This window comes from Prescottella defluvii (assembly GCF_000738775.1).
Classification (GTDB): Bacteria; Actinomycetota; Actinomycetes; order Mycobacteriales; family Mycobacteriaceae; genus Prescottella; species Prescottella defluvii.
On sequence record NZ_JPOC01000046.1, the window covers coordinates 1 to 56,276 of the forward strand.

Genomic DNA, 56,276 nt, shown 5'->3' on the forward strand with positions numbered 1-56,276 from the left:
GGCACCCTCGTGTGGCTCGGCAACCCGCTGACGTCCCCCATCCGCGCGCGGGTCGGGGACGGGACGTGGCACCTGAGCGGCGGCAACCGACGCTGGTCCGTCGAGATCGAGGGACGCGCTCCGCCCGACGCCTCGCACATCCTGCCGGTGCCGCTGCCGGCGCGGCGTCGCAACATTCCCGGCGCATTGGAGCACCTCGCGGGGAATCTGTCCGTAACGTTGCGTCACAACAAGCGTTGTGTGTGGTCGGGTGAATCCCGTCTGGCGGGCCTCGAGCACGGTGGGATCGCCCGGGCACAGGCGGAATCACGGCGTCGGGGGTCGCCGCAGCAGTAGCGGGCACAACGGGAACGAACGACATATTGGGGGGGATCTCGAGCAATGCTTCGAACATCTTTACTCGCGACGGTGGCCGCCGTCGCCCTGGTCGCCGGTGCGCCGCCGGCCACGGCCGCGCCGACCCCGGTCGGCCTCGACGAGATATTCAGCCCGTTCGTCATCAGCACGTTCACCGACGGCAGGATCGCCCCGCCCGATCAGTGGCGGCCACGTCATCCCGTGTCCGACCCCTGGTACCAGGCCCCACCGGTCGGCGACGCACCCGCGGGCACACTCCTCAAGGCCCGCCCGGCGACGGTGCAGGTGTACGGCGTGCAACCGGCCCACGTCCGCGGCTACCAGTTGATGTACGTCACCACCGACTTCGATGGCAGCCGCATCGTGAACACCGGCATGCTGATGATCCCGGACGACGGCACCCCGCCGCAGGACCGCAAGCTCATCGGCTACTCCGAGGCCAACGACAGCCTCGGCCCGGGCTGCATGCCCAGCACCCAGTGGACCGGCGGCGACCAGGACGATCCGGCGTTGTTCTCCGCGCTCGGGCCCGTCGCGCAGATGTTCGGCAACGGCTGGGCCGTGATGATGAGCGACACCGCCAACGACGGCGACCCGGCGCCCAACGGATTCTCGATCGGTCAGTTCTCCGGTGCCGCCACGCTCGACGGCCTACGGGCCGCGCTCGCGCTGCCCGACGCCGACTTCGCCCCCGACACCCCGATCGGCATCTACGGCATCGCCGGCGGTGGCGTGGCGGCAGCCTTCGCGGCCGAGAAGCAGGCGTCGTACGCGCCCGAACTCGACGTCGTCGGCACCGTGCTGCAGGCGATGGTGGTCGACAGCGCGACATTCGAGCGCAAGGCCGACGGCGGCATCGGCGCGGGCTTCGTGTTCGCGAACTCGCTGGGCTACGCGGCCCGCTACCCCGAGATCGATCTCGACGCGGAGCTGACTCCCCTCGGCCGGCAGATCGCCGACGTCTTCAACCGCACGTGCCAGCAGACGTACCTGCTCACGCCGTTCCTGCCGCTGTCCGCGCTCTACACCCGCGGACTCCCGGCCGACAACCCGGCCTTCGCCCGCGCGTACGCCGAGAACCGGTTGGGGCAGCAGGCCCCGCAGGCGCCGGTGCTGATGACGTCGTGCCGCGACGACTTCCTGGTCCCCTACTCGGACGTCGAGCAACTCGTCGCGGCGTACCGCGCCGGCGGCACCGAGGTGACGGTCGACCCGAGCGTGTGCGGTGTCTCGGATGTCCTGGCGAACCCGTGGCGGGTCGGCACCGAGATGCTGGGCATGCAGAACGTCGACTGGTTCGTCGGCCGGTTCGCGGAGGCGGGGCGATGAGGAAGCTGATCACCGGCGTCGTGGTCGCCGCGCTGATGTTCGCGCCGACGGCGACCGCGACTGCGGACACCGGACCGGACCCGCAGCTCGACCTCTACCTCGACGCCCCGCTGTCCAACGAGAACGCCGAGTCCAACGGCGGCGTCGAGCCGTCGTTCTCCACGAATCCGGACGAGCTGGGCGCACTGCTCGACCACGCACGGGCACGCGGCGTCGCGCCGACGCGGTACAGGGCGCTGCTGCAACAGTTCTGGCTGGCGACGGCCACCCGGAAGGCGGGGCTGGACCTGAACGACTGGGATCCGGCCCGGGGTCTCGCGGCGAACGAGCACAACCTCGCCGACACGTTCCGCTACTACGAGCGCCTGCAGCTCGAGAATCCGAACTTCCTGTGGACCGGGCAGGGCGGCATGGCCGGACCGTCGTTCGCGGCCGGGATCATGGACGTCGACCTCGGCCGGGTCGTGCTCGACGTCCGCGGCGCGCGGGACGCCGTCGCCGCGATCGTGGGCACACTCGACGACGCCGCCGCACCCGCGACGGCGAACCTGCCGGCCGACCTGCGGGCGGTGCTCGAGGTGGGCGCGGTCGTCACCGCCGACGACATCGCACACTTCCAGACGCAGGTCATCGCGATGAGCAAGCACATCTTCATGGACCTTATCCCCCAGCACGAGGCGTTCCTGGCCGGTGGCATGACCGCGATCGACGAGTACCACGCCGCCGGACTGATCGACGAGAACGCCTACCGCGCATGGCAGAACCTGGCTACCGGCGAGCCGGACAAGGTGGCGGCAGGCAATCGGGACCTGCTCTACCGCGAGCAGTACCAGTCCATCGGCGAGCAGTGGGACACCGCCCGCAACTACAAGGGTGCGGTGGGCCGCGCCCTCACCTATCTGAGTACCGTCGCCGCCGACCCGGCGATCCCGGGCGTGATCCCGCCGCGGGAGGCGTCCCCGCTGGTACTCACCGCGGGTGACGTCTCCGGCGCCGCCACCGCCGGACCGCAGTGGCGGCTGCAGACGCCACTGCCGGCCTTCAACTGGTCCGACCGCGACGCCCGCTGGGTGTACATCACCGAGCAGATGCTGCCGAAGTACCAGTCCCTCAAGGACACCCGGCCCGACCTGTGGCGGGCCACCCTCACCACCCCCATGGAACAGCAGATCCAGGACCAGCGGGCGCTGTCCCGACTACCGCAGATGCTGACGTCGATGGCACGGACCACGCAGGCACAGTTCTACTGACCGGTCGACGGCCGTGCAGATCGGATCAGATCTGCACGGTCGCCTTCCGCATGGCCACCAAGGGATTCGCGTACAGCGAGCTGAGCGAGACGACACCGGCCGCGTGTTCCTGGACCCGATTGCCGAATCCGGTGATCCGCACGTCCGACCCGCCGGCCCGGGTGGCGCGCGCCAGCGCCCGGGAGACCTGCGGCACGGCCTCGGGGTAGTCGGTGAACGCCTGCCCGCCGAGGATCACCCGGTCCGGATTGAACAGGTCGCGCAGCATCGCGACCGCCCCGCCGAGAGTCCGCGCCCTCTCGTCCAGGATCTCCTGCGCCCGAACCGAACCCGCACGTGCGGAGCGATACAGTGCGGCGATCGGGGGCAGCGTGTCGCCGTCGGGCAGGACACCGGCACGGCGGGCCGCGAGCAGCACCCCACGATCACCGACGGCGGCCTCGAGGCAGCCGGTGGCCCCGCATCCGCACTGCACCTCCGAGGCGGTCGGCAGGTGGGCGATCGATCCGGAACCCGCACTCGGCGTGTGCACCTTGCCGTCGAGAGTCATTGCCAAACCGACAGTTTCACGTGCGTAGAAGTACAGCCCGCTGCTCTTCCCCCCGGCCGTGCTGTCGGCGCGCTGCGGCGTCAACAGCAGTTCGGACGCGGCCATCGCCTCGACGTGGGCCGCGACCGAGACCGGCAGCCCGAACCCGGCCCCCACCACGTCACCGACCCGCGCGTCGGTCCAGCCGAGACGCGGGTGGTCGACGATGCCGGTCTCCGGGTCCACTCGACCGCCGAGCGCCACCCCCACCCAGAGCGGCCGACGCCGGTGCCAACGGGCCGCGAAACTACGTGCGCTGCCGGTGATGGTGGCGAGCGCTGCGCCCGACGGCCCTCGCGGCGTGGGGATCTCGACGGCACCGAGGATCCGGCCCCGCAGGTCGGAGGCGATCACGCTGGTGGCGACGGCGCCGATGTGGATGCCGACGGTGAGGTAGGACTCGTGGTCCACCTCGAAGGGGATGCGCGGGCGGCCGACGGCACCGGCCGCGGCGAGATCGGGTCGCTCGCGCAGGAGGCCCACCGACAGCATCGCCGAGACGTGCCGATTCACTGTCGCGATGCTCGAACCCGTTGCGCGCGTGGCCTCGTCACGGGACAGTGGTCCACCGGCGGCGGCGACGCGGAACACCGCAGCGGCAGGGCCGTCGGCGATTCCGAGGGTGGGTGCCACGATTCGCGGGCGGGCGATGGGGCCGGACGCCCCGGGACGTGAGGCGATGGTGGTGCGGGCGGTCACAGGTCTCGTTCGGGTGGCGTGAGGCGCTGCGGTGAGCATCGGTCTGTCCTTGCCCCGTCCCGGAGGGGACGGCTGTCGACGCGGTCGGGTGACGCGCTGCGACGGGGATCGGGTCCCACCGGAGGGGCGGGCGATCAGCACGAACGTAGGGTGCCGGCAGCGCGGAATCAGCTGAGGGAAGCGCGGCAGGGACAACAGAGTTCCCGAGCCAGCGGCAGCCGGGACCCCAGCGCGGCGGTCACGTAGGTGACCCGCGGTGCGGAGGAGATACCGGACGACATGCGATCAAGCTAGCATCCGCGCCCGCACACCCCCAGCCCATCCCCGGCTCCGGGCCCGTGTCGGCACTACGATCGAGCCATGAGCCTGTCACCGGACACCCGCGTCGCCGTCGTCACCGGAGCGAGCTCCGGCATCGGGGAAGCCACCGCCCGCACCCTCGCCGAACAGGGATTTCACGTCGTCCTCGGCGCCCGCCGCCTGGACCGCCTCGAGACCATCGCCACCGAGATCGGCGGCACCGCGCTCGAGTTAGACGTCACCGACGAGGATTCCGTCGACGCGTTCTGCGCGGTGCTCCCGCGAGTCGACCTACTCGTCAACAACGCGGGCGGCGCGAAGGGCCTCGCCCCGGTTCTCGAGGCGGATCTCGACGACTGGCGCTGGATGTGGGAGACCAACGTCCTCGGGACGCTGCGGATCACGAAGGCACTGCTGCCCAAGCTGATCGAGTCCGGCGACGGCCTGATCGTCACGATCACGTCGGTGGCCGCGTTCACCGCGTACGACAACGGGTCGGGCTACACGTCGGCCAAGCACGCGCAGGCGGTTCTGCACCGCACCCTGCGCGGCGAATTGCTGGGCAAGCCGGTACGACTGACCGAGATCGCCCCGGGCGCGGTGGAGACCGAATTCTCCCTCGTCCGGTTCGACGGCGACACCGAGCGCGCCGCGAAGGTGTACGAGGGCATCACCCCACTGGTGGCGGAGGACGTCGCCGAGATCGTCGGGTTCGTCGCGTCGCGCCCGCCGCACGTGAATCTGGACCAGATCATCGTCAAGCCACGCGACCAGGCCGATACGGGACGATTCCACCGCACCACCAGCTAATCTCGCGGCATGCAGCACCGATTGCAGCCGGGCCCGCTCCTCGACGCGCGCGGGCGCCTCGCCGAGGCCGGATGGTCCGATGCCGAGATCCGCCGCTACGACCGTTCGGCGGTCGCGGCCCCGTCGTGGCGGATCAAGGAGTGGGACTACTACTGCGTCCTCACCCCCGACCACGGGCTGGCACTGACGGTCGCCGACAACGGCTACATGGGTCTGCTGGGCGTGTCCTGGCTCGATTTCTGCAATCGACGCGAGCACACCGAGAACGTCATGCTGCCGTTTCCGATGGGGCGGATGGGCCTGCCGGCGAGCGCCGACGCCGGCGATGTCGTGGTGGACCGCAGGAAGATGCGGATCGCGTTCCGTCACGTCGACGGTGGCCGGGTCCTGAGCATCGACCACCCGGGTTTCGACGGCGGCCGCGGCCTGCACGGCGAACTACACCTGGCACAGACGCCGGCGGCGAACTCGGGTCACTCCGCAGGCTCCGCTCCTGCCCGGATGGTGATCGCGACGCCGTTCCCGAAGGCGTACAAGGCCTTCTACTACAACCAGAAGATCAACTGCCTGGCCGCCACCGGTGAGATCGCGGTCGGGGCGGAGACTTTCGGCTTCGACCCGGATACCGCCTTCGGCGTCTTCGACTGGGGTCGGGGCGTGTGGACCTACGACAACACGTGGTACTGGGGCTCGGCGTCGGGTGTGGTGGACGGCCGGTCGTTCGGCTTCAACATCGGGTACGGGTTCGGTGACACGTCCGGGGCGAGCGAGAACATGGCGTTCGTGGACGGTGTCGCGCACAAGCTGGACCGGGTGACCTTCCACCTGCCCGAGGGCACCTACGACGGCGCCCCCTGGAAGTTCAGCAGCAACGACGGAGGGTTCGAGATGACGTTCGAGCCGATCATCGACCGGGCCGCGTCGACGGACCTGAAGGTGCTGCGCTCGATCCAGCATCAGGTGTTCGGCCGGTTCACCGGGCACGTGGCGCTCGACGACGGCAGCCGGGTCGAGGTCACGGACCTCCTCGGGTTCGCCGAGGAGGTCCGCAACCGCTGGTGAACCGGCGGCGCCGCGCTAGTTCATGTTCAACGAGCTTGCGCGGACAGGTGGTTCGGCCGGTGGCTGCTGACCGAGCGAGGCCTTGGCGTCCTCCCCGATGTGGGCACCGATCATGCCGGCCGCCATCTCCTGGGTCTCCGAGACCAGCTTGCGCTCGGCCGCGTTCGCGATCCCGTCGACGAGCGCATCGTTGACCTGCGAGCCTCCGAGCGGACTGGACACCATCGTCGAGACGACGGTCCCGAACACGTCCTTGCCGAGCGCGGCCGTGTCGAACCCGTCGCGGTTGCCCTCCGAGATCTGCCACAGCTGGATCATGCTCGAGATTCCACCGTCCCGGAGCACCGCGACCGCGACGTCACGGCCGAGCTTCTCGAGGAGTTCCCGCAGGATCAGCCGCACGGTGACCTGCGTGGCCAACTGGGCCGCCGGGATGGCCGTCGTGCTCGCCCCGAGTGTCCCGGCCGCAGCCGCGAGGAGCGCCGCGATCTCCGCCGCGAGCAGTATCAGCGCGGAGATGATCGACAGTTTCGCGTGTTCGACGTCCGCCGCGGTGCTCTCGCACGAGTCGGCGAGCTGCCGGCACGCGGACGCGATGTCCTCGACCGAGGCCCCGACCTCCTGCCATCGTCCGGCGACGGCGTCGTTCACGTCGCCGACCAGGGCGTCCAATGCGGGCTGGATGGACCGCGCGCCGTCGGCACCGACGCGGTCGAGGCTGACGGCGGCAAGTTCCCACGCGTCCGACAGCCGACGCAGGGACGTCTCGTCGGCCTCCGGCCAGTCCTGCCCGACCGCGACCGACGCGAGGGTGCGTAGCGAACCGGGGATCTCGATGCCCATCAGCTGCCCCCGCCCAACGCGCCCGCGAATCCGCTGTCGGTGTTCTCGAACACCTGCGCGGTGTCCCGCAGTCCACCGGCGATGCCCGCGAACACCTCGACGAGGTGCTGCAGCGCGGATCGGGCACCGTCGGCGCCCGGCACGTACGTGGACGCGAATGCGGTTCCGGGGGCGTCCGTCCCCCAGCTCGTGCCCTCCCCGTCGAGGACCCCGCCGAGGTCGCTCAGCGCATCGGAGAGCCGGTCGGCGAGGAGGTCGAAGTGGGGTGCGGCGCCGCGCAACTGGTCGGCATCGACCCGCATCCGGTCAGCCACGGTGCGCCTCCCGCAGGATCGGCGCGCGCCAGTCGTGCAGGTCGTCGTCCGGGACGGGCACGGCCGGATCCGCAGCGGCAGTGGCGGCGGTGGCTGCGGTGGTAGCGGCGGCGAACTCGGTCGCCACCGTCGGCAACAGGTTCCGGAGGCTCGGCGCCCCGGCCACCAGGTCGGACAGGTCCGGAAGACCCGCTGCCGCACCGGTGACCGGCGCCATCAGTTCGGCGATCCGTGCGCGCACCTCCGCGGTGGCGGCGCGGGCCGTGGCGGCGACGACCTCGGCGAGCCGTGCGGGCGTCGTCCGCGTGAACGTCGACGGATCGAGGTCCACCGCCACCACCGACCCGGACGAGTCGACGGTCACCCGGACCAGTCCGTCGGGCGACTGCACCTGCGCGGTGGTCTGCGCGAGAGCCCCCTGCGCTGCCGCGAGTGCCTCCGTCTGCCGGTCCAACCCCTCGAGCAGGGCATCGACCTGCCCCTGCAACACGGCGTTGCTGCTTCTCGTGCGTTCCCGTGCGGTGTCTCGGTTGTCTACCCGAATACCGTTGTCGGTCATTGCTTCCCTCCCGGTGTTCCCCTTCGCTGTGTGTAGACGCGGACGCGGGGGAATCGGTTCCATCGGACCGGAAAGTCGTCAGCGCACGGGCACGCCGGTGCGGATCGCGTCCACCAGACGCTGGATCTCCCCCGCCAGGTCCGTGGTGGCGGCCGGCGCGACGACGACGTCGTCGGATTCGCGCATCGTGTAGCGGCCGTCGCCGTCGAAATCGAGCCAGTGCAGCCCGATGCCGTCGGTGGTGGGTCGACTGTCGTACGCGACGCCCCCGAACGCGGTGACCTCCCCGATCCCGGTGCGCGGGCGCCGCAGCAGCGCCAGCGCCTCGTCCCGAACGCGTCCGGCGCCCGCGGAGACGAGGAGCGGCCCGGCGGAGACGTCGAGGTCGCGGCGCCGGAAACGCAGCGCACCGCGGGATCCGGCCGGGGCCGCGGGCAACGCGGCCGCGACGGCCTGCGGGATCTGCGCGGGCGACACCCCGCGGATCAGGACGTCGCCGCCGGTGTCGGCGTCGACTCCGGGGAGTTGGATCGCCAGTGTCGCTCCGCTGCTGTGCAGTCCGGCGTGCATGCGGATCCGGGTGGCGAGCCCGACGCCGGCGAACCCGACCACCTCGAGCCGGATGTCGGGTTCGGCGAGCACCGTCAGGTGGTGATGGAGACGCTCGGTGACCCGCGGCGCCCAGTGCTGTGCGGCGGCGCGGCGCTGCCGATCGAGGTCGTCCTGGTCGTCCGCGGCGGGCCGGAAGCACAGCGGATACGGCAGCCGGTCCCGCCCCAACTCTCGCCACAGCACCTGGAACTCCAGACCGGTGCACCGCCACCTCGCATCGCGCCCCGCCGGACCACCGGCAGATTCGCCGAACCCCACCCCGTCACCCCTCCCCGAGTGCACGGCGCCGCCACCGACGGCGGCGCCCACAGACAATAGACGCGCCGGCGCCCGGGACGGTTCCATCCGGCCCCAGCACCCATTCCTGCTCGCTGCGGGCGGGTATCCGCGAAAGTCGCCGAGGAATGGGCGCTCAGGCTCACAGCGCCGACATCGACAGCCAGGTGGGCCAGTCGATCGCCCAGTCGTAGACGTCGCCGTCCGCGGCCGAGAGGTCGATGCGGGTACCGGTGACCTCCACCGGATCGCCGTACATCGCGATGCCGAAGTACTCCTCGGCGTCCGACAGCGACAGGTTGATGCACCCGTTAGTCACGTTCGAGGCGCCCTGCACCCCGACGGTCGCGGGGTTGGCGTGGATGAACTCACCGTTGTTGGAGATCCGCACCGCCCAGCGTTCGCGGACGTTCTCGTAGTACGGCGGGTTCGACATCAGGAAGTCCTCGTGCTTCTCGGTGACGACGTGGACGCCGCTGCGGGTGACGTTGCGGTCCTCGTTGCCCTCGCCGTAGCTGACGGGAATGTCCATGACCGTGACGCCGTCGCGGACCACCTGCATGCGGTGGCTCGGGGCGTTCGCCTTGACGATCTGGCTGCGGCCGATCGTGAAGTTCAGTGAGACGTCGCTCGCCCCGTACGCGCCGCCGCCGAAGTCGACGCCGTACAGATCGGCGACGACGTTCACGGTGGTGCCGGGCGCCCAGTAGTTCTCCGGACGCCAGTGCGCCCGCGCGCCACGATCGTCGGGCAGCCACGCCCACGCGCCGGGTGTCGGCGGGTTCGTGGTCACCTTCAGGGACTTCTCGACCGCGGCCTTGTCGGCGATGGGTCCGTCGAACTGGAGGATGATCGGGGCCCCGATGCCGACGACCTGACCGTCCCCGATGTTGGTGCGCACCGACGTCGTCGTGTCCGGGTCCACCGTCGTGAACGATCCGGCGACCGGCACGGACTTGCCGTCCGGCCCGGTCGCGGTGCCCGCCCACGTGTAGGTGCCGCCGTAGCCGAGCGGTTCGGTGACCGTGTACGACCGTCCGTCGGGGCTCGGCGTGCCCTGCACCACCGTGCCGGTGGCGCTGGTGAGCGTGACGCCCTGCAGCGTGCCGCCGTCGGCCCGGATCGAGATCGGCTCGACGGGGTTGACGTTCGTCGCACCGGCCGCCGGCGTCTGGATCACCTCCACCACCGGGTCGGCCGCAGCCGTACCGTCCGCGGCGCCACCCGTGGCGATGGTGCAACCCGCGAGCAGCATCATCCCCAGCAGGGCGGCGATCACCGCCGACAGACGCGTCCGAACTGACCGAATCCCCTGTTCATGCACGAAAACAACGGTACTCGCCGTGCGACAGTGGCTTTCGTCACTCGGACATCGATCAGATGACGACTCCCACTGTCACGGGCTCCGGTTCGAGACGCACCCCGAACGCGGCCTCGACACCGTCCCGGACAGTTCGGGCCAGGTCGACGAGGTCGCCCGTGGCGGCCTCCCCACGGTTCGTCAACGCCAGGGTGTGCTTGGTGGACAGGCGGACCCGCGCATCCTCGCCGGGGTAGCCCTTCCCGAACCCGGCCCGCTCGATGAGCCACCCCGCGGACAGCTTGGTTCCGGCCTCCCCGGGGAACTGCGGGATCCGCACGTCCGCACCGACCTTCGCCCGAATGGCGTCGATCACCGTGAGCAGGCTCGCATCCGGGACCACCGGATTGGTGAAGAACGACCCGGCGCTCCACGTGTCGTGGTCGTCGGCGTCGAGCACCATGCCCTTGCCGCGACGCAGGCCGAGGACCACGTCGCGCACCTCGGCGGTGGGTCGCCGCTCGCCCTCCTCGGCTCCGAGGGCGGACGCCAGTTCCCGGTAGGCCAGCGGCGCGCTCGAGCCGTCGGGCCGGACGGTCATCTCGACGGCCAGGACCAGCGCGTCGTCGCGGTGCTTGAGGATGCTGGTGCGGTAGCCGAGACCGAGCTCCGACGGCTCCACCCAGCGCACGTCGCCGGTGGTGCGGTCGAGCAGTTGCACCCGGCGCAGCAGGGAACCCACCTCGACGCCGTACGCACCGACGTTCTGCACGGGTGTCGCGCCGGTCGAGCCGGGGATCCCGGACAGGCACTCGAGCCCGCCCAGTCCGGCGGCGACGGTCTTGGCGACGACGTCGTCCCACACCGCACCGGCCTGCGCGAGCACCGTGTCCTCACCGAGCTCGACACCGGCGTCGGCGACGCGGACCACGACGCCGTCGAACCCGTCGTCGGAGATCACCAGATTGGACCCACCGCCGAGGACGAGGGTCGGCACCCGGGCGTCGTCGAGTACACGGACGACGTCGACGAGGGTCCGGGTCGACGGGCATTCGGCGAGTACCGCGGCGGGGCCGCCGAGCCGCAGGGTGGTCAGGGTCGACAGCGGCACCTGCTCGGACAGCTGGGCGCCGGCGGCGACGAGGCGCCCCCGGATGAGTGGATCCAACACGTGCAAACGGTAGCGTGCCGTCCATGGCCCGACACATCGAGCATTCCGCGCAATACCCCCAGCCCGTCGCGACGGTGCACGCCGCACTCACCGACGAGGGCTACTGGCAGGCCCGCCTGCGGGAGGTCGGTGGACCCGGCGCGACGCTCGACGAGATCACCGTCGGCGACGGCACCATCGACGTGGCGATGACGCAGTCGGTGCCCGCCGAGCACCTGCCGGCCGTCGTCACCAAGATCCGGCCCGGTGACCTGATCATCACCCGCACCGAATCGTGGGGTGCGCTACAGGGCGATCGTGCGGTGGGCACGTTCTCCGCGCAGGTCGAGGGTGCGCCGGGCGAGCTGCGCGGCACCATGACGCTGACCTCCGACGGCACCGGATCGCTGCTGGTCATGGACGGTGAGGTCGAGGTCAAGATGCCGCTGATCGGCGGCAAGATCGAGTCGGTCATCGCCGGTCAGGTCCTGGAACTGCTCGACGCCGAGGAGGACTTCACCGGGCAGTGGACGTCCGCGGCCCGGTAGTCGCTTTCCCCTACGGACCGGGCATCAGCCGGTAATCTGCCGGTCATGGCCCGTCGCATCGACTACTCCGCCAGGTTCGACCATCCGGCCGAACGGGTGTACGCCGCACTGAGCAGCCCGGACTACTGGGAGGCGCGGATGGTGGAGATGCGCAAGTACAGCGAGAATCACGTCGAGAGCCTCGAGGTGCACGACGGGGGCATCGACCTGGTGCTGCACCACGTGCTGCCGCGCAAGGACCTGCCGGATATCGCGCAGACCGTGCTGAAGAAGGATCTGATCATCACCCGCAAGGAGCGGTACACCCCGTTCGGGGAGCCGGTGACCGGCACGTACGAGGCGTCGATTCCGGCAGGTCCGGGCAGCCTCACCGGAACCATCGAACTGTTCGGCACCGACACCGGCTGCACGCTGCGCACGTCGTCGGAGGCGAAGGTGTTCCTCCCGTTCGTCGGCGGCAAACTCGAACAGCTCATGCTGATCAACCTGGTCGACCTGTTCCGCACGGAGGCCGAGGTCACGGCGTCCTGGCTCGCCCAGCAGTAACCGGCGTGCGCGAAGGAAAACCCGTCGGCGTCATCACCCGCGGCACCACAGGCATCAATCGGCTGCGCCGCAGCGACCGCTGGCTCGTTCACAGCCCGGTCGTCACACGGATGCTGCGCGACGCCCCCGACCCGCTGGTCGTCGACCTCGGCTACGGCGCCATGCCGGTCACCACATTGGAGATGGCGGCCCGGCTGCGGACCGTCCGCCCCGACGTCCGCGTCGTCGGACTCGAGATCGACCCGGACCGGGTGGTCGAGGGCCGGGACGGCGTGACCTTCGCGCGCGGCGGCTTCGAACTCGCCGGCCTGCGGCCCACCCTGATCCGCGCGTTCAACGTGCTGCGGCAGTACCCCGAGGACGCCGTCGACGAGGCGTGGGGCCGGTTGCGCAGCGGCCTCGCGCCGGGTGGCCTCATCGTCGACGGCACCTGCGACGAACTCGGCCGGCGCTGCGCGTGGGTGCTACTCGACCGCGACGGCCCCCGCTCACTGACGCTCGCCTGGGATCCGTTCGGCGTGGACCGGCCCAGCGACATCGCCGAGCGTCTGCCCAAGGCCTTGATCCACCGCAACGTCGCCGGCGAACGCATCCACGAAATGCTCGTCACGGCCGACCGGGCCTGGGCGACGGCCGCCGGGCTGGCGCCGTTCGGGCCCCGTATCCGGTGGCGGGAAACCCTGCACCTGCTCTCCGACCTCGGCGTGCCGGTCACGCCGCAGCGGCGGCGGATCCGGGACTGCGTTCTCACCGTGCCGTGGAGTTACGTCGCGCCGTCCGGGTGACGAGGGCTCTACCGGCACGACCCCAGTGCGTGTTCGATCCGCTCGGCGACCTGTATGGGCTGGCCGTCGCATTCGGCCCGGAGGCGTTCGGGGTCGATACGGCCGATCGCGACGCCGTCGCTGACGACCTCGTCGTACAGGTCCTGGGCGATGCCGCCGGCCGCGAGGTCCAGTGCCGTGCACAGGGGCGTGGTGATGCCGAAGGTCCCGGTCTGTTCGCAGTCCTCGGGTCGCAGTTTCCGGCGGTGCAGCGCGAGGCGGCGGGTGGGTGCGGGCGCCGAGCCGATGGTCGACAGGTGCACGAAGCTGGGATGCAGGTGACCGAGGCCGTGGAGTTCGGCGGCGCTCTGGTGCGAGACCACCGCCGCGCCCTCGAACCATGCGCACCACTTGGCGTATTCCTCGAGGTCGGTGCGCGGAAATGAGGCGAGCCGGAACAGATCCCGTTCGATCCGCAACCAGGACCCCTCGGCCAGGCGGCCGCCGATATCCTCGGCAGTGCAACCAAGACGCAGCGCCTGCCCGGTCGTGAAATACCCCGCTTGCCGGAGCGCAAGGCGACGCAGATCCTCACCCGCCTCGGAGGTGGGTTCGCGCCGCGGATCTGTCCAGCCCGCCATGTGGCAACAGTACTGCGCCGGTGTGCAGCAGATCACAGTTTTGGCGATAGCCGGTGTCCATACCGAGCCCCCATTCACAGAAACCGTTCAGAGTCTTCGGGGAGAATCCCTGTCATGTCGGCACCAGTGAACGCACCCCAGATGCCCACGGCCCCGAAGCGCCCGCGGCGCAAGGCGGTCCTGATCTCGCTGTTCGTGGTTGCGGCGCTCGTCGTCGCCCTCGTCGGCGGTGAGCTGTTCCTCCGTCAGCGCGCGACCAGTTGCATGGAGTCTCAGTTCCAGAGCCAGCTCGGTTCCGAGGTGGACGTGAGCCTCAGCTGGAAGCCGGTGCTGTGGCAGATGGTGGGCAAGAACGTTCCGTACGTGAAGATCGACAGCTCCGGCTCGTCGTTCGGCCCCGCCCAGGGCATGCAGGTGCATGCGCGCGCCAACGACATCAAGATCACCGACTCGCCCGACAGCAGCGGCACGATCGGCAGTTCGTCCGCGGATGTCACGTGGTCCACCGACGGGATTCTCGCGACCGTGCAGTCGCAGTCGCTGGGCAATCTGGTCAGCTCGGTGACCCCGGATTCGACTGCGGGGACGCTGAAGTTCGCCGTCGGGCCGGCGGGACTGGCGGACCTGACGGTGCGCCCGACGGTGCAGAACGGTGAGGTGGTCGTCGAGACGGTGGGCGCGGAGATCCTCGGCCTGGGCCTGCCCACCGCGCTCGTGGACGGGATCGTGCAGACCCTGACCGACAGCCTGCAGCAGTATCCGCTGGGCATGGCCCCGACGTCGCTGACCGTCACCGACACCGCCGTCGATCTGAACCTCGAGGGCGGTCAGTACGTGATGCCGCCGCAGGACCCCAACGCGCAGAGCAGTTGCAGCCTGCTCTGACGCCCGGTCAGGTCTGGTCCGGCAGCCCGTCGAGCACGACGCGGGTGCCGGACAGTCCCAGTCGGGTGGCGCCGGCCCCGATCATGGCCAGCGCCGCCTCGGCGGTGCGGATACCTCCGCTGGCCTTGACGCCCAGCCGGCCTCCGACCGTCTCGGCCATCAGGCGCACCGCCCGGGCGCTCGCTCCGCCCGCGGGGTGGAATCCGGTGGACGTCTTGACGAAGTCCGCACCGGCCAGTTCCGCGGCCCGGCAGGATTCCACGATCGCGTCGTCCGACAGTGCCGCCGACTCGATGATCACCTTCAGTACGGGTCCCGGACCGATCGCCTCACGAACGGCGAGGATGTCGGCGTGCACCGCGTTGTACTCGGCGGCGACGGCGGCCCCGATGTCGATCACCATGTCGATCTCCGCGGCGCCCTGGTCCACCGCGAGGCGTGCCTCGGCGCCCTTGACGAGCGAATGATGTTTGCCCGACGGGAATCCGACGACGGTCGCAACCACCGGCCCACCGGTGTCCTCGCCGGGCAGCGGCAGCATCGACGGCGACACGCACACCGCGTACACGCCCAGTTCGCGGGCCTCCGCGACCAGCGCCCGGACATCGGCGTCGGAGGCTTCGGGTTTGAGCAGGGTGTGGTCGACCAGGGCGGCGACTCGGGACCGGCTGAGCGCGATGTCGGACATGCCTCGAAGCTTGGCACAGCTCGTTAGCATCGGTCGTATGGCAGGGACGTACGCCGAGGAGATCGCCGCGACGTTTGACGCGGCCGCCGCCGACTTCGATCGGGTCGCGCCGGACGTGTGGGATCCCGCCGGCCGCGCGCTCGCGTTCGCGGCCGGGCTGCGACCGGGTGACGCGGTGCTCGACGTGGGTAGCGGCACGGGTGCCTCTGCACTGCCGGCGGCCCTCGCCGTCGGCCCGACCGGTCTGGTCCATGCGATCGACCTGTCCGACGAGATGCTCGAGCGGGGCCGGGTGAAGGCGTCGGACCGGGCCCTGCTCAACATCGAGTTCGTGTGTGCCGACGCCACCGCATGGGAGCCGCCGAGCACCGTCCCCGACGCCGGCTAAGACACCCTCCTCAGCTCGTACGCGGTGTTCTTCCTGCCCGAGATGGATCAGGCGTTCGCGCGGCTGTGTCGACTGGTGCGCCCCGGGGGCACCGTCGGTGTCACGGCCTGGCAGGACACGGCCCTGCGCGAGTACGCGACGACGTTCCTCGACGCGCTGGGACCGCACCTACCGGAACCGCTGCCCGATCTCGCCGCCGAGATGGAACCGGCGCAGCGGATCGACAGCGCCGACAAGCTGGGCGCATGGCTCGGCGACGCGGGCACCGAGGCCGTCGAGGTGCGCACCCTGTCGAACCTGATCCCGGCGACCGAGGAGTTCTGTTGGAACTTCGTGCTGGGCAGCGGGTTACGCGCAACCCTGTCCGGGCTCGCACCGGAGCTCGTGGACCGGGTGCGCGGCGACTTCATGAGCCTGATCACCGACCGCGGACTGCACACCGTGGACGCCACGACGCTGGTCGGCACGGCGAGGGTCGTCGGATTTCCGTGACCTGAGAGACTGGGCCCATGAGTTCAGCTGCCTCGACCGACGACCGTCGTTACGTCCTGTCTCTGGGTTGCCCCGACCGCACCGGCATCGTGGCCCGCATCTCCGCGTTCCTCGCCGAGATCGGCGGCTGGATCGTCGAGGCCGCGTACCACGCGGATGCCGACACCGGTTGGTTCTTCACCCGGCAGGCGGTGCGGGCGTCGTCGATCAGCCTGAGCCTCGAGGAGATGCGGGAGAAGTTCGCGGCCGTCGCCGCCGAACTGGGTCCCGAGACGGAGTGGACGCTCACCGACACCGGCGAGCGCAAGCGCGTCGTGCTGCTGGTCAGCAAGGAGGGCCACTGCCTGCACGACATCCTCGGCCGGGTCGCGGCGGGCGAACTGCAGTGCGAGATCGCCGCGGTGATCGGCAACCACCCGGATCTCGAGCGCGTCACCAAGCGTCACGGCGTCGACTTCCACTACGTGTCGTTCCCGAAGGATCCCGCCGAGCGCGGGCCGGCGTTCGAGCAGGTCCGCAAGCTGGTCGACGTGCACGACCCGCACGCGGTGGTGCTGGCCCGGTTCATGCAGGTGCTGCCGGCCGAACTGTGTGAACACTGGGCCGGACGCGCGATCAACATCCATCACAGCTTCCTGCCGTCGTTCGTCGGTGCCCGCCCGTACCACCAGGCGTTCACGCGTGGCGTGAAGCTGATCGGCGCCACGTGCCACTACGTGACGGCCGAACTCGACGCCGGCCCCATCATCGAGCAGGACGTCATCCGCGTCGATCACACCGACGAGGTGTCGGACATGGTCCGCCAGGGGCGTGACATAGAGAAGCTGGTTCTCGCCCGCGGCCTGCGGTGGCACCTGGAGGACCGCGTCCAGGTGCACGGCCGCAAGACGGTCGTCTTCAGCTGACGACGGCTACGCGAGGCTGCGCAGGCGTTCGATCTCGGCGTTGAAGTCGGCGACGGCCTCGACGGACGTCATGTGACCGATGCCGGCGAGCACGATCAGCCGGTCGAGGTGCTCGGCGTCGTCGAGGGCCTGCGCCAGCCGGCGGGCATGCGACGGTGGCGTGAGCCGGTCCGCGGTGCCCACCAGGACCGCGGTCGGCACCGTCAGGTTGTTCAGCCCGTCCTTGATGTCGAGGGTGCTCAGTGCCGCGCCCCAGCCGCCGCGGGTACGCGGATGGCACTCGCTGACGATGCGCTCGCAGAAGGCGACCTCCGCGGGCGTGGCGCCCGGCGCCAGCGCGACGTACTTGATCGCACGCGTGGTCACCGGGGACGCCGGCATCGGCAGGGCCGAACCCAGCACCGCCCGACCGACGGGCACCGGGACTCGCGGAAAGCGTTGCGGGAGCGGGATGACCGTGGTCTCGGCGACGAGACTGTCGGTGCCGGTACTGGCCAGCAGCACAGACTGGGCGTACTGCTCCACCTGCTCGGGGTACTTGCCGGCCCACGCGACGATGCTCATGCCGCCCATGCTGTGCCCGACGATCTCGGCCTTGCGTCCGTCCCGGACGGTCGCGGCGAGGACGGCGGCCAGGTCGTCGGCGAGGACGTCCGGGCTCAGCGGGTTCCGCCCGATGCCACTGCGACCGTGGCCGCGCTGGTCGTAGGTGATGACGCGGTACTTCTCGGCGAGCGCGTTGACCTGCGGGTTCCAGAAGTCGGCGGAGCACGTCCAGCCGTGGCTGAGCACGATCGGATCGGCGTCGGGTGATCCGTAGGCCCGCACGTGCAGTTCCGCGCCGTCGGCGCTGGTGACGGGGATGATCTCCGGATCGATGCGCGGTGTGGCGAACAGCGCCGCCTCGTCCCCGGGATCTGCTGTCGCCGAACGGTTCCGAGCTCGCGCCGCAACAACGGCACCACCCGCGAGCGCCACCGCTGCCGCTGCACCGATCACCGTCCACAGCATTCTGTGCGACTTCCGTACCGCCACTTCCACTCCCCTGTTCCTCTAGCCGGCGCGCGTCGAGTCCGATTCGGGCGCAACCTGTTCCAGCTGACTCGCGGCTTTCGCGAGCGCCTTCGAAATCTGTTCCTCCATCGCCTCGGTGAACAGTGCGTGCACCGCGTCGTGCGCGAGCGGACGCACCTGGTTCACCAGCGCGGCCACTTCCGAGACCGTCGCCGGATCGAGGTCGAGTGTGCCGCCCTCGGGCGCGAGGTACCGGTCGGAGACCAGTTCGACGAACCGGGCGGCGACGTCACCGAGGTCACGGCGCACCGCCTCGGTCTGTTCGAGGATGTCCGCGAGCGGGACCCCGGCGTCGACGAGGACCTGGGCGGCCTCCATGAGTCGCGGGTTCGCGACGGAGTACTCCTTGCCGGCCTTGGCCAGCACACCCAGTTGGGTGCCGAGCGCGATGTTGGCCTCGGTGGTCTGGTCGCCGAACATCCGTCGCAGCTCCGACATCGTCAGCTTCGCGGCCCGGCGGTACTTCTTCCACCGTCCGCCCGGATCGTCGGTCTCGAGGACGTCGCGCACCTGCAGCCCGTACTGCGCCGCGGTGAGCAGTTCGCTGATGGTGGCGAACGTGTATCCGCGGTCGAGCATCCGGCCGATGAGGTTGAGCCGCGCCAGGTGCGACTCGTTGTACCAGCCGGCGCGCCCCTCCTTGCGTGGCGGCGGCAGCAGACCACGATCCTGGTAGACCCGTACATTCCGCACACTGACACCGGCCTCACGAGCGAGGTCGTCGATGCGGTATTCCTTCATGTTGCGCCTTCCCCACTGGGACCGCGACGGCGTCAGCGGTTCCGGCGCGGTCGACGGTGTGGGGAATTCTATCGCGGTGAGTGTGGGCACTAGATGATGTGCGCCCGGCGCAGCAGCGCCGTCGACGGTCCACCGATCAGCCCGCACTCGTCGAGGAACTCGATGGTCTTGCGGGAACCCTCACGGATCATCTCGTGGTAGTGCGTGTTGTTCTTCGCCGCCAGCTTCGCCTCCTCGACGTCGAGCCCGGCGGCCGCATAGACCTGCTCGTTCACGAGACACGTGACGACGAAGTAGGCGGTGACACCCAGCACCAGGCGCTGGTAGGCGAGTTTGCGGCGAGACAGCGACCGGACCCGTCGGACCGTTTCCTCGCGCGCGAACTTGATGTGCCGAGCCTCCTCGAGGACGTGAATCCTGCTCACGGTGCGGGTGAGCGGCTGCACCCGCTCGTCCTTCATGAAGTCGCGCTGCATCATGTCGAGGATCTCCTCGGCGAACAGCGTGCCGCCGTACGCGAGCGACCCGGACGCCGTGGACTTGAACAGCCTGGCCGAGTTACGGATCCATCGCTTCGGCCGGTACGACGGGATCCCGAACCGCTGCGCCGAGCGGGCGAACATCGTGGAGTGCCGGCACTCGTCGGCGATCTCGGTGAGCGCGAACTGCACGTGCGGGGTGGCCGGGTCGTGCGAGTAGATGTCGCGCAGCAGCATCTGCATGAGGATCATCTCGAACCAGATGCCGGTGCCGGCGACGCTCGCGGCCTCGTGCTTGGTGAGCGTGATGCGCTGCTCCTCGCTCATGCGCTCCCACAGTTCGGTGCCGTAGAGGCTGCACCACTCGGGCGTCATGCCGTAGAGATCGTCAGGAATCGGCGCCGCCCAGTCGACCTCGACGAGCGGGTCGTACGACTTGCGGGCCGACGACGCGAGCAGTCGCGCCGCGGTGTCCTGCCGATCCCCGACCCGCATGCGGCGGGACTGCGGGGCCGGCACGGATTCCCGGTGATGAGTGATCGACATCGTCAACTCCTGCTCGAGCCGGTGATCGCGCTGGTCGCGTTCACGCAGGTCATGCGCTGGAAACAGCCCGTATCCGGGCATAAATCGACGATAACACTGTCACAATGAGCGTTGTCAAGGTTTATCTGTAACTGTTAGTCAACAGATGGTTGGAACAGCGCTCGGAGCGAGCAGTTACCAGCGGGGGCCGCGCTGGATGTCGTCGACCCGCGGGCGGACGTCGACGAGATAGACGCAGATCGCGACCACGGCGATCAAGCCGAAGATGCCGACCACCGGGAGCACCAGCAGCACGAGCAGCGCAGCCACCAGGATGCCGAGCCAGATCGGCTTGCTCAGCTTGTCGACGGCAGTGAAGGCGTCCTTACGCTGGCGTGCCGCATGGAAGATCGCATAGGCGGCACCACCCAGCGCGAGAAGCTGGAGCGCCGACATGATCAAACCGGTGAAGCTGTGGACGTTGAACACGTATCCATCCTACGAGGCAAGGCGGGCAAGCCCCCGCGCAACGGCTTGCGCGGGGGCCCGGTTTCCCGATGTGGGTTCGTTCGGTCAGTCCGTGCTGCCCTTGGCGGGAGCCTTCTTGGCGGCCGGGGCCTTCTTCGCGGCGGTGGCCGGCGCGGTCTTGGCCGGTGCAGCCTTGGCGGGTGCAGCCTTGGCCGGCGCGGTCTTGGCGGGGGCAGCCTTGGCGGGCGCCGTCTTCTTCGCGGGGGCCGGGGCAGCCTTCGGGGCGGCGGCCTCGACCCGCTCGGCGGCGGCCTCGGACGTGGCCTCGGCACGCTCACCGGCGCCGACGACGCGGCTGGCGACGGAGTCGCCGGTCTCGGACAGGCGCTCGGCGACAGTGTCACTCGTCTCCGACAGCACCACGGCGGCCTCGTCGGCCACATCGCTGATGCGGCCCGCGGCGCGGCCGGCGAGCTTGGCGGCCTGCTCGCCGAGTTCCCGCGTCTGACGTGCCACGGTGCCGAGTGCTTCCTCGGTCAGCTCGACGGCGTCGCCGAACACGGCCTCGGCGCGCCCCAGCTGCTCCTCGACGGCGGGCTGCTTGCGGATGCGCTCGACGGCTTCCTCGCCACGCTCGGCGAGGGAGACGTACAGGTCGGAGGCCACCTTCAGGTACGCCTCGGCGACCTTGCGCAGCTCGTCGGCGGTGAAGCGCTCGCGCAGCTCGGCGAGTTCCTCGGGCAGCTCGGACGGCAACGCGGCGAGACGCTCGCGCAGCTGCTCGACACCCTCGGACACCTCACCGGGCAGGTTGGCCCAGCGCTCGCGGGCCTCTTCGAGGCGCTCGGAGACGTCGGTGTTGGTGTTCTCGGCGCGCGAGCGCACCTGGGACACGACGTCGGCGACGGCCTGGACGACGAGGTCGCCGGTGCCGACGGCGGCGTAGAACGGGGTCTTCACGTTGTCGATGATCTTCGGATCAGTCATTCTCGGATCTCCTGTCGAGTGGATCTGCGATCTCGTGCTCTGGTTCGTCCGAGGCAGCCACACCCCCCGGGGTCTGATCAGCGGATTCGGACTGTTTCGGGTCGTTCTCGCGACAGAACGACTCGTAGATCTCGAGGAGCACCTGCTTCTGCCGCTCGGTGATGGCACCGTCGGCCAGCAGCGCGTCCCGGACCGGGCTGTGTGGGCGCTGTTCGAGGAATCCGGCCTGCATGTACAGGACCTCGGACGACACCCGCAAACCCTTCGCGATCTGAGCGAGGACGTCGGCGGAGGGTTTACGCAGTCCGCGTTCGATCTGACTCAGATAGGGATTGCTGACGCCGGCGAGTTGCGCGAGCTGACGTAAGGACACCTGCGCCGCTTCCCGCTGCGACCGGATGAAACTTCCGATGTCCTGCGCGGCGCTGCTGACAACACTTGCAGCACCGCCCTTGTCGTCGGGCTCGTCGACCATCAGTACTCCCTGTTCTGTACGCAAAATCCACGGTAGAACAGGGTGCTAACAATTGCAAGCACTTTGTTAGCACTCGGCCGGGTGGGACGCCCGCAGCGCCCGATCAGCCGAACATGAGCTGGGAGATCGTGTAGATCGCCAGGCCCGCGAGGGCGCCGACGACGGTGCCGTTGATGCGGATGAACTGCAGGTCCCGACCGACCTGCAGCTCGATCTTGCGGCTGGCCTCCTCGGCGTCCCACCGCTGCACGGTCTCGGTGATGACCGCGGTGATCTCGTCGGTGTAGTTCTCGGCGACGTACCGGGTGCCGGACAGCAGCCAGCCGTCGACCTTGGAGCGCAGCGCGGCGTCGTCACGCAGTCGCTCCCCCAGGTTCGCGACGTTCTCGGCAACCTTGCGGCGCAGCGTGCTGTCGGGGTCGTCGACCGATTCCATGATGAGCCGCTTGGCCACCCGCCACGTCGCGGCGGCGAGGCCGGTGATCTCCTCGCGGCCCATGATCTCGGCCTTGATCGACTCCGCCTTCGCGATCGTGGCGGGGTCGTTCTGGAGGTCGTCCGCGAAGTCGATCAGGAAGCGGTTGGCCGCAAGTCGCACCTCGTGCTCGGGGTTGGACCGGACCTTCCAGGTGAACTCGACGAGTTCCCGGTAGATCTTCTCGCCGAGCATCGAATCGACGAACTTCGGCGACCACGACGGCGAATCCCGGCTGATGACCCGGTCGATCGTGTCCTGACTGTTCAGCGCCCACTGGTGCGCGCGCTCGGCGAGCAGGTCCAGCAGCGGCATCTGCCGGTTCTCGCGCAGCAGTTCGGCGAGGACCTTCCCGATCGGCGGCCCCCAGTCGGGTTCGGCGATCCGCCGGACGATCGTGTTGTCGATGATGGCGGTGACGTCGTCGTCCTTGAGCACCTCGACGACGCCGCTCAGCAGGGTCGCGGTTTCGGCGGCGACGCGTCGCGCGTGCGCGGGTTCGGCCATCCACGTGCCGACCCGCAGCGGGATCTGGGCGTTCTCGACCTTCGCCGACACCACCTCGGGTGCGAGGAAGTTGTCGCCGACGAAGTTGCTGAGACTCTCGCCCAGCTGGTCCTTCTTCCGCTTGATGATCGCGGTGTGCGGGATCTTCAGCCCCAGCGGATGCCGAAACAGCGCGGTCACCGCGAACCAGTCGGCGAGCGCGCCGACCATGCCGGCCTCGGACGCCGCCCGGACGTACCCGACCCACGCGCCCGCGCCGCGGGTCTCCTGCCATCGGCAGAAGAAGTAGACGACGGTCGCGAACACCAGGAATCCGGTCGCGACGGCCTTCATCTTCCGGAGTTCCCGGCGTTTGGTCTCGTCGTCGAAGACGCCGGCGAACGTCGATGCGGACGACGGCGCCGACCGCGGCCGCTTCTCGGACGGAAGCGGGGTCGGTGGCGTGTGTACGGGCTGCACTGGCTGCACACTCGTCATTGTGCCGAAACCTGCGATCGCACCGCCGAGATCGACGTCACTCCCGCCCGGTCCGCACACTAAGCTGGCCTTCTGGATCAACCCCGGAACGGATGTGGCGAACCCCAGTGCCGAAGCAAAGCGCAGATCTGCAGACAACCGAAGACACGATCGCCAAGAGCGAGAAGCCCGACGGCCGCAAGCGTCGTTGGCGTGAACACAAGATCGCGCGCCGCGAGGAGCTGGTGGACGGCACGATCGCGGCGATCCGTTCCCGGGGCCGCGACATCGGCATGGACGACATCGCGTCGGAGATCGGCGTCTCGAAGACGGTGCTGTACCGCTACTTCACCGACAAGAACGACCTCACCAGCGCGACCATGATGCGGTACGTCGAGACGATTCTCGCGCCGCGCATGTACGAGGCGATCGGCGAGGACCTCGACGAGTACGACCTGACCCGGGTCGCGATCTCGGCGTACGTCGAGACGGTCGCGTCGGACCCCGACGTGTACCTGTACGTGATGGCCAACAGCGCGGGCCCCAATCGTGACGTGGTCGCCGACTCCGAGCGGATGATCGCGGAACTGCTGGCGACGGTGCTCGGCGAGCGGTTGCGCGGCATGGACATGGACTCGGGCGGATCCGTGCCGTGGGCGTACGGCGTGGTCGGTGCCGTCCAGTTGGCGACGCACTGGTGGATCTCGAACAAGTCGATGTCGACGGACGATCTCATCGACTACCTGGTGATGATGACGTGGGGCGGGATCGCGGGCATCGCGGCGGCCAACGGTTCGCCGGCACGGTTCAAGTCGGTGCCGCACCCGCTGCGCGAGGATCCGGCCGCGACCGACTGATCAGACTCTTGTGTTACTCGAGGTAACAAGTACCCTGGCGGTGTGACCGACTTCACCGACGCACACGACGAGCACCCCGACGACGAACCGGACGGCTACCGGGGCCCCGCCCAGGTCACCGTCGACGGTCACCGTCCGGTCATCGTCGATGTCGAACTCTCGGGCAACTTCGAGCCCATCAGCGGCCGGTTCGTGTGGCGCGGGCGCGTCCGTGAACTGACGGCCGCACTCGGCGGCGACGTCGTCGTACCTCCCGGGACGGAGCTGACGATCGCCACCGCGGAGGGCTCCGGCGTTGGCAAGGTCAGCAACATGGATCTGTGGGGCAGCCACATGGTCGACGGGCTGACGCGGCCCCCCTTCCCCGTCATGGAGGACACCGACGGGCTCCTCTAGTGTGACCTGTTGCACGCAGGGCAGCCCTCGCCGACGCACTCGTTCCGTCGCTTTCTCGCATCCGGAGGTCTTCGTTGGCCGACAAGGTCCCCACGTCCCGTCTCGTGCGGGGGTCGAAGCTCGGCCAGGTCGCCGCCGGTCGGGCGATCCGCAGCGCCGGCACCCGGGTGTCGATGGTCGGCCGGTCCGAGGAAGTTCGCGCGCGTCTGGCGGAGAAGTCCGCGATCGCGGCCGCCGACCAGCTCGTCACGGTCCTCGGCAGCATGAAGGGCGTGGCGATGAAGCTGGGCCAGATGCTGTCGATCCTCGATCTCGACCTCGTGCCCGAGGAACACCGGGAGGAGTTCCAGCGCAAGCTCGCCGCATTGCGGGACCAGGCGCCGACGACCTCGTTCGAGACGATGCGCGACGTCATCGAGGCCGACTACGGACGCCCCCTCGGCGACGTCTTCGCGGAGTTCGACCCCGAGGCCGTGGCGGCCGCGTCGATCGGCCAGGTGTACCGGGCCCGGCTGCACGACGGCCGCGACGTCGCGGTCAAGGTGCAGTATCCGGGCATCGACGCCGCGATCCGCGCCGACATGAAGAACCTGACGATGTTCCTCAAGATCTGGAAGTCGACGGTTCCGACGTTGTCGACGCCCGCGCTGCTGAACGAGTTGCGGCTGAACTTCGAGGGCGAACTGGACTACGAGCGCGAGGCGCTCACCCAGCGCAAGATCGCGCGGTTGTACGCGAACCATCCGTTCGTCGCAGTACCGGACAGCGTCCCGGAGCTGAGTACCCGCCGGGTGCTGGTGAGCGAGTTCTTCCGGGGCACCGGTTTCGCCGGAATCCGCGAGCTTCCCCAAGCGGAGCGAAACCGGTTCGGCGAGATCATCTTTCGCTTCTACATCGGATCGCTGTACCGCTATCGCGAGTTCTGCGGCGACCCGCATCCCGGGAACGTGCTGCTCGGGGACGACGGCCGGGTGGGCTTCGTCGACTTCGGGCTGTTCAACAGCATGGACGCCCGGCACGTCGAATTCGAGAAGAGCTGCCTCCGCGCGGCAACCGAGGGCCGCAAGGCCGACCTGCATGCGCTGATGGTCCGGCGCGGGGTCATCTCCGAGTCTGCGGAGGTGACGCCGGACGAGTGCCTCGACTACGTCTACGCCGCCGCGGAGTGGAACCTGGTGGACGCCGACATCGCGATCACCCCGGAGATGGCGAGCACCGGATTCCTGCTGGCGATCGATCCGCGTGCGTCGGAGTTCTCGGGCATGAAGGGTCAGAACCTGCCGCCGGAGCACCTGTTCTCGCGGCGGGCCGATTTCCTCACCTTCGGGGTCCTGGGTCAGCTCGATGCGAGCGCCAACTGGCACCGGATCGGCCGGGAGTGGGTGTACGGCGACCCGGCGGCCACCGAACTCGGAGAAGCCGAGGAGCGGTGGCGGCGCGCCCGCTGAATCCGTCCCCGGCGGTACCGGTTGTGGCACAGTTCGGTTCATGGCAGCGGACTCGCACAATGCACTGTGGACCACACCGGCCGCCGAGGCGCTGCGCGCCGGACCGCACACCAAGGTCGCGAAGATCGACCCCAAGGCCACCCCGGGCTTCAGCGGGAGCAAGTCCGACGGCGAACGGATGCTCGAGGAGCGCGGCGCGGTGCTGTCCGCGCTGCAGGAGAAGCTGTACGCCAACGGACGCGCCGGTGACAAGCGCTCGGTGCTGCTGATCCTGCAGGGCATGGACACCGCCGGGAAGGGCGGCATGGTCCGGCACGTGATCGGGCACGTCGACCCGCAGGGCGTCGACCATGCCGCGTTCGGGGTGCCGACGCCGGAGGAGAAGCGCCACCACTACCTGTGGCGGATCAACAAGGCCCTCCCCCGCGGCGGCCAGTTGGGGGTGTTCGACCGGTCCCACTACGAGGACGTCCTGGTGGTCCGGGTGCACAACCTGGTCCCGCCCGAGGTGTGGCACGGACGCTACGACGAGATCAACCAGTTCGAGCGTGAACTGACCTACAGCGGTACGACTTTGGTCAAGGTGGCGATGTTCGTCTCGCTCGACGAGCAGAAGGCCCGGCTCGCCGAACGCCTCGAACGTCGCGACAAGTACTGGAAGTACAACCCGGGAGACGTCACCGAACGCGCACTGTGGCCGCAGTACCAGGAGGCGTATCAGGCGATGCTGGACAAGACGTCCACCGAGCACGCCCCGTGGTACGTCGTTCCGTGTGACCGCAAGTGGTACAGCCGAATTGCGGTGACGGAACTGCTGATCGACGCGCTGTCCCGCCTCGACCTGGACTGGCCCGAGGCCGGGTTCGACATCGACGTCGAGAAGGAGCGCTTGGCTCGTTCCTGACGGTCACGCCGGAGAAGCGTCAGAGCATGTGCGGGGTGCTGTGGTGCACCTTGTGGTCGTGGTGGGTGACGCCCCCGAAGATCGCTGCGGAACCCGAGAGCGCGGCGAGCGAGGCGAGTCCCGCGATGACGGCCCACCCGGCGAACCCGCCACCGGCGGCAACGAGGAACAGTCCGAGTGTCGCGATGCCCACCAGGGCCAGTCCGTACCCGGCCCACCCGGCGAAGTCGTTGAGAGTCATTCGCTGTCCCTCCTCCGTGTCGGTATAGAGGTCCGTGCCCTGACGCTACGCCCCGCGTGCGCGGTGTGCGAGAAACCGACCGGTCGATGCCGCGCCCGAACTGACCCGCCGCCCGCGCGATCGCGTCCGCGGGAGGTCAGTTCGGGTGCGGGAAGCCCGTCAGATGGTGGCGGCGTCGATCACGAAGCGGTACCGCACGTCGCTGGCGACGACGCGGTCGTACGCCTCGTTGATCCGGTCGGCGGGGATCACCTCGATCTCCGCGCCGATGCCGTGCTCGGCGCAGAAGTTCAGCATCTCCTGAGTCTGCGGGATGCCGCCGACCAGTGAACCGGCGAGGCTGCGCCGGTTCTTGAGCAGGGAGAATCCCCGAACGCTGATGGGGTTCTCGGGCAGTCCCAGTTCCACCAGGGTGCCGTTGACCGCGAGCATCGACAGGTACCGGTCCATGTCGAGGTTGACCGAGACGGTGTTGAGGATCAGGTCGAACTTCCCGCGCAGCGCCTTGAAGGTCTCCTTCTCGGCGGTCGCGTAGTAGTGGTCGGCGCCGAAGCGCAGGCCGTCGTCCTTCTTGCTCAGCGACTGGCTCAGCACGGTCACCTCGGCACCCATCGCGTGCGCGATCTTGACGCCGACGTGGCCGAGTCCGCCCATGCCGACGATCGCGACCTTCTTGCCGGGACCCGCACCCCAGTGCGCGAGCGGCGAGTACAGCGTGATTCCGGCGCACAGCAGCGGCGCTGCGACGTCCAGGGCGAGGCCGTCCGGGATGGACAGCACGAACTCCTCGTCCACGACGACATGCGTGGAATATCCTCCGGCGGTGCGCTTTCCGTCGCGTCCGACGGTGTTGTAGGTGTCGACGACGCCGTTCTCGCAGTACTGTTCCTCGCCGGCCTCGCAGCTGGCGCAGGTGCGGCAAGAGTCGACGAAGCAGCCGACGCCGACGCGGTCGCCGACGGCGTGCCGGGTCACCTCGGAGCCGATCTCGGTGACGATGCCGGCGATCTCGTGGCCGGGCACCACCGGGTATGCCGTGCCTCCCCACTCGTTGCGTGCGGTGTGGATGTCGGAGTGGCAGATGCCGGCGTACTTGATCTCGATGAGGACGTCGCGCGGACCGACGTCACGACGTTCGATGACGGTCTTCTCGAGCGGGGCGTCGGCGGAGTCGGCGGCGTAAGCGGAGACGGTGAGCATGCGTACATGCCTACCCGGTGCCGGGAAAGGACGCACAGGGCACCCGCAGGAATCTACTGACCTGCGCGGACGCCTCCGGCCATTTCGGCCGAAACGCCTCATACGCCGCTCGCCCCTGTCTAGCATCGCCACAACTGAACAGTTGTCCACATCTTGCCCGAGCGCTTCTCACCGACGTGAACCGAGGGAAATGAATGTGTAAACCTGGCTCAGCGTTCGCAGCGGTCATCGCTGCATGCGCACTCTTCCTGACCGCGGCCGGCACCGCCGCGGCGCAACCATCGCCGACTCCGGTCACGGCACTGCAGGCCGAGGGGACGCAGTTGCTCGACGGCCACGGCCGGACCGTCCTGCTGCACGGCGTCAACAACGTCGACAAGGACGCGCCGTACCTGCCGGCGGGCGCAACCCTCACGACGCAGGACATCGACATCCTGGTCCGGCACGGCTTCAACACCGTCCGCCTCGGCACATCGTTCGACGCGTTGATGCCCGAGCGTGGACAGGTCGACGAGGACTATCTCGACCGGATCACCGGGGTCGTCGACGCCCTCACCGCCCGCGGCATCTACGTGCTGCTCGACAACCACCAGGACGGACTGTCGAAGCCCTGGGGCGGCAACGGATTTCCCGCGTGGTCGATCCAGTCGCGACCCGAGTCGTGGGAACCGAACCCGGGCTTCCCGCTGTACTACGTGATGCCGAGCATGAACGTCGGCTGGGACGAGGTGTGGAACAACACGCACGGCGCTCTCGACTACCTCGGCACCGCCCTCGGCGCACTCGCCGCGAGGATGGAGGGCAAGCCGGGGGTGATGGGCATCGAACTCATGAACGAGCCGTGGCCCGGATCGCCGTTCCTGACGTGCTTTCCGAGCGGCTGTCCCGACTTCGACCGCAAGTATCAGGGCGCGATGCAGAAGCTGACCGACTCGGTGCGTGCGGAGAACCCGACGATCCCGGTGTACTGGGAGCCGAACGTCACGTGGAACCAGATGATGCCGTCGAACCTGTTCAATCCGCCTGCGACACCGGCCGTCACCGACGCCGACATCGTCTTCGCACCGCACGACTACTGCATTCCCAGCCAGCTCGCGATCTATCTCGGGTTGCCGCAGGCGCTGCGCTCGCTGTGCGTCCCACAGCAGGACCTCACGTGGTCCCACATCGACGCGGTCACCGAACGCGCGAACATCCCGACCGTGGTCACCGAGTTCGGCGACGGCGATCCGACGGTCCTGAAGAACACGCTCGCGCGCGCCGACGAACGGTTCATCGGCTGGCAGTACTGGCATTTCGGCGCCGGCAACGTCACCGATCCGTTCCTCGGCGACGTCGGCCGGCAGCTCGTCCGCACCTACCCGCAGGCCACGGCCGGCGATCCGGGTCGCATGATCTTCGACGCCGACAACGGCGACTTCGCCTACCGGTACACGCCACGGGCCGCGTCCCGGCCCACCGAGATCTATGTCTCCGACCTGCACTATCCCGACGGTTACGAGGTGTCGGTGGACGGCGGATCGGTGACCTCCGCGGCGGGCGCCCGGATCGTCACCGTCGCCGCCGACGGCAGCGGACCGGTGACCGTGAAGATCAACCGGCCCGGGTCACCGGGCGCCGAGGTCCCGGACGGCCCGATCAGCACGAGTTCGTCGGGCAGCACGGGCTCGTCGGGCAGCAGCGGATCCCTCAGCAGCGAGGGATCTCTCGGTAGCAGCGGATCCCTCGGCAGCAGCGGATCCGGCGACGGATCCTAGGAACACAGCACACCGGGACCGGACCCGCAGACGGTCCGGTCCCGGTGCGCTGACCGATCGGCGCACCTACCCCTGCACGGCACGCCGCCGCAAACGTCGGGCCGCCGCAACCAGGTTGCGCAGCGACGGCTCGAGCTGCCAGTAGTGGCGGGGCTTGAGCCCGCCGTCGGGGTTCGCCCACAGCCGGTCGAGGTCCACGGACTCGGCGGCCTCGGTGAGCAGTTCGTCGAGTTCGTCGATGTCGGGGATCCGCGCCGAACGACTCTCGTACACACCGGGTCCGACGCCGTGGGTGAGGGCCTTCTCCTTGATCGCTTCCAGCACCCAGCCGATCGAGCGGGTCGCGACGATCGCAGTGACGTCGGCGTCGAGTCGCTCGATCGCGTCCACGACGGACCGCTGACCCGAGTACGTCAGGTGCGTGTGGATCTGCGTCGCGGGCTTGGCGCCGCCGGTCGCGAGACGGAACGCGTCGACCGCCCAGTCCAGGTACTCCTTGCGCCCGGTTTCGCGTAGCGGCAACAGCTCCCGGATGGCCGGCTCGTCGACCTGGATGATCGCGATGCCGGCGGCCTCGAGGTCGGCGATCTCGTCACGGATCGCCAGAGCCAGCTGGTCGGCGGTCTCGTGCAGCGGCTGGTCCTGGCGCACGAACGAGCGCGCCAGCATCGTGACCGGACCGGTGAGCATGCCCTTGACCGGCTTGGCGGTGAGGGACTGCGCGTACGAGATCCATTCCACCGTCATCGGCTTCGGGCGGCGGACGTCGCCGTACAGCACCGGCGGTCGGGTACACCGTGAGCCGTACGCCTGCACCCACCCGTTGTGGGTGAACGCGTAGCCCTCGAGCAGTTCCGCGAAGTACTGCACCATGTCGTTGCGTTCGTGCTCGCCGTGGACGAACACGTCCAGGCCGATGTCCTCCTGCAACGCGATCGTCTTCGCGATCTCGTCCTGGATGCGCTTGTAGTACTCGTCCCAGTCGAGTCGTCCCTGCCCCAGGTCGTAGCGGGCCTGACGGATCTCGTCGGTCTGCGGGAACGATCCGAGTGTCGTCGCGGGCACCGGCGGCAGGTTCAGTCGAGCCTGCTGCGCGATACGGCGCTCCTCGTACGGTGCACGGACCCGGTGCGCGGGCGTGATCGCATTGACCCGCGCCCGGACGTCGTGCTTCTGCTTGAAGTGCACCGACGTCGGCTTCTTGCGCCAGCGGTCGGACGGACCCTCGGTGAGTGCCTTGGCGAGCGAGACCACCTCGCCGACCTTCTGTTTCGCGAAGGCGAGACGGTCGGCGACGTCGCCGGGCAGGTCGTACTCCATGAGCACGTCGTACGGGACGTGCAGCAGCGAGGACGACGTCGACACGACGAGGTCCGGGGTGACGTCCTTGATCTGGTTGAGGTAGGTGAGGGTGTTGAACCGGTCGACGCGCCACACGTTGCGGCCGTCGACGATGCCGGCGTAGATCCGCTTGCGACGGATGCCGGGAATCTTCGCGAGCTCCTCGGCGGTGATGCGGCCGTTGACCAGATCCAGGCCGAGCGCCTCGACGGGGGTGGCGGCCAGGATCGGCAGCGCCTCCCCCAGCGACCCGTACGGTCCGGTGACGAGGATGCGCGGGCGCAGCGGGGCGTGCGCGAGACTCTCGTACGCGCGACCGAGCGCCGCCAGCTCCTCCGGGCTGCGGTCCTCGGTGAAGCACGGCTCGTCGAGCTGGATGCACGTCGCACCGGCCTTGGCGAGCTGCGCGAACAGCTTCTCGTATTCCGGGAGCAGCGTGTCGAGCAGATCGAGCGTCGCGAAACCGTCCTGCGTGGAGCCGGGCGCGATCTTCGACAGCAGCAGCAGTGAGACCGGGCCGAGCAGCACAGGCCGCAGCTCGATACCGAGCGCCTTGGCCCGCTCGAACTCGTCGAGCATTGTCTCCGAATGCAATTCGAATGTGGTGCGCTCGTCCAGTTCGGGCTGACGGTAGTGGTAGTTGGTGCCGAAGAACCGCACCAGCTCGAGGGGCGGGAAGTCGGGCCGGCCACGAGCCATCGTGAAGTAGAAGTCGAGTGGGTCGAGCTCACCCTGCAGCGGGGCGAAACGTTCGGGGACGGCTCCGAACAGCAGGGCGTTGTCGAGCACGTGGTCGTAGTACGAGAACGTATTGCCGGGAACCTGCGTGAGCCCGGTGGCCGCGAGTTCGCTCCACGTCTGCTCTTGCAGTTCCCTTGCGACGGAGACGAGTTCGTCCTTGGTTCCGGTTCCGTGCCAGTAGGCCTCGAGAGCCCGCTTGAGTTCCCGGCGGGGCCCGATGCGGGGGTATCCGAGGACGCTGGATCCGTACCCGGCGGTGTTTGCGGCGGACATGCGGATCGACCCTTCCTAGGCGGCTACACCGCCCGTGCGCCTTTCCGGTAGCGGGAGCTGCCGGAAAGGCGCACGGGCGCGGAGCTCTTGGTCAGCTTGCCTTCTTGGCGACACGACCGTTGTCGGCGTATTCGTAGAAGCCGGCACCCGACTTCTTGCCGACGAGCCCTGCCTCGACCATCCGCAGCAGCAGTGGCGGGGCCGAGTACAGCGGCTCCTTGAACTCCTCGTACATCGAGTCGGCGATCGACTTGACGGTGTCAAGTCCCACCAGATCGGTCAGCGCGAGCGGACCCATCGGGTGCGCACATCCGAGCACCATCGTCTTGTCGATGTCTTCCTTGGTGGCGAATCCGGATTCGACCATGCGGATCGCGGACAGCAGGTACGGCACCAGCAGTGCGTTGGCGATGAAACCGGCGCGGTCGCTGGACCGGACCACCTGCTTGCCGAGCACCTCGCCGGCGAACGCCTCGGCGCGGGCCGACACGGTCGAGCTGGTCTTGAGTGTGGTGACCAGTTCGACGAGCGGGAGGACCGGCACCGGGTTGAAGAAGTGCATGCCGATCACCCGTTCGGGCGCCTTGGTGGCGATGCCGAGCTTCATGATCGGGATGGACGACGTGTTCGACGCGAGCACCGCGTCGGGGTCCGTCACGATCGAGTCGAGTTCGGTGAAGATCTCACTCTTGATCTTCTCGTCCTCGACGACGGCCTCCACTACGAGCTGCCGATCGGCGAAGTCGCCGAGGTCGGACGTGAAGCGCAGCCGCCAGGCGGCCTGCTCCCGTTCCCGCTCGGTGATCTTGCCGCTGCTCACTCCGCGATCGAGCGAGCGCAGGATGCGTGAGCGTCCGGCCGCCGCGAGTTCGCGGGTCTGCTCGAACACCAGCACGTCGACATGTGCACGGGCGCACACCTCGGCGATTCCGGAACCCATGATGCCGGCGCCGATCACGCCGACGCGCTGAATCTTTTCGCTGGTCACGTCAGCTCCTTTTCGAAGTGGAGGTCGGGTCCCTCGGGAGGGATCGGCGTGGAGGACACCCCACCGATCCCTCCCTCAGGGTGAGAGGCCTAGTGGAACTGGCCCTCTTCGGTGGAGCCCTTCAGGGCAGCCGTGGAGGTGTTGGGGTCGACGGTGGTGGCGATGCGGTCGAAGTAACCGGCGCCGACCTCACGCTGGTGCTTGATGGCGGTGAAGCCACGCTCGGCAGCAGCCTTGAACTCGCGCTCCTGCAGGTCGACGAAGGCGGTCATGCCCTCGCGGGCGTAGCCGTGCGCCAGGTCGAACATGCCGTAGTTGAGCGAGTGGAAGCCGGCGAGGGTGATGAACTGGAACTTGAAGCCCATCGCGCCGAGCTCCTTCTGGAACTTCGCGATGGTCGCGTCGTCCAGGTGCGCCTTCCAGTTGAAGGACGGCGAGCAGTTGTAGGCCAGCAGCTGGTCCGGGAACTCGCTGCGGACGGCCTCGGCGAACTTCTTCGCAACCTCGAGGTCCGGCACGCCGGTCTCCATCCAGATGAGGTCGGAGTACGGGGCGTAGGCCTTCGCACGAGCGATGCAGGGCTCGATGCCGTTCTTGACGCCGTAGAAGCCCTCGGCCGTGCGGGTGCCGTCGAGGAACTCGCGGTCACGCTCGTCGACGTCGGAGGTCAGCAGCGTGGCGGCCTCGGCGTCGGTGCGGGCGATGACGACGGTCGGGACGTCGGCGACGTCGGCCGCGAGGCGAGCCGAGGTCAGGGTGCGGATGTGCTGCTGGGTGGGGATGAGCACCTTGCCACCGAGGTGGCCGCACTTCTTCTCCGACGCGAGCTGGTCCTCCCAGTGCGAACCGGCGACGCCGGCCGCGATCATGGCCTTCTGCAGCTCGTAGACGTTGAGCGCGCCACCGAAGCCGGCCTCACCGTCGGCGACGATCGGAGCGAGCCAGTTGTCGACCGAGGTGTCACCCTCGACCTTGGCGATCTCGTCGGCGCGGAGCAGCGCGTTGTTGATGCGGCGGACGACCTGCGGGACCGAGTTCGCCGGGTACAGCGACTGGTCCGGGTAGGTGTGGCCGGACAGGTTGGCGTCGCCGGCGACCTGCCAGCCGGAGAGGTAGATGGCCTTGAGGCCCGCGCGGACCTGCTGGACGGCCTGGTTGCCGGTGAGCGCACCGAGCGAGTTGATGTAGTCCTCGTTGTTCACGAGATCCCAGAGGATCTCGGAGCCGCGGCGAGCGAGGGTGGCCTCTTCGACGACGGAGCCCTGGAGCTTGACGACCTGCTCCGCGGTGTAGTTGCGCGTGACGCCCTTCCAACGGGGGTTGGTGTCCCAGTCCTGCTGGATCTGCTCTGCGGTCCTCGGGGTGCCGGTGGTCGACATCGAAAGCTCCACTTCTTCTCTGCTGCTTCGGCCGGTACGGATGTACTGCTTCACATCGTTGCCAGGCCGTTCGGATGTACAAACCGACAATGGCACAGACGAAAACCGCCGTCTACCTGTTGCTAGTGCCAATCTTCGCTAGCTTTTCAACTCCATCTGCGAAGGTTGCTAATTTTCACGCGGCCAAGCAACTGCTTGGGTTACTGCCCAGTAGGTCCCGAATGTTACTCACAAGTAGGCATCTACCTCGGGGTTCGCCGCCGAACCCCCTCCGTCGACGGAAGGTGAAATCGGACACGTGCGCGCCGACCCGGACGGGTGATCCTCGCCGGGTCGCGACGCGCGGAGTGAGGGCAATCACAGATGCGGGCAGGCTTTCCGCCCACCGGAACGATCGGAAACGGGAGTCACAGATACTTCCGCGACGCCTCGAGGGCTCCTACCGGCCCGATTCGCCGCCGACGATCGCAACCCTTGCGAAGCCGTAGCGGGCGTCCAGGGGTTTGGCCGTCGGCGCCATCTCGTAGGCGTGCGGTCCGAACTCGGCACATTCGATGACGGCCGACCCCGACACGATCGGCGACAGCCGGGTCACCTTCCATCGGGTGTGCACGAGGTCGCCGGAATCCTCGACGTCCGCGCCGGAGCCCTCGTGGTTCCTCAGAATCAACTGTTCGTTCCAGCTCTGATGGGCGAGCCAGTCGGGCGTCAACTGCGTTCGCTGCGATCCGCAGTCCGCGAGGTCGACGGTGCCGACGATTCCTCGGCCGCCACCGTCCGCCGGCGCGATCGCGAAGCCCATGCCGCCGACGCCGTTGACGAGTTCGAGCTGGGCCTGCGGAATGGTCGGCAGCCGGAAGATGTCCTGGCCCGTCCGATCCTCGATCGGTGTCCCGACGAGGATGTCGGAGGTATAGGCGCCCTCCAGCCCGCTGTCGGGGTGCATACAGCTGCACGACAGTCCGGCGAACAGGCGTCCGAACGGATCCTCGACCTCGTTCGAGTCGGTGGACAGCGGGTCGACGATCCACACCGCGATCCGGGGCCGGTCCGGGACGGCCAGCGATTCGGGCAGCAGCGCCCGCGCGAACCGCCGGTGGACCTCGGTCGTGAGAACGAGCCAGCGGGCCGTCACCGACGCCTCGTTCGGATCTCCCGTCTCGACGGATTCCGACTCGACGGATTCCGGCTCGGCGAGCAGCGTCGGATGCGCGGGCCCGCTCGGTGCGCGGCGCTTGGAGGTAAAGATCATCGTGACCTCGGACGAACCTGATCGGGCGGGTCTCGCATCTGCGACACCTCAGCCTCCGGACAGGGAGCAGCACACGCCCTCTTCGTCGGGGGCGAGCGTGGGCCGGCGACACCCGTCGCACGACGGACGTCGATATCGTTCCGCTCAGGACGCGCAGGCCCTCCCCGCCCGACCCAAACCGCCTCGCAACCAATGCTTTACGCAAACATTCATTCGGTTGCCGCCCAGCATTTTCCATGGGTGACCGAGATGTCAAGACTTGTTCCTGAAACGTCATGTTCGGTCGGTATCGCGGCCGGACACGGAACAAGGATCACCAACTGCTAACCCAACCCTTTGCACAGTTAGCATCACGCTCGTACGCTGGCCACATGGCCAAGACCTTCGTCGGCGTCCGTCTGCGACAGCTCCGTACCGAACGTGGCCTCAGCCAGGCCGCGCTCGCGAAGACGCTGGACATCTCGGCGAGCTACCTCAACCAGATCGAGCACGACGTCCGCCCGCTCACGGTACCGGTGCTGCTGCGGATCAGCGAGGTGTTCGGTGTCGACACCACGTTCTTCTCCTCGCAGGACGACACCCGGCTGATCGCGGAACTGCGGGAGGTGGCGCTCGACGACGACATGGGCATCGACGCGGACGCGCAGGAGATCGCGGAGATGGTGTCGTCGCATCCGGGTCTGGCGAAGGCGATGGTGAACATGCACCGCCGGTACCGCAACACCACCGCACAGCTGGCCGCCGCGACCGAGGACCGGTTCAACGACGGCAGCGGCAGCGGTGCGATCACGATGCCGCATGAGGAGGTGCGCGACTACTTCTATCAGCGGCAGAACTACATCCACGACCTCGACACCGCGGCCGAGGAGCTGACCGCCCGCATGCGGTTCCACCGCGGCGACATCGCCGACGGCATCGCCCGCCGGCTCGAGAACCTGCACGACGTCCAGATCGTGCGCCGAATCGATCTCGGTGAGAACGTGCTGCACCGGTACGACCCCGAGACGCGGCTGCTCGAGATCTCTCCGGCCCTGTCCGGCGGGCAGCAGGTGTTCAAGTTCGCGACCGAACTCGCGTACCTCGAGTGCGGCGACCTGCTGCGCAAGCTCGTGGACGAGGGCAACTTCACCTCCGACGAGGCCCGCTCGCTCGCGATGCTGGGTCTGGCCAACTACTTCGCGGCCGCGACGGTGCTGCCGTACGGCCAGTTCCACGAGATCGCGGAGGACTTCCGGTACGACATCGAGCGCCTGTCGGCGTTCTATGCGATCAGCTACGAGACGATCTGCCACCGCCTGTCGACGCTCCAGCGTCCCAAGCAGCGGGGCGTGCCGTGGTCGTTCGTCCGAGTCGATCGCGCCGGGAACATGTCGAAGCGCCAGTCCGCCACCGGTTTCCACTTCTCGTCCAGCGGCGGCACGTGCCCGCTGTGGAACGTGTACGAGACCTTCGCCTATCCCGGCAAGATCATGACGCAGGTCGCGCAGATGCCCGACGGCCGCAACTACCTCTGGGTGGCCCGCACGATCGAGCGCCGCGCGTCACGCTACGGACAGCCGGGCAAGACGTTCGCGATCGGTCTCGGGTGCGAACTGCGGCACGCGCCGCGCGTGGTCTACGCGGACGGCCTCGACCTCGGGGGCGACACCGCGACACCGATCGGCGCGGGTTGCCGTGTGTGCGAGCGGATGAACTGCCCGCAGCGCGCGTTCCCTCCGCTCGGGAAGGAACTCGACATCAACGAGCACCGTAGTTCGGTCTCGCCGTACACGATTCGCTGATCTTCCAGCGCACTTTCCGCCGACACGGCCGCTTCCGTCAGGCCGTGTGAGCAGCTGTTCATGCCGGTGTAACAACCGACACGAACTCGTCACCGACAGACATACCGGCGCAATAACTTCCGCCTACCGTGTGCGATCACGGATACAGCGTCGTATTCGCTCCTCTTCGGGACAGCTCCGGGTCACATCATCGACGGAAAGGCTCGTTCATGCCTACGTTCTCCAAGCGCACCCTCGCCGCTCCCGCTGCGCTCGCGGCGTTCGGTCTGGTTCTGACCGGCTGCGGCAGCAAGGCGTCGGACCCGTCCGCCGACGGCAGCACATCCGCGGCGTCCTGCGTGGACACTTCCGGCGACACGATCAAGGTCGGCTCGCTGAACTCGCTGTCCGGCACGATGGCCATCAGCGAGGTCACCGTCCGCGACTCGATCGCCCTCGCGGTCGAGGAGATCAACGACGCCGGCGGCGTGCTGGGCAAGCGGATCCAGATCGTGGCAGAGGACGGCGCGTCGGAGCCGACGGTGTTCGCGGAGAAGGCCGAGAAGCTCATCAGCAGTGACTGTGTCGCAGCGGTTTTCGGCGGCTGGACGTCGTCGAGCCGCAAGGCGATGCTGCCGGTGTTCGAGGACAACAACTCGCTGCTCTACTACCCCGTCCAGTACGAGGGCCTCGAGGACTCGCCCAACATCTTCTACACGGGTGCGACCACCAACCAGCAGATCGTGCCGGCGCTGGACTACCTGAAGGAGAAGGGCGTCACGTCGCTGTACCTGGTGGGCAGCGACTACGTCTTCCCCCAGACCGCCAATCGCATCATCAAGGCGTACGCGGCGGCCAACGGGATCGAGATCAAGGGCGAGGACTACACGCCCCTCGGGTCCACCGACTTCTCCACGATCGTCAACAAGGTCCGTACCGCCGACGCCGACGCCGTGTTCAACACCCTCAACGGCGACTCCAATGTCGCCTTCTTCCGCGAGTACTCCAATGTCGGGCTGAAAGCTGCCGACATGCCGGTGATCTCGGTGTCCATTGCGGAGGAGGAGGTGGGCGGTATCGGTGCCCAGAACATCACGGGCCAGCTCACCGCGTGGAACTACTACCAGACCGTAGACACGCCGGAGAACAAGAAGTTCGTCGAGGCCTACAAGGCGAAGTACGGGGCGAACAAGCCGACGTCCGATCCGATGGAGGCCGCCTACACATCGGTGCATCTGTGGAAGAACACTGTCGAGAAGGCGAATTCGTTCGCAGTGGCCGACATCCAGTCCGCCGCCGACGGTGTCACGTTCGCGGCCCCGGAGGGCACGGTCACCATCGACGGCGACAACCACCACATCACCAAGACCGCCCGTATCGGCGAGATCCGCGACGACGGACTGATCTACACCGTCTGGGAATCCGACGGCCCGATCCAGCCGGACCCGTACCTCGAGAGCTACGACTGGGCGAAGAGCCTGTCCGGCTCCGGTAGCTGACACGCAGCGTTCAACGACGACGAGGGAGGGCGGGCACCGATGGATGTTGTTGTCGGGCAGCTGTTCACCGGCCTGAGTATCGGGTCGATCCTGCTGTTGGCGGCACTGGGGCTGTCGCTGACGTTCGGGCAGATGGGCGTGATCAACATGGCCCACGGCGAGTTCATCATGGCCGGTTCGTACACCGCGTACGTGGTGCAGCAGGTCGTTTCCAGTGCCGGCGCCTCACTGCTGATCTCGCTGGTGGTCGGCTTCGTGGTGGCCGGCTTGCTGGGCGTCGCGCTCGAGACCACCCTGATCCGCCGGATGTACCACCGTCCGCTGGACACCCTGCTGGTGACGTTCGGCGTCGGGTTGGTGCTGCAGCAACTCGCACGCGACATCTTCGGCGCCCCCGCCGTCAACGTCGTCGCACCGTCGTGGCTCTCGGGCGGTGTGGAAATCCTCGGGGCGGTGGTCCCGAAGACGCGGATATTCATCCTGCTCCTCGCGATCGTCGCCGTCGCGGCCCTGTCGTTCGCGTTGGCGAGGACGTCGACGGGTCGCCGGATCCGCGCGGTGGTCCAGAACCGTGACCTCGCGGAGACCAGCGGAATCTCTTCACGCCGTACCGATGTCACGACGTTCTTCATCGGATCCGGTCTGGCCGGTGTCGCCGGGGTGGCGTTGACACTGATCGGCTCCACCAGTCCGACCATCGGGCAGTCGTACCTGATCGACGCGTTCCTGGTCGTCGTGATCGGCGGTCTGGGCCGACTGTCCGGCGCGGTGGTCGCGGCCGTCGCGCTCGGCATCCTCAATTCGTTCATCGAGTACTCCACCACCGCATCGATCGCGAAGGTGATCGTGTTCGTGCTCATCGTCGTCTTCCTGCAGATCCGCCCGCAGGGACTGTTCGTCGCCAAGACAAGGAGCCTGGTATGACCGTGCTCAGTCGTTACCGGGCCTGGGTGGGGTTCGCCGTCGCGGCGGTGGCGCTGTTCGCCGTCGCGCCGGCGCTGCTCTCCGACTTCCGGCTCAATCTGCTGGCCAAGTTCCTGTGCTTCGCGATCGTCGCGGTCGGCATCGGATTGGCTTGGGGTCGTGGTGGAATGCTCACGCTGGGGCAGGGTGTGTTCTTCGGCCTCGGCGCCTACATCATGGCGATGCACCTCAAGATCGCCGACGCGGAGTTGCGCGGCGATGCGGTACCGGACTTCATGCAGATCGCGGGCATCGGTGAACTGCCCGGATACTGGCTGCCGTTCACCTCGCCGTTCACCACCATCGCCGCGATTCTGGTCGTGCCGGGCCTGGTCGCGTTCCTGCTCGGAATCGGGGTGTTCAAGCGTCGGGTCAAGGGCGCGTACTTCGCGATCCTGTCGCAGGCCCTCGCGGCGGCGTTCGCGATCCTGCTGATCGGCCAGCAGTCGATCGGCGGATCCAACGGGCTCAACCGTTTCCGCACCTTCTTCGGCTTCAATCTGTCCGATCCGGCGAACAAGCGGATGCTGTTCTTCATCGCGGCCGCCGTCCTGCTGGTAGTGGTCGCCGCCACCCGGCAGCTGATGCGTTCGCGGTACGGCGAACTGCTGGTGGCGGTCCGCGACCAGGAGGAGCGTGTCCGGTTCCTCGGCTACGATCCGGCGAACATCAAGGTGGTCGCGTACACCGTCGCCGCGTTCTTCGCCGGCATCGCGGGTGCACTCTTCGTGCCGATCGTCGGCATCATCTCCCCCGCCGACGTCGGTATCGTCCCCTCGATCGCCTTCCTCATCGGCGTCGCGATCGGCGGGCGCACCACACTGCTGGGTCCGGTTCTCGGTGCGATCGGTGTCGCGTGGGCGCAGACCACGCTGTCGGAGAACTTCCCGTCTGCATGGACCTACGCACAGGGCCTGCTGTTCATCGTCGTGATCGGCTTCTTCCCCGCCGGCATCGCCGGTGTCGCAACGTTGCTGCGCCGCCGCACCCTCGTCGTCACGCCCCCACCGGATCCCGAACCCGAACCCGTCCGCGAAATGGAGGCAGCACGATGAACCACACCCGCCACCAGCCGAAACTCGGCGGCAACGCCGGAATGTCCAGCCAGTATCTCGAGATTCGCGACCTGCGGGTCACGTTCGACGGCTTCACCGCCGTCGACGGCGTGGATCTCACACTCCTGCAGGGAGATCTGCGGTTCCTCATCGGCCCCAACGGTGCCGGGAAGACCACCCTGGTCGACGCGGTGACCGGGCTGGTTCCAGCGACCGGTTCCGTCACCAAGTCGGGGGTGGAACTGCTGGGGCGGAAGGTCCACAAGATCGCACGACTGGGCGTGGGCCGGACGTTCCAGACGGCGTCGGTGTTCGAGGAACTCACGGTGTTGCAGAACCTCGACATCGCCGCCGGGGCCGGACGCTCGGCGCTGACGCTGCTGCGCCGCCGCACGTCCGTCCTGCCGCAGATCGAGGAGGCCCTCGAGACGATCGGCCTGAGCCACCTGCGCGACCGCAAGGCGGGGATCCTCGCGCACGGACAGAAGCAGTGGCTCGAGATCGGCATGCTGCTGGTGCAGGACGCCGACGTGCTGCTGCTCGACGAACCGGTGGCCGGGATGAGCCACGACGAGCGTGAGGAAACCGGAAACCTACTGCGCCGCATCGGCGGTGAACGCACCGTCGTGGTCGTCGAACACGACATGGACTTCATGCGGGCCTTCGCGACGTCCGTGACCGTCCTGGCCCGCGGGAAGGTCATCGCCGACGGCAGCGTCGAGGAGATCCAGGCTGACCCGATGGTGCAGCAGGTGTACCTGGGCACCGCGGCCGCCGCCGACGTGCTCGAGGAGGTCTGATCATGCTGGAACTCATCGATGTTCGGACCGGGTACGGTCGCACCGAGATCATCCACGGCGCCTCGGTGTCCGTGCCCGCCGACGGCGTCGCGGCCGTGATGGGCCACAACGGTGCCGGCAAGACGACGCTGCTGCGGGCCGCCGTCGGGCTGGCGAAGACCACGTCGGGCAGGGTCCTGCTGGACGGCGAGGACATCACGCGGCTGCGTCCGAGCGCCAGGGTCGCTCGCGGACTCGCCTACGTCCCGCAGGGACAGCAGTCGTTCGGCCAGCTCACCTGTGCCGAGAACCTGCAGGTGGTGGCCGACGGCCGCAAGCGCGGCCGGGCGCTCATCGACGAGCAACTCGCACTGTTCCCCGCACTCGAATCGCTTCTGGGCCGCCGGGCCGGGCTGCTGTCCGGAGGCCAGCGGCAGCAGCTCGCGATCGCCCGGGCCCTCATCACCGAGCCGCGGGTGCTGGTGCTCGACGAGCCGACCGAGGGCATCCAGCCGTCGGTGGTCGCCGAGATCGAGACGGCGATCGTCGAGCTCACCCGACGCGGGGACCTGGGAGTCCTGTTGGTGGAGCAGCACATCGGCTTTGCGCTCCAGTCCGCGGAGCGCTACTACATTCTCGAATCCGGCCGCGTCACCTCGACGGGAGCCGGCGGCGCCGGTGCCGAGTCCGTCGTGCGTGAGGCCATGTCCATCTGACGACCACCATCGCGAACCACTCCCCGAACCCGATCGATCGAAGGAGCCCCTCCGTGTCTCACGGCTTCGACACCCTCCTCGTCGCCAATCGCGGCGAGATCGCCTGCCGCATCATACGATCCGCTCGTACCCTCGGGCTCGAGACCGTCGCGGTGTACTCCGACGCCGACGCGTCCGCGAAACATGTCGAGATGGCCGACACCGCCATCCGCCTCGGTCCTGCGCCCGCTGCCGAGTCGTATCTGCGCAGCGACCTGGTGATCGAGGCGGCGCTCGCGTCCGGTGCGGGCGCGATCCACCCCGGGTACGGATTCCTCTCGGAGAACGCCGAGTTCGCGGCCGCCGCCGAGCGCGCCGGCATCGCGTTCGTCGGTCCCACCCCGGATCAGCTGCGAGTGTTCGGCGACAAGCACACCGCGCGGGAGGCTGCGCGGGCCGTGGGTGTCCCGCTGGTCCCGGGTAGCGGTCTTCTCGCGTCGGTGGACGAGGCCCTGGCCGAGGCCGAGCGCATCGGCTACCCGGTGATGCTCAAGGCCGTCGGCGGGGGCGGCGGCATCGGCATGCAGGCGTGCTTCACCCCGGCGGCCCTCCGCGGGGCGTACGAGACGGTACAGCGCCTCGCGGCGGCGAACTTCTCGTCGTCGGGGGTCTTCCTCGAGCGCTTCATCGCCCGGGCCCGGCACATCGAGGTCCAGGTGTTCGGCGACGGCCGTGGCCGCACGTTGAGTCTCGGCACCCGCGACTGTTCGCTCCAGCGACGCAACCAGAAGGTGGTCGAGGAGGCGCCGGCGTCGGGGCTGCCCGACCGTGTGGTGGATCGACTGTTGCGGTCGTCGCGCGAACTCGCGTCGTCCGTCGGCTACCGTTCGGCGGGCACCGTGGAGTTCGTGTACGACGTGGACCGCGGCGAGGCGTCGTTCCTGGAAATGAACACCCGCCTGCAGGTGGAACATCCGGTCACCGAGGAGGTCACCGGCGTCGATCTCGTGGAGTGGATGCTGCGGCTGGCGGGCGGCGACTCGCGAATGCTCGACGGCCTGCCCGATTCGGGACCGCCGATCACCGGGCACGCCGTCGAGGCCCGCGTGTACGCCGAGGATCCCGGGCACGACTACCGTCCGAGCGCCGGCACCCTGACGTCGGTGCAGTTTCCGGAGGCCGCTCGCATCGAGTCGTGGGTCGACACCGGCACCGAGGTGAGCGCGCACTACGACCCGATGCTCGCGAAGATCGTCACCCGCGGCACCACCCGCGGGGAGGCGTTCGCGAACCTCGGCGCCGCGTTGGCCGGGACGCACATGTACGGCGTGCAGACCAATCTGCCGCAGCTACGCCACGTCTGCGCGGGGCCGGTCACCGAGTACACCACCGCATCCCTCGCGGACGTGCCGGCGACCGGGCCGCGCATCGACGTGCTGCGGGCCGGGACGATGACCACGGTGCAGGACCTCCCGGGCCGGATCGGGCTGTGGGAGGTGGGCATTCCGCCGTCGGGCCCGATGGACGACCTGTCGCTGCGCCTCGCCAACACCGCGGTCGGCAATCCGGTCGGTGCACCCGGCCTCGAGTGCACATTGCAGGGACCGCGGCTCGTGTTCTCCGTGGCCGCGACCGTGTGCATCACGGGCGCCGACGTTCCGGTGACCGTCGACGGGCTCGAGGTCCCGATGTGGGAGCCGGTGACCATCGCGGCGGGCGCGACCCTCGACATCGGATCACCCACCGACACCGGGCTGCGCACGTACCTCGCGGTGCGCGGCGGACTGGACGCCCCGCTGTTCCACGGCAGCGCGTCGACGTTCACGCTCGGCGGCTTCGGCGGCATCACCGGCAAGGCGGTCGCGACCGGGGACGTGCTGGGGCTCCTCGATGCCACCGAGGGGCACACCGACCCGGCACCGGTGCCGCCCGACTCCCGCCCCGCATTCACCCACACCTGGCATCTCGCGGTCACCGAGGGGCCGCAGCCGTCGCCGTCGTACTTCACCGACGCGGACATGACGCAGTTCTACGGGACCACGTGGACCGTGGCGAGTCACGCGAACCGCACCGGTATCCGACTGGACGGCCCCAAACCCACGTGGTCACGCCCGGACGGTGGCGAGGCCGGCCTGCACCCGTCGAACCTGCACGACAACCCGTACAGCGTCGGCGCCCTCAACGTCTCGGGCGACACCCCGATCCTGTTGGGCCCGGACGGACCCAGCCTGGGCGGGTTCGCCTGCCCGCTGACGGTGGTGAGTGCGCACCGATGGAAGATGGGGCAGATCCGGCCCGGCGACGCGGTGCGCTTCGTCCCGGTCCCCGACGCGGACGCCGACGCGCTGCGACGCTCGGACGAGAAGCGCTCGAAGGACGTTCCCGCAGTGCGGATCTCACGCGGTGACGGCGGGGTCCTGGCACGCACCGACGAGGGCGACGACCGCCCGGCCGTGGCGTATCTGCGCGCCGGAGACGACAACGTGCTCGTCGAGTACGGCCCGATGGCACTGGACCTGGGTCTGCGGATGCGGGTGCACGCACTGTCGGAGGCGCTGGCGCAGACCCGGGTGCCGGGCCTGATCGACGTCACCCCCGGGGTGAGGTCGCTGCACCTGCACTTCGACCCGGACATCCTGCCGCAGTACCGGATCCTCGGTCTGCTCAAGGAACTCGAGGATCAGCTACCCGCGACGCACGACCTGGTGGTCCCGAGCCGGACCGTGCGACTCCCCCTGTCGTTCGACGATCCCTCCATCGCGGAGGCCCTCGACCGCTACCGCAGCGGAGTCCGCGAGAGCGCCCCGTGGCTGCCGTCCAACACCGAGTTCATCCGTCGGATCAACGGATTCGACAGCGTCGACGACGTCCGCGCCGCCGTGTTCGATGCCGAGTACCTCGTCCTCGGTCTCGGCGACGTGTATCTCGGTGCTCCGCTGGCGGTTCCGCTCGATCCGCGTCATCGCCTGGTGACCACCAAGTACAACCCGGCCCGCACCTGGACGCCGTCGGACGCGGTGGGTATCGGCGGCAAGTACCTGTGCGTGTACGGCATGGAGTCGCCCGGTGGCTACCAGCTGATCGGCCGGACGGTCCCGATCTGGTCGGGATACCGGCAGCGGGCGCCGTTCGAGGCGGGCAAGCCGTGGCTCTTCCGATTCTTCGACCGGATCGTGTGGGAGCCGGTGACATCCGAGCAACTGACCGAGGCGCGGGCGCAGTCCCGAGCGGGCAGGTTCGATGTCGACATCAGTGAGGGCACGTTCGCGCTCGCCGAACACCTGGCGTTCCTCGACACGAACGCCGACTCGATCGCCCGGTTCGAGGCACGACAGAACGCGGCCTTCGAGACGGAGAAGCGGGCGTGGCACGAGGCCGGCGAGTTCGACCGGACCGAGGCGGCACCCGCGTCCGAACCTGCGTCTGCCGCCGTCGACGTCCCACCGGGAGCGGTGGTGGTGGAGGCGCCGATGGTCGGAAACGTGTGGCGGGTGGAACTCACACCGGGGCAGCGTGTCTCCGCCGGAGATCCCGCGGTGATCCTGGAGGCCATGAAGCTGGAGATGCCGGTACCGTGCCCGGGCACGGGCACGGTACTCCAGGTCCTCGCGGAGCCGGGCGCCAAGGTGTCGCCCGGAACTCCGCTGGCCGTCATCGGCTGAGCCGAGCCTCCGCGAGTACCTTGACCTCCCCCTTGGCGACCTTTCCACCGGGCGCCAAAGGGAGGTGGTCGACGGTGACGACGTGCTCGGGGATGTATTCGCGGGTGACCCCCTGCCCCGCGAGCCACGCCGACAACTCGTCGGCGGTCAGCTCGACGCCGTCGGCGGTCACCACCACGGCGCACACCTTCTCACCGAACAGCGCATCGTGCACACCGACCACCGCGACCATCGCGATCGCCGGGTGGGCCCGCACGAACTCCTCGACCTCGACGGCCGAGATGTTCTTGCCACCGCGGATGATGATGTCCGCCTTGCGGCCCACGACCCGGACGCGCCCCGCGGCGTCGATCTCGACGATGTCGCCCAGCAGCATCCAGCCGTCGTCGGTGTACAACTCGGCGTTGGCGGCGTCGTCGTCCCAGTAGCCGTGGCACATGAGCGGGCCGTTCACGCCGGGCTGCCCGCGGCGCTCGTCCCCGAGCACCTCGACGCCGGCGTCGTCGAACACCCGCACCTGCATGGCGTCGAGCACGTACCCGCAGGTGCGCAGGCGGGTGTCGGAGTCGTCGTCGACGGTGGTGACGCTCACCGCACCGGTCTCGTTGGAGCCGTAGAACTGCAGTACCGCCGCCCCGGTGCGCTCCTCGAACGCGAGCGCCTCGGAGTACGGGACCGCCTCACCGCCGGTGAACATCGCCCGCAGTGCGCCCAGGTCCGCCTCACGGCCGCGGTCGGAACGCAGCAACATCTTGAACTGTGTACTGACACAATTGAGGACGGTCACCCGCTCGCGCTCGAGCAGGTCGATCATGGTGTCCGCGTTGAACCGCTCGAGCACCACGTTGGGTGCGCCCAGCAGCGCCGGCAGGAAATGCGACGTCCACAGACCGAATCCGAACGGCGCCGGTACCGCGCCGAAGAAGACGTCGTCGCCGGTGATGTTGCCGGCGCGGGCGGCCACCTCGGAGAAGCCGATCCACCGATGCTCGGTCTGGGTCACCAGTTTCGGCAGACCGGTCGTGCCGGACGTGGAGTTGAGCATCGACACGTCGTGGATGCCGAAACGCGGGCTGGTCGCGTCGAACCGTCGGTCGGCGACCGTGGTCGGTGTCCCGGCGATGTCCTCGACCACGACGGACCCCAGGTCGTCGACGTAGACGACGTATTCGGGACCGCCGGTGCGCTCGCGGAGCTCGGCGACGAGCGGCGCGGTGTCCTGGCCGCGCATCGTCCGCGCGGTGACCAGTACCCGGCAGTCCGCGCGAGTCGTCAGGTGCGCCACTTCCTTGATCCCGGAACGGGATCCGATGCCCACGGCGATCCGGCCGGTTCGGTATGCGGCGCACAGGGCTGCGTGGAAGACCATGGTGTCGGGCAGGTACAGCGCGACCGCACCGGGTTCGATGTCGCCGTCACGCTCGGCCAGCGCCGCCAGCGCGGACGCGATCCGGTCGGCGGTCGCGTCGTAGCTGGCCCACGAAATGCGGGCGTCGGGGGTGATGAACGCGAGGTGGTCCGGGATGGTGAGTGCCCAGTGCCGCACGAGCTCACTGATGCTCAGGTCGGCGAACTTCTCGGGCGCGGAGGCGAAGTCGCCGACCGCGATGTCGAGTGTCGTCGTGATGTTTCCCATCGAGCTCACTTTCCCACCGTCGTTTCCAGGACACCCATCGACTGCTTGTAGGCGGCGTCGAGCGAGTCGGCGTCGGGCCGGGTGTCGATGATCCGGCCGCGCTGCATGACGTAACCGCGCTGCACCACCGGTTTGAGGGCGGCCAGCGACGGTTCGGCCACCAGCACCGTGACCCCCTCCGCGGCGAGATCGCCGACCAGCGAGCGCAGCTCGGCGACGATCTTCGGCGCCAGACCGGTCATCATCTCGTCGAGCAGCAGGACCTTCGGTGTCGACAGCAGTGCCCGGCCGAGCACCAGCATCTGCTGCTCTCCACCGCTGAGCACGCCCGCGTAGCTGCGCGCACGTTCACGCAGCACCGGGAACCGTTCGAACGCCGACTCCACCGCGTCCTTCTTCAGGCCCTGCAGGTCGGCACCGACCTGGAGATTCTCGAGCACCGACATCTTCATGAACAGCTGCCGGCCCTGCGGGACGTACGCGAATCCCTCCCGCACCCGCTGCAGCGCCGACAGCGCGTCGACGCGGCGACCGTCCACCGACACCTCGCCGGTACCGCGCACCGAGCCGTACACGGCCCCGAACAGGCTGGACTTGCCGGCGCCGTTGGGGCCGACGATCGCGGTCACCGTGCCGGCCGTGGCCGTGAACGAGACACCGTCGACGGCGACCGCCGACCCGTACCGGACCCGCAGGTCCTTCACGTCGAGCGTGGTCATGAGTTTTCCTCTCCTGCCCCGAAGTACACCTCGCGCATCGCGTCGCTCGCGAGACATTCGACGGGTTCGCCGTGGAAGGCGACCGCACCGAAGTCCAACAGCACGATGGTCGTCGCGAGTTCGGCGATGAGGTCGACGTTGTGGTCGACCAGCACGACGCCGCGGCCCTGCGCCTGGATCTTGCGGACCGCACCGGCGATCGCGGCGATGCCGGTGTGGTCCGCGCCCGCGAACGGCTCGTCGAGCAGCAGGACCTGCGGGGCGGTCGCCATGGCGCGCGCCACCTCGACCAGTCGCTGGCCGCCCAGGCTCAGTTCGCCGCACTCGCTGGTGGTGTCGTCGATCGCGTACTCGTGCGCTACCGCGCGGGCACGGTCGGCGGTGGCATCCCAGTTCTCGAACGGTCCCTTGAGCGCCCACCACAGCGAGTGCAGCGGTGAGCGCATCCGCCGGCCGTACAGCGCGGGGACGATGTTCTCGACCGCGCTCAACTCCAGTGCCAGCTGCGGATGCTGGAAGGTCCGTGACAGTCCCTGCCGCGCCCGCTTCTCGCTCGGTCCGTCGAGCACACGCCCGGCCAGCGTGACGGTGCCGGCGTCGGCCTTCTGGGTGCCGAAGATGCAGTCCACCAGTGTGGTCTTGCCGGCGCCGTTGGGGCCGACGAGGCCGACGACCTCGCCGGGCGCGACGGTGAACGAGACGTTGTCGACGGCGCGGACGCCACCGTAGTTCTTGGTGAGCCCGGAGACCTCGAGCAGTGCACTGCCGGTCATGAGCGATCACGTCCTTCCTCGGCCGAGCCGGACTTCGTCGAACCGGTGAGGCGAGCGAATGCCGCGGAGATCCAGCCGATCACGCCGCTGGGGGCGACGACGAGGATCAGCAGCACCGCGATCGCCAGCAGCAGCTCACCGCTGCCCTGGTAGCCGGGCATGTTGAGGGTCACGATGACCACAATCAGCGCACCGAGCGGTGCACCCCACGCGCTGTTGCGCCCGCCGATGATCGGCATGAAGATCGCCAGGAACACGATGCTCAGGGTGAACGTCTCGGGGGTGACGGCCTGCACCGAGACGGTGAACAGCGACCCGCCGGTCGACGCGATGGCCGCGCCGATCGCGAGCGCGATCACCGTCAGGTGCGCGGGATTCACTCCGGACGACCGGGCGGCGTTCTTGTTGTCGCGCGCCGCCCGCAGCGTCAGACCCCACACCGACTTGCGGAGTCGGTCGACGATCACGGCGATCACGCAGACGAACAGGATCGCGAGCACGACGAGCGTGTACCGCGGAGGCTGCCAGCCGAACAGGGTGAGGGCCTCGACGCCGGAGATACCGGCCGAGCCGCCGGTGAAGGCGGGTCCGTCGATGAGCCAGTGCTCGAACGCGATTCCGAACAGCAGGGTGACGGCGGCGAGGTAGAAGCCGGACAGCTTCTGCGTCGCGAGCGCCAGGATTACCGCGACCACCGCGGCCACGAGGGAGCCGATCACCCAGCCCCACCACATCGACAGCCCGGTCTTCACCGAGATCAGGGCGACGGAGTACGCGCCGATCGCGGCGTACGCACTGTAGGCCATCGACAGCGACCCGGCCATGACGAACGGGATGTACATGCCGAGCGCGATGAGGGAGTACGTGGCGGCGAGGAACACCAGGTCCTGCCGGTACAGGCTCGGGCCCATCCACAGCAGCACGCCGGCGACCACCGCGAGGGTGATCCCCACTTCGACGGCGATGTTCTTCAACGAGCGGTCGGCCCGCGCGGATCGGGCCGGTGCGGCCGATTCCGGTTTCCGTGACGTGGCGGTCGACATCAGACGCGCACCTTCCTCGAGAGCATGCCCTCCGGCCGGAAGGCGAAGAACACCAATGCGATCAGCAGGATCGCGGTCTGTGCGGCGCTGGCACCGAAGTAGTAGGGCGCGAACACCTGGACGAAGCCCAGCAGCAGGCCGCCGATCAGCGGCGCCCAGCTGCGGCCCGTGCCGCCGATGACGAGGGCGATGAACGCCGTCAGCGTCCACGACAGGCCGCTGGTGAACTGCACACCGGACTTGGATGCGAACAGCAGCCCGGCGATCGCCGCGATCAGGCCGGCGACGGTGAACGCCACCAGGCGCACCCGGTTCACCGGGAGACCCAGCACGCGGGCCGCCTCCGGGTTGTCGCCCACCGCGCGCAGCAGCCGTCCGGTCTGCGAGGTCTGCAGCCACACCCCGACCGCGACGAACACCAGTGCGGTACCGGCGATCAGGACGATCGACGAGCTGTCGACGGTGGCACCGGCGACGCTGATCGGCTGGAAGTCGAACAGCTTCTGCCCCGGCAGCGGGGTGCGGCCGAAGACGGTGCCGGCCAGCTGCTGCACCGCGAACAGCACCGCGGTGACCGCGACCAGTGCGGGCAGTTCGCCGCGGCCGGAACGCTTCTGGACCGGCTGGACGACGAGCTTCTCGGTGATCACCGACAGCGCCATGCCGACGCCGAGTCCGAGCAGCAGCGCGAGCCATAACGGGACGCCGTAGTCGACGACGACGAAACTGCACGCCATGGCGGCAGCCATCGCATACGGGCCCATCGCGAAGTTGAAGAAGTCCGCACCCACCACGACCAGGTACATGCCGAGGGCGATGAGCGAGAAGAAGGCGCCGATCTCGAGAGCGGCGAGCCAGAGTTGTGCGTCAGTCATGCTTGTGTCTCCTTCGTCAGCCGCACGGAGGCTGGTAGGACGCCCACGGCCCGTCGGGCTTGTTGTCGGGCCCGAACTCGACGAGCACCAGGCCACACAGGCTGTCGGGCGCGAGGTGGTCGCCGGGGCCGTACGACAGCGTCAGACCTTCCTGTCCGAACGTCGCGGGGATCCCGGACACCTGCTGCAGCGCGTCGCGAACCTTGTTGCGGTCGGTGTGGTCGCCGGCGATCTCGAACGCGCGCTTGAGCATCATGACGGCGTCGTAGGCCTGCGCGTCGTAGGCGGTGAGCTGATAGTCGGCACCCTTGACCTTGCGGACCTGCTCGGTGAATGCGGCTGTGCGCGTGTTGTTCTCACTGAGGCTGCCCATGTAGACCATGCCGGCGAGAGCGCCGGGGTCGGCCAGCGCCCAGGACTTGGGCTGGTTGCCGATCGACGCGAGCGAGAAGCGCTGCGCCTCCGGATAGATCTTCGCGAGCGTGTTGTGTGCGAGGATCTCGAAGTTTCCACCGATGCTGGCGACGAGGATCGCGTCGGGCTTGGAGCCGGTCACCCGGGAGGCCTGCGCGGTGAGGTCGGCGGCGTCGACGGGCGCCTTCTCGACGGCGGTGACGTCGGCGCACTCCTCGAGCGCGGGACGCAGCGTCTTGATGATGCCGTCGATCGAGGCGCTGGCGTCACCGAGGATGCCGAGCGTCTTGTAGCCCATCTTCTCGAACGCGCCGCAGTACACCTCGGCGTACTGCTTGAGGGAGTTCGGGATCATGAACGCGTAGTCGTTGTCCGGCGCGGTTGCGAACGCGTCGGACAGCACGACCGGGGCGATCGCCGGGATCTCGGACTGCTGCAGTACCGACTTCGCCTGGATCACCGAGCCGGAACCGGTGGCGAGGAGGACCGCACTCGCACCCTGGTCGACGAGTTTGCGGATGATCGACGGCGTCTTCGTGGGACTGGACTCGTCGTTCTCGACCACCAACCGGACCGGCTTGCCGTTGATGCCGCCGTCGGCGTTGAGGAGGTCGACGGTGAGCCGGACCGTACTGCCGGCGATGGTGCTGTACGACGCACCCGGCCCGGTCGAATCCTCGTCGAGGCCGATCACGATCTCGTCGGGCGACATCTCGCCCGCGGACGCGCATCCCGCCACGCCCAGAGTTCCCACTGCGGCGGCCACCGCCAACGCGGCGACCCTTCCGATTCTCACAACAGACTCCCGTCTCCCACGCCAGCCTTCAAGCGTTTGATCAACCAAACAAGTGCTTGATTGACGACTCGGGGCAGAAGTATGCCCCGGGTCACATTCGGAAGTCAACGCGGGGTGATCGCCCAGGCCGGGAGCGGGATCAGTTGCCCCGCAGCAGCCGCAGTTCGCGGATCGCGTCCTTGAGTTCACGCACGTCGCGCTGCAGGTCGGCCAACTCCGAGACGTCGATCGCCTCGACGGCCCCGGCCGCACCGGCGGCCTGTGCGGAGGCCGCCGCGTCCCGTTCGGCGACCTCGGACGAACGGACCGGCCCCGGGGCGGCCTTGGCCGACGCCGACCCGGCCGGCCCGCCGGCGGCGAAGCCGTCGAGGAACACCGCGATCAGGTCGTGCCGCAACCGCTCGGCCTCCTGCTCGAGCGACGCCCGGTTGAATCGCACTGTCGACCAAACGGATTCGCGGAGCATGCGATGGAAGTGCCGGGGGTCGATGTCGGTACGGAACTCCCCCGCCACCACACCGAGCTCGATGGCGTCGGCCCAGTAGTCGTGGGCCCGCCGCACCGCGGTGGAGATGGGACTGTCCGCGGGCTGCGAGGACAGCGCGCTCTCGTTCTGATAGATCTCCGTCGCGAACGGGTGGTCGGCGGCCGCCTCGAACGAGACCGCGACCATGTGATCGAGTCGCTCGCGCCCGGTCTCCCCGTGGACCATCGCGGCCTCGTAGCGCTCGTTGAGGTCGTCGACGAACGCGATCACGATCTCGAAGACGATCGCATCCTTGGAGCCGAAGTAGTGGTAGAGGCTGCCGGAGAGGATCCCGACCTCGTCGGCGATGTCCCGTACGGTGGTGCCCGCGACGCCACGCTCACTGAACAACTTCGCCGCGTGGAACAGAATCTCTTCCCGCCGGGTCGATGCCACCTGACGTCCCCCCTCTTCGCGGCGCGGATACAGTCCTCCGGCACCGATCGAACGCTTGCTTGATGCCGTTATGTTACACGGCGGGCCCGATCACCGAACAGATCCGACCGGCGGTGTTAGCTTCTCCCTACCGGGCGGTAACCGAGGGCGGGTGGGTTGGTCACGATGGTGAGTGCGAGTGAACGACGCAGACTCGAAGAGCAGCTGGCGGGACGTCGAGTACTCATCACGGGCGCGGCCCGCGGCATCGGGGCGTCCCTGGCCCGACGACTGCACGGGCGTGGCGCCCGGGTCGCTCTCCTGGGCCTCGAACCCGAGCTCCTCGAACAGGTCGCGACCGTGTGCGGCGGGGCGCCGTGGCGGGTGTGCGACGTCCGCGACCGCGCGCAGACGGCGGCGTCCGTCGCCGCGCTCGTCGACGAACTGGGCGGGTTGGACGTCGTCGTGGTCAATGCCGGTGTCGCGGCGCAGCTCCCCCTGCTCGGCGGCGATCCCGCCGTCATGGACCGGACCGTCGAGGTCAATCTGCTGGGCACCTACGCCACGGTGCGCGCGGCCGGGCCGTACGTCGCGCATCCGGGCGGGTACGCGCTGCTGGTGGCGTCCGCGGCAGCCGGGGTGCAACTGCCGATGCTGGGCGCGTACTCGGCCTCGAAGGCGGCGGTGGAAGCGCTCGGCAACACGCTGCGGATCGAGACCCGGCATCTCGGGATGCGGGTCGGTGTCGCCTATCTCGCCGAGATCGACACCGACATGACTGCGATCGGGTTCGGCACCGCGGCCGCCCGCAGCGTCAGGAAGTTGGGCCCGTTCACCCGGGTGGCGCCGCTGTCGGTGGCGGTCGACGCATTCGAGCGCGGCATCGCCCGACGCCGTCGGCGTGTCTACGCGCCGCGTTGGGTCGCGACGACGATGCGGCTTCGTATGCTCGTCCAGAGACTGATCGAACTGCGCCCGCAGCCGCGGTTGGCGCAGGCCCTGGACGTGGCCCGCACCGAGCACGCCCGGCTGACCACCGAACTACCGGACCGAGCCGGGGAGGCCGAGTGACCGCACACGACGAGAAGACGGGCAACGACACCGCACCACGGGTCGGGCCGGGACGGCTGCGGGAACTCGGGCCGCTCAACTGGGCCATGTGGCGGGTGCTGTCGCTCGGCTCCGGCACCCGGGACGCGAAGCTGTTCAGCACCCTCGGCCGCACCGGCGGACTGTTCCGTGGCTGGCTGCACTACTCGGGCGTCCTGATGCTGCTGCCCGGCACCAGGCTGTCACGATTCGAGATCGAACTGGTGGTGCTGCGGGTCGCGCACCTGCGCGGGTCCCGGTACGAGATGGATCACCACATCCGGCTCGGCCGCCGCGCCGGGATCACCCCGCAGATCCTCGACCGCATTCTGGTCGGCCCCACCGATCCCGACTGGTCGCCGCGGTACCGCGCGATGCTGACCGCCACCGATCAGCTCCTGACCAGCAAGAAGGTGGACGATCCGGCGTGGTCGGCGCTGGCCGCGCACCTCGACGACCGCCGGCTCGTCGAGTTCTGCCTGCTGGTCACCCAGTACGACGGGCTGGCCACCACGATCGATGCGCTGCGGATCCAACCGGACTTCTGACCGCTGCCGGCCTCACGACCGGTGGCACACTGGTGGCGTGGACCCCGAACAACTCCGAGCCGATTTCTCCCGATTCATGATGTCGTACCGGTTCGGTATCGCTCAGCTGCTGACGAGGGTCAAGGTCCTCGAGGACGAGTTCACCCACATCAATCGGTACAACCCCATCGAGCACGTCACGTCCCGCGTCAAGACGCCGGAGAGCATCATCCGCAAGGCGCAGCGCATCGGGTGCCCACTCACCCTCGACGACGTCCGCACCAACATCCTCGACATCGCCGGGGTGCGGATCACGTGCAGCTTCATCTCCGACACCTACCGCATCGCCGACATGATCACGAGCCAGCCGGACATCGAGGTGCGCGAGGTCGAGGACTACATCGCCAACCCCAAGCCCAACGGCTACAAGAGCCTGCACCTGATCGTCGAGGTGCCGGTGTATCTGAGTGACCGGGTGCAGTCGGTCCCGATCGAGTTGCAGATCCGCACCATCGCGATGGACTTCTGGGCCAGCCTCGAGCACAAGATCTACTACAAGTTCAACCGTGAGGTGCCGCCCGAACTGCTCGCCGAGCTCACCGAGGCCGCCGAGACCGCGCACCGGCTCGACGTGAAGATGGAGCGCCTCAATGACGAGTTCGCCAGCCTCCGGGCCCAGCAGGGCGACGACGACGAACCCCCGGAGCTGACCGTGCCGCCACAGCTGCTCGAAGCACTGCAGACGCGCCTGCACCACTAGCCGCAGGCGCCGCCGAGCAGGAGCGATCGCGGCTCCCACCCGGCGGCGGCGACGTCAGC

The 56,276-nt window shown here is 68.7% G+C and carries 54 protein-coding genes and 2 pseudogenes (1 of these 56 running past the window's edge); 26 read left to right on the top strand and 30 right to left on the bottom strand.

The annotated features are described in order from the left end of the window. The 3 genes and pseudogenes from IJ15_RS26455 to IJ15_RS0116930 all read left to right on the top strand — a co-directional run. Positions 1-336, top strand: a pseudogene (locus IJ15_RS26455) (tocopherol cyclase family protein); the annotation flags it as partial. Positions 337-381: 45 nt separating this feature from the next. Continuing rightward, the gene (locus IJ15_RS0116925) at positions 382-1,686 is read left to right on the top strand and encodes a lipase family protein (protein ID WP_031939530.1); all 1,305 of its coding nucleotides are present in this window, start codon (positions 382-384) and stop codon (positions 1,684-1,686) included. Beyond that, positions 1,683-2,936, top strand: coding sequence for a hypothetical protein (locus IJ15_RS0116930; protein WP_031939531.1), 1,254 nt, complete (start codon positions 1,683-1,685; stop codon positions 2,934-2,936). The genes IJ15_RS0116925 and IJ15_RS0116930 overlap by 4 nt, the downstream gene beginning before the upstream one ends. Before the next feature lie 25 nt (positions 2,937-2,961). On the opposite strand, the gene IJ15_RS0116935 is transcribed toward IJ15_RS0116930, so the two are convergent. Next, positions 2,962-4,263, bottom strand: a complete 1,302-nt coding sequence (locus IJ15_RS0116935; RefSeq protein WP_051919056.1) for an ROK family protein — start codon at positions 4,261-4,263, stop codon at positions 2,962-2,964. Positions 4,264-4,584: 321 nt separating this feature from the next. On the opposite strand from IJ15_RS0116935, the gene IJ15_RS0116940 reads away from it, so the two are divergent. Both IJ15_RS0116940 and IJ15_RS0116945 read left to right on the top strand, forming a co-directional pair. Beyond that, positions 4,585-5,334, top strand: a complete 750-nt coding sequence (locus tag IJ15_RS0116940; protein ID WP_031939533.1) for an SDR family NAD(P)-dependent oxidoreductase — start codon at positions 4,585-4,587, stop codon at positions 5,332-5,334. 9 nt (positions 5,335-5,343) lie between these two features. After that, complete coding sequence (locus IJ15_RS0116945; protein WP_031939534.1) at positions 5,344-6,396, top strand: DUF2804 domain-containing protein; 1,053 nt, start codon at positions 5,344-5,346, stop codon at positions 6,394-6,396. A gap of 15 nt (positions 6,397-6,411) precedes the next feature. Here the strand turns inward: IJ15_RS0116945 and IJ15_RS0116950 are convergent, their stop codons facing one another. The 6 genes from IJ15_RS0116950 to IJ15_RS0116975 all read right to left on the bottom strand — a co-directional run bounded on the left by IJ15_RS0116950 (position 6,412) and on the right by IJ15_RS0116975 (position 11,471). Continuing rightward, complete coding sequence (locus IJ15_RS0116950; protein ID WP_051919061.1) at positions 6,412-7,239, bottom strand: WXG100-like domain-containing protein; 828 nt, start codon at positions 7,237-7,239, stop codon at positions 6,412-6,414. Then, a complete protein-coding gene (locus IJ15_RS0116955) occupies positions 7,239-7,553 on the bottom strand; it encodes a WXG100 family type VII secretion target (protein WP_231569566.1) in 315 nt (104 codons plus the stop codon). Before IJ15_RS0116955 ends, IJ15_RS0116950 begins: the two co-directional genes overlap by 1 nt. Then, positions 7,546-8,043 carry a YbaB/EbfC family nucleoid-associated protein gene (locus IJ15_RS0116960; protein WP_231569567.1) on the bottom strand — a complete coding sequence of 166 codons (498 nt, stop codon included), beginning with the start codon at positions 8,041-8,043 and terminating at the stop codon, positions 7,546-7,548. Before IJ15_RS0116960 ends, IJ15_RS0116955 begins: the two co-directional genes overlap by 8 nt. A 147-nt stretch (positions 8,044-8,190) precedes the next feature. Further along, positions 8,191-9,033, bottom strand: a complete 843-nt coding sequence (locus IJ15_RS0116965) for an ESX secretion-associated protein EspG (RefSeq protein WP_231569568.1) — start codon at positions 9,031-9,033, stop codon at positions 8,191-8,193. 109 nt (positions 9,034-9,142) lie between these two features. Further along, positions 9,143-10,324 (bottom strand): L,D-transpeptidase, encoded by a 1,182-nt coding sequence (locus tag IJ15_RS0116970; protein ID WP_031939539.1) that lies wholly within the window; start codon positions 10,322-10,324, stop codon positions 9,143-9,145. 52 nt (positions 10,325-10,376) lie between these two features. Further along, positions 10,377-11,471, bottom strand: a complete 1,095-nt coding sequence (locus IJ15_RS0116975) for a UDP-N-acetylmuramate dehydrogenase (protein ID WP_081880787.1) — start codon at positions 11,469-11,471, stop codon at positions 10,377-10,379. Positions 11,472-11,494: 23 nt separating this feature from the next. Between IJ15_RS0116975 and IJ15_RS0116980 the strand changes: the two genes are divergently transcribed. The 3 genes from IJ15_RS0116980 to IJ15_RS0116990 are packed head-to-tail and all read left to right on the top strand — an operon-like array spanning position 11,495 to position 13,329. Continuing rightward, positions 11,495-11,998, top strand: a complete 504-nt coding sequence (locus IJ15_RS0116980; RefSeq protein ID WP_031939541.1) for a DUF2505 domain-containing protein — start codon at positions 11,495-11,497, stop codon at positions 11,996-11,998. A 45-nt stretch (positions 11,999-12,043) separates the two neighbouring features. Then, entirely contained in the window at positions 12,044-12,544 is a 501-nt protein-coding gene (locus IJ15_RS0116985) for a DUF2505 domain-containing protein (RefSeq protein ID WP_031939542.1), read from the top strand. A gap of 5 nt (positions 12,545-12,549) precedes the next feature. Next, positions 12,550-13,329, top strand: a complete 780-nt coding sequence (locus tag IJ15_RS0116990; protein WP_031939543.1) for a class I SAM-dependent methyltransferase — start codon at positions 12,550-12,552, stop codon at positions 13,327-13,329. A gap of 8 nt (positions 13,330-13,337) precedes the next feature. Here IJ15_RS0116990 and IJ15_RS0116995 read toward each other — a convergent pair whose 3' ends face one another. Continuing rightward, on the bottom strand, positions 13,338-13,949 hold the full coding sequence (locus IJ15_RS0116995) for a type IV toxin-antitoxin system AbiEi family antitoxin domain-containing protein (protein ID WP_031939544.1): 612 nt from the start codon (positions 13,947-13,949) through the stop codon (positions 13,338-13,340). A gap of 141 nt (positions 13,950-14,090) precedes the next feature. On the opposite strand from IJ15_RS0116995, the gene IJ15_RS0117000 reads away from it, so the two are divergent. Next, positions 14,091-14,834, top strand: coding sequence for an LmeA family phospholipid-binding protein (locus IJ15_RS0117000; protein ID WP_031939545.1), 744 nt, complete (start codon positions 14,091-14,093; stop codon positions 14,832-14,834). 7 nt (positions 14,835-14,841) lie between these two features. Here the strand turns inward: IJ15_RS0117000 and deoC are convergent, their stop codons facing one another. Next, entirely contained in the window at positions 14,842-15,522 is a 681-nt protein-coding gene (deoC, locus tag IJ15_RS0117005; RefSeq protein WP_031939546.1) for a deoxyribose-phosphate aldolase, read from the bottom strand. A 37-nt stretch (positions 15,523-15,559) separates the two neighbouring features. Between deoC and IJ15_RS24890 the strand changes: the two are divergent. Both IJ15_RS24890 and purU read left to right on the top strand, forming a co-directional pair. After that, positions 15,560-16,402, top strand: a pseudogene (locus IJ15_RS24890) (class I SAM-dependent methyltransferase). A gap of 17 nt (positions 16,403-16,419) precedes the next feature. After that, the gene (gene purU / locus IJ15_RS0117015; RefSeq protein ID WP_031939547.1) at positions 16,420-17,307 is read left to right on the top strand and encodes a formyltetrahydrofolate deformylase; all 888 of its coding nucleotides are present in this window, start codon (positions 16,420-16,422) and stop codon (positions 17,305-17,307) included. A gap of 6 nt (positions 17,308-17,313) precedes the next feature. Here the strand turns inward: purU and IJ15_RS0117020 are convergent, their stop codons facing one another. From IJ15_RS0117020 to IJ15_RS0117050, 7 genes are all read right to left on the bottom strand, one after another. Next, a complete protein-coding gene (locus tag IJ15_RS0117020) occupies positions 17,314-18,318 on the bottom strand; it encodes an alpha/beta fold hydrolase (protein ID WP_051919078.1) in 1,005 nt (334 codons plus the stop codon). Positions 18,319-18,360: 42 nt separating this feature from the next. Continuing rightward, positions 18,361-19,122, bottom strand: a complete 762-nt coding sequence (locus IJ15_RS0117025) for a MerR family transcriptional regulator (RefSeq protein ID WP_031939549.1) — start codon at positions 19,120-19,122, stop codon at positions 18,361-18,363. Positions 19,123-19,211: 89 nt separating this feature from the next. Beyond that, the gene (locus IJ15_RS0117030) at positions 19,212-20,147 is read right to left on the bottom strand and encodes an AurF N-oxygenase family protein (protein ID WP_031939550.1); all 936 of its coding nucleotides are present in this window, start codon (positions 20,145-20,147) and stop codon (positions 19,212-19,214) included. A 174-nt stretch (positions 20,148-20,321) separates the two neighbouring features. Next, positions 20,322-20,615 (bottom strand): DUF2516 family protein, encoded by a 294-nt coding sequence (locus tag IJ15_RS0117035; RefSeq protein ID WP_031939551.1) that lies wholly within the window; start codon positions 20,613-20,615, stop codon positions 20,322-20,324. A gap of 84 nt (positions 20,616-20,699) precedes the next feature. Continuing rightward, positions 20,700-21,581: a hypothetical protein gene (locus tag IJ15_RS0117040; protein WP_031939552.1), complete on the bottom strand. Its 882-nt coding sequence runs from the start codon at positions 21,579-21,581 to the stop codon at positions 20,700-20,702. Next, positions 21,574-22,056 carry a helix-turn-helix domain-containing protein gene (locus IJ15_RS0117045; protein WP_051919067.1) on the bottom strand — a complete coding sequence of 161 codons (483 nt, stop codon included), beginning with the start codon at positions 22,054-22,056 and terminating at the stop codon, positions 21,574-21,576. Before IJ15_RS0117045 ends, IJ15_RS0117040 begins: the two co-directional genes overlap by 8 nt. A gap of 103 nt (positions 22,057-22,159) precedes the next feature. Continuing rightward, positions 22,160-23,371 (bottom strand): DUF445 domain-containing protein, encoded by a 1,212-nt coding sequence (locus tag IJ15_RS0117050; RefSeq protein ID WP_197059848.1) that lies wholly within the window; start codon positions 23,369-23,371, stop codon positions 22,160-22,162. A gap of 236 nt (positions 23,372-23,607) precedes the next feature. Between IJ15_RS0117050 and IJ15_RS0117055 the strand changes: the two genes are divergently transcribed. The 4 genes from IJ15_RS0117055 to IJ15_RS0117070 all read left to right on the top strand — a co-directional run bounded on the left by IJ15_RS0117055 (position 23,608) and on the right by IJ15_RS0117070 (position 27,099). Beyond that, the gene (locus IJ15_RS0117055; RefSeq protein ID WP_031939555.1) at positions 23,608-24,351 is read left to right on the top strand and encodes a TetR/AcrR family transcriptional regulator; all 744 of its coding nucleotides are present in this window, start codon (positions 23,608-23,610) and stop codon (positions 24,349-24,351) included. A gap of 42 nt (positions 24,352-24,393) precedes the next feature. Continuing rightward, positions 24,394-24,747 (top strand): DUF4873 domain-containing protein, encoded by a 354-nt coding sequence (locus tag IJ15_RS0117060; protein ID WP_031939556.1) that lies wholly within the window; start codon positions 24,394-24,396, stop codon positions 24,745-24,747. Between the two features lie 74 nt (positions 24,748-24,821). Beyond that, the gene (locus IJ15_RS0117065; protein WP_031939557.1) at positions 24,822-26,195 is read left to right on the top strand and encodes an ABC1 kinase family protein; all 1,374 of its coding nucleotides are present in this window, start codon (positions 24,822-24,824) and stop codon (positions 26,193-26,195) included. A gap of 40 nt (positions 26,196-26,235) precedes the next feature. Further along, positions 26,236-27,099, top strand: coding sequence for a polyphosphate kinase 2 family protein (locus tag IJ15_RS0117070; protein ID WP_031939558.1), 864 nt, complete (start codon positions 26,236-26,238; stop codon positions 27,097-27,099). A 19-nt stretch (positions 27,100-27,118) separates the two neighbouring features. On the opposite strand, the gene IJ15_RS0117075 is transcribed toward IJ15_RS0117070, so the two are convergent. Together IJ15_RS0117075 and IJ15_RS0117080 are read right to left on the bottom strand one after the other, a co-directional pair. Then, on the bottom strand, positions 27,119-27,340 hold the full coding sequence (locus IJ15_RS0117075; protein WP_031939559.1) for a hypothetical protein: 222 nt from the start codon (positions 27,338-27,340) through the stop codon (positions 27,119-27,121). A gap of 159 nt (positions 27,341-27,499) precedes the next feature. Continuing rightward, entirely contained in the window at positions 27,500-28,540 is a 1,041-nt protein-coding gene (locus IJ15_RS0117080) for an NAD(P)-dependent alcohol dehydrogenase (protein WP_031939560.1), read from the bottom strand. 194 nt (positions 28,541-28,734) lie between these two features. Here IJ15_RS0117080 and IJ15_RS0117085 point away from each other — a divergent pair, with 194 nt between their 5' ends. After that, the gene (locus IJ15_RS0117085; protein WP_031939561.1) at positions 28,735-30,297 is read left to right on the top strand and encodes an endoglycoceramidase I; all 1,563 of its coding nucleotides are present in this window, start codon (positions 28,735-28,737) and stop codon (positions 30,295-30,297) included. A gap of 66 nt (positions 30,298-30,363) precedes the next feature. On the opposite strand, the gene metE is transcribed toward IJ15_RS0117085, so the two are convergent. The 4 genes from metE to IJ15_RS0117105 all read right to left on the bottom strand — a co-directional run bounded on the left by metE (position 30,364) and on the right by IJ15_RS0117105 (position 36,271). Next, entirely contained in the window at positions 30,364-32,652 is a 2,289-nt protein-coding gene (gene metE, locus IJ15_RS0117090) for a 5-methyltetrahydropteroyltriglutamate--homocysteine S-methyltransferase (RefSeq protein ID WP_031939562.1), read from the bottom strand. 91 nt (positions 32,653-32,743) lie between these two features. After that, a complete protein-coding gene (locus IJ15_RS0117095) occupies positions 32,744-33,640 on the bottom strand; it encodes a 3-hydroxybutyryl-CoA dehydrogenase (RefSeq protein WP_031939563.1) in 897 nt (298 codons plus the stop codon). Between the two features lie 89 nt (positions 33,641-33,729). After that, positions 33,730-35,019, bottom strand: coding sequence for an isocitrate lyase (gene aceA / locus IJ15_RS0117100; protein WP_031939564.1), 1,290 nt, complete (start codon positions 35,017-35,019; stop codon positions 33,730-33,732). A 439-nt stretch (positions 35,020-35,458) separates the two neighbouring features. Beyond that, a complete protein-coding gene (locus tag IJ15_RS0117105; RefSeq protein ID WP_031939565.1) occupies positions 35,459-36,271 on the bottom strand; it encodes a hypothetical protein in 813 nt (270 codons plus the stop codon). Positions 36,272-36,642: 371 nt separating this feature from the next. Between IJ15_RS0117105 and ramB the strand changes: the two genes are divergently transcribed. The 7 genes from ramB to uca all read left to right on the top strand — a co-directional run bounded on the left by ramB (position 36,643) and on the right by uca (position 46,684). Beyond that, the gene (gene ramB / locus IJ15_RS0117110) at positions 36,643-38,052 is read left to right on the top strand and encodes an acetate metabolism transcriptional regulator RamB (RefSeq protein WP_031939566.1); all 1,410 of its coding nucleotides are present in this window, start codon (positions 36,643-36,645) and stop codon (positions 38,050-38,052) included. A 209-nt stretch (positions 38,053-38,261) separates the two neighbouring features. Beyond that, positions 38,262-39,530 (top strand): urea ABC transporter substrate-binding protein, encoded by a 1,269-nt coding sequence (gene urtA, locus IJ15_RS0117115; protein WP_031939567.1) that lies wholly within the window; start codon positions 38,262-38,264, stop codon positions 39,528-39,530. A 39-nt stretch (positions 39,531-39,569) separates the two neighbouring features. Next, entirely contained in the window at positions 39,570-40,454 is an 885-nt protein-coding gene (gene urtB, locus IJ15_RS0117120) for an urea ABC transporter permease subunit UrtB (RefSeq protein WP_031939568.1), read from the top strand. Further along, the gene (gene urtC, locus IJ15_RS0117125) at positions 40,451-41,548 is read left to right on the top strand and encodes an urea ABC transporter permease subunit UrtC (RefSeq protein ID WP_031939569.1); all 1,098 of its coding nucleotides are present in this window, start codon (positions 40,451-40,453) and stop codon (positions 41,546-41,548) included. Before urtB ends, urtC begins: the two co-directional genes overlap by 4 nt. Next, on the top strand, positions 41,545-42,348 hold the full coding sequence (urtD, locus tag IJ15_RS0117130; protein ID WP_031939570.1) for an urea ABC transporter ATP-binding protein UrtD: 804 nt from the start codon (positions 41,545-41,547) through the stop codon (positions 42,346-42,348). Before urtC ends, urtD begins: the two co-directional genes overlap by 4 nt. A gap of 2 nt (positions 42,349-42,350) precedes the next feature. After that, positions 42,351-43,043, top strand: coding sequence for an urea ABC transporter ATP-binding subunit UrtE (gene urtE / locus IJ15_RS0117135; protein ID WP_031939571.1), 693 nt, complete (start codon positions 42,351-42,353; stop codon positions 43,041-43,043). 53 nt (positions 43,044-43,096) lie between these two features. Next, entirely contained in the window at positions 43,097-46,684 is a 3,588-nt protein-coding gene (uca, locus tag IJ15_RS0117140) for an urea carboxylase (RefSeq protein WP_031939572.1), read from the top strand. Here the strand turns inward: uca and IJ15_RS0117145 are convergent. The 7 genes from IJ15_RS0117145 to IJ15_RS0117175 form a co-directional block, all read right to left on the bottom strand. Then, a complete protein-coding gene (locus IJ15_RS0117145) occupies positions 46,674-48,320 on the bottom strand; it encodes a class I adenylate-forming enzyme family protein (protein ID WP_156112132.1) in 1,647 nt (548 codons plus the stop codon). The genes uca and IJ15_RS0117145 overlap by 11 nt on opposite strands. Before the next feature lie 5 nt (positions 48,321-48,325). Beyond that, entirely contained in the window at positions 48,326-49,039 is a 714-nt protein-coding gene (locus IJ15_RS0117150) for an ABC transporter ATP-binding protein (protein WP_031939574.1), read from the bottom strand. Beyond that, positions 49,036-49,812 (bottom strand): ABC transporter ATP-binding protein, encoded by a 777-nt coding sequence (locus IJ15_RS0117155; protein WP_031939575.1) that lies wholly within the window; start codon positions 49,810-49,812, stop codon positions 49,036-49,038. Before IJ15_RS0117155 ends, IJ15_RS0117150 begins: the two co-directional genes overlap by 4 nt. Continuing rightward, positions 49,809-50,855 carry a branched-chain amino acid ABC transporter permease gene (locus IJ15_RS0117160; protein ID WP_031939576.1) on the bottom strand — a complete coding sequence of 349 codons (1,047 nt, stop codon included), beginning with the start codon at positions 50,853-50,855 and terminating at the stop codon, positions 49,809-49,811. Before IJ15_RS0117160 ends, IJ15_RS0117155 begins: the two co-directional genes overlap by 4 nt. Then, positions 50,855-51,730: a branched-chain amino acid ABC transporter permease gene (locus IJ15_RS0117165; RefSeq protein ID WP_031939577.1), complete on the bottom strand. Its 876-nt coding sequence runs from the start codon at positions 51,728-51,730 to the stop codon at positions 50,855-50,857. Before IJ15_RS0117165 ends, IJ15_RS0117160 begins: the two co-directional genes overlap by 1 nt. 16 nt (positions 51,731-51,746) lie before the next feature. Continuing rightward, complete coding sequence (locus IJ15_RS0117170) at positions 51,747-52,940, bottom strand: ABC transporter substrate-binding protein (protein WP_031939578.1); 1,194 nt, start codon at positions 52,938-52,940, stop codon at positions 51,747-51,749. Between the two features lie 139 nt (positions 52,941-53,079). Then, positions 53,080-53,862: a TetR/AcrR family transcriptional regulator gene (locus IJ15_RS0117175; protein ID WP_031939579.1), complete on the bottom strand. Its 783-nt coding sequence runs from the start codon at positions 53,860-53,862 to the stop codon at positions 53,080-53,082. Between the two features lie 165 nt (positions 53,863-54,027). Between IJ15_RS0117175 and IJ15_RS0117180 the strand changes: the two genes are divergently transcribed. The 3 genes from IJ15_RS0117180 (at position 54,028) to IJ15_RS0117190 (ending at position 56,217) form a co-directional block, all read left to right on the top strand. Then, positions 54,028-54,912 (top strand): SDR family NAD(P)-dependent oxidoreductase, encoded by an 885-nt coding sequence (locus IJ15_RS0117180; protein WP_031939580.1) that lies wholly within the window; start codon positions 54,028-54,030, stop codon positions 54,910-54,912. 86 nt (positions 54,913-54,998) lie between these two features. Next, complete coding sequence (locus IJ15_RS0117185) at positions 54,999-55,478, top strand: carboxymuconolactone decarboxylase family protein (RefSeq protein ID WP_197059849.1); 480 nt, start codon at positions 54,999-55,001, stop codon at positions 55,476-55,478. Positions 55,479-55,515: 37 nt separating this feature from the next. Further along, positions 55,516-56,217, top strand: coding sequence for a GTP pyrophosphokinase (locus tag IJ15_RS0117190; RefSeq protein ID WP_031939582.1), 702 nt, complete (start codon positions 55,516-55,518; stop codon positions 56,215-56,217). 54 nt (positions 56,218-56,271) lie between these two features. Here the strand turns inward: IJ15_RS0117190 and IJ15_RS0117195 are convergent, their stop codons facing one another. Then, positions 56,272-56,276 carry the end of an Ig-like domain-containing protein gene (locus IJ15_RS0117195; RefSeq protein ID WP_051919076.1) on the bottom strand. 1,123 nt of this gene lie beyond the right edge of the window, so only the last 5 of its 1,128 coding nucleotides appear in the window; the start codon falls outside the window, past its right edge — the gene reads right to left on this strand; its stop codon occupies positions 56,272-56,274.

Bases quoted from the DNA above. Each gene is read 5' to 3' on its own strand.
- purU (WP_031939547.1), top strand. From the start codon at position 16,420: ATGAGTTCAGCTGCCTCGACCGACGACCGTCGTTACGTCCTGTCTCTG.
- IJ15_RS0117020 (WP_051919078.1), bottom strand. From the start codon at position 18,318: ATGCTGTGGACGGTGATCGGTGCAGCGGCAGCGGTGGCGCTCGCGGGT.
- IJ15_RS0117025 (WP_031939549.1), bottom strand. From the start codon at position 19,122: ATGAAGGAATACCGCATCGACGACCTCGCTCGTGAGGCCGGTGTCAGT.
- urtC (WP_031939569.1), top strand. From the start codon at position 40,451: ATGACCGTGCTCAGTCGTTACCGGGCCTGGGTGGGGTTCGCCGTCGCG.
- IJ15_RS0117155 (WP_031939575.1), bottom strand. From the start codon at position 49,812: ATGACCGGCAGTGCACTGCTCGAGGTCTCCGGGCTCACCAAGAACTAC.
- deoC (WP_031939546.1), bottom strand. From the start codon at position 15,522: ATGTCCGACATCGCGCTCAGCCGGTCCCGAGTCGCCGCCCTGGTCGAC.
- IJ15_RS0116930 (WP_031939531.1), top strand. From the start codon at position 1,683: ATGAGGAAGCTGATCACCGGCGTCGTGGTCGCCGCGCTGATGTTCGCG.
- IJ15_RS0117050 (WP_197059848.1), bottom strand. From the start codon at position 23,371: ATGAAGGCCGTCGCGACCGGATTCCTGGTGTTCGCGACCGTCGTCTAC.
- urtD (WP_031939570.1), top strand. From the start codon at position 41,545: ATGAACCACACCCGCCACCAGCCGAAACTCGGCGGCAACGCCGGAATG.
- IJ15_RS0117145 (WP_156112132.1), bottom strand. From the start codon at position 48,320: ATGGGAAACATCACGACGACACTCGACATCGCGGTCGGCGACTTCGCC.
- IJ15_RS0117180 (WP_031939580.1), top strand. From the start codon at position 54,028: ATGGTGAGTGCGAGTGAACGACGCAGACTCGAAGAGCAGCTGGCGGGA.
- IJ15_RS0117040 (WP_031939552.1), bottom strand. From the start codon at position 21,581: ATGACTGATCCGAAGATCATCGACAACGTGAAGACCCCGTTCTACGCC.
- IJ15_RS0116980 (WP_031939541.1), top strand. From the start codon at position 11,495: ATGGCCCGACACATCGAGCATTCCGCGCAATACCCCCAGCCCGTCGCG.
- IJ15_RS0116935 (WP_051919056.1), bottom strand. From the start codon at position 4,263: ATGCTCACCGCAGCGCCTCACGCCACCCGAACGAGACCTGTGACCGCC.
- IJ15_RS0117160 (WP_031939576.1), bottom strand. From the start codon at position 50,855: ATGTCGACCGCCACGTCACGGAAACCGGAATCGGCCGCACCGGCCCGA.
- IJ15_RS0117080 (WP_031939560.1), bottom strand. From the start codon at position 28,540: ATGCTCACCGTCTCCGCTTACGCCGCCGACTCCGCCGACGCCCCGCTC.
- IJ15_RS0117185 (WP_197059849.1), top strand. From the start codon at position 54,999: ATGTGGCGGGTGCTGTCGCTCGGCTCCGGCACCCGGGACGCGAAGCTG.
- urtA (WP_031939567.1), top strand. From the start codon at position 38,262: ATGCCTACGTTCTCCAAGCGCACCCTCGCCGCTCCCGCTGCGCTCGCG.
- urtE (WP_031939571.1), top strand. From the start codon at position 42,351: ATGCTGGAACTCATCGATGTTCGGACCGGGTACGGTCGCACCGAGATC.
- IJ15_RS0117030 (WP_031939550.1), bottom strand. From the start codon at position 20,147: ATGTCGATCACTCATCACCGGGAATCCGTGCCGGCCCCGCAGTCCCGC.
- IJ15_RS0116925 (WP_031939530.1), top strand. From the start codon at position 382: ATGCTTCGAACATCTTTACTCGCGACGGTGGCCGCCGTCGCCCTGGTC.
- IJ15_RS0117070 (WP_031939558.1), top strand. From the start codon at position 26,236: ATGGCAGCGGACTCGCACAATGCACTGTGGACCACACCGGCCGCCGAG.
- aceA (WP_031939564.1), bottom strand. From the start codon at position 35,019: ATGTCGACCACCGGCACCCCGAGGACCGCAGAGCAGATCCAGCAGGAC.
- IJ15_RS0116950 (WP_051919061.1), bottom strand. From the start codon at position 7,239: ATGGGCATCGAGATCCCCGGTTCGCTACGCACCCTCGCGTCGGTCGCG.
- IJ15_RS0116940 (WP_031939533.1), top strand. From the start codon at position 4,585: ATGAGCCTGTCACCGGACACCCGCGTCGCCGTCGTCACCGGAGCGAGC.
- IJ15_RS0117165 (WP_031939577.1), bottom strand. From the start codon at position 51,730: ATGACTGACGCACAACTCTGGCTCGCCGCTCTCGAGATCGGCGCCTTC.
- IJ15_RS0116985 (WP_031939542.1), top strand. From the start codon at position 12,044: ATGGCCCGTCGCATCGACTACTCCGCCAGGTTCGACCATCCGGCCGAA.
- ramB (WP_031939566.1), top strand. From the start codon at position 36,643: ATGGCCAAGACCTTCGTCGGCGTCCGTCTGCGACAGCTCCGTACCGAA.
- IJ15_RS0116945 (WP_031939534.1), top strand. From the start codon at position 5,344: ATGCAGCACCGATTGCAGCCGGGCCCGCTCCTCGACGCGCGCGGGCGC.
- metE (WP_031939562.1), bottom strand. From the start codon at position 32,652: ATGTCCGCCGCAAACACCGCCGGGTACGGATCCAGCGTCCTCGGATAC.
- IJ15_RS0117085 (WP_031939561.1), top strand. From the start codon at position 28,735: ATGTGTAAACCTGGCTCAGCGTTCGCAGCGGTCATCGCTGCATGCGCA.
- IJ15_RS0117075 (WP_031939559.1), bottom strand. From the start codon at position 27,340: ATGACTCTCAACGACTTCGCCGGGTGGGCCGGGTACGGACTGGCCCTG.
- IJ15_RS0117045 (WP_051919067.1), bottom strand. From the start codon at position 22,056: ATGGTCGACGAGCCCGACGACAAGGGCGGTGCTGCAAGTGTTGTCAGC.
- IJ15_RS0117000 (WP_031939545.1), top strand. From the start codon at position 14,091: ATGCCCACGGCCCCGAAGCGCCCGCGGCGCAAGGCGGTCCTGATCTCG.
- IJ15_RS0117105 (WP_031939565.1), bottom strand. From the start codon at position 36,271: ATGATCTTTACCTCCAAGCGCCGCGCACCGAGCGGGCCCGCGCATCCG.
- urtB (WP_031939568.1), top strand. From the start codon at position 39,570: ATGGATGTTGTTGTCGGGCAGCTGTTCACCGGCCTGAGTATCGGGTCG.
- IJ15_RS0117055 (WP_031939555.1), top strand. From the start codon at position 23,608: ATGTGGCGAACCCCAGTGCCGAAGCAAAGCGCAGATCTGCAGACAACC.
- IJ15_RS0117150 (WP_031939574.1), bottom strand. From the start codon at position 49,039: ATGACCACGCTCGACGTGAAGGACCTGCGGGTCCGGTACGGGTCGGCG.
- IJ15_RS0116995 (WP_031939544.1), bottom strand. From the start codon at position 13,949: ATGGCGGGCTGGACAGATCCGCGGCGCGAACCCACCTCCGAGGCGGGT.